Below are 45,715 nucleotides of genomic sequence, written 5' to 3'. Positions count from 1 at the left end.
ATCGCCTGCGGGCCGGGTTATCCGGCCGGCGTCGTCGACCTCGACAAGTCGGCCTCCGAGAACGTCAAGGCCATGGCCAAGGCAAAGGGCGTCGAGCCCGGCGAGATCACCGTCTGCGTGCTCGACCGGCCGCGCCACGCCGAGATCATCTCATCGCTGCGCAGCGCCGGCGCCCGCGTGCACCTGATCACCGACGGCGACGTGGCCGGCGTCATGAACACCGCCGACCCGGAGACCGGCATCGATCTCTACGTCGGCCAGGGCGGCGCGCCGGAGGGCGTGCTGGCCTGCGCGGCGCTGAAGTGCGTCGGCGGCCAGTTCCAGGGCCGGCTGGTGTTCCGCAACGCCGACGAGCGCGCCCGCGCCGCCCGTGTCGGCATCACTGACCTCGACCGCAAGTACGACCTGCACGAGATGGTCCGCGCCGACGCCATCTTCGCCGCCACCGGCGTCACCGACGGCGCCCTGCTGGACGGCGTGAAGGTCGAAGGCGGCTTCGTCCACACCCACACCCTGGTGCTGAACTCGGCCACGCGCACCTCGCGCGAAGTGCGGATGAAGCGGCCGGTGTAGGGCGACGAAAAAGGGAGCGCCGCGTTTCCGCGACGCTCCCTTCGCAAGACTTTCCCGTTGACTATTCCGCGCCGGGCTTGGCCTTGGCGGCTGCGGCCTCCTGCTCCTGACGGCGGGCGCCGGCGAGGATGGCGGGGAGGGCGTAGTTGCCCTCGTGGCAGGCGTATTCGTAGACGATGCCGTGCAGCGGGGTGAAGTCGTACTCGCCGCCCCAGGGCTTGTCCCAGGTGTCCGGGTCCTCGACCTGGAACTGGTAGTTGATCCGGGTTGGCGAGACGCGGGTGAAGCGCTCGGTGACCTTCAGGTTCTTCCACGAGCCTATGAAGGCCTGGCCCTGCGGGATGTTGGTGGTCTCCACCACCAGGGTGGGGCCTTCGAAGTGGCCGATCGAGTCGCCCATCCACTGGCGCACCCCGTCGGTGCGATGGCCGCCCTTCAGGCGGACGATCCGCGCGTCGTGGATCAGCTCAACCTGGATCACCACCGCGTCCGGCGACTGCTGGATATAGTAGTTGTTGTTGTAATAGCCGTTGGCGAGCATCGGCGGGCCGGCGTTGGCGCCGAAGCCCATGATGCAGCGCTCGCCCAGCGAGCGGTTCTCGTAGCTGTCGTAGACGTCGCGGTAGCCGCGGCCACCCGCCGGGGCGCCCGTCTTGCGGGCCGGCGGCATGCCGTTGGGGGTGGTGATGATCGAGGAGCGGTACTCGCCGTTCACCTCCATCATGTGGTTGCCCGGATCGATCCAGAAGGTGTTGTAGCCGCCCACGTCGCCGCCGGCGGCCGCGAAGTCAGGCCGGATCTTGACGAGCTGCGCCTCGGGCGAGTTCGGGTCGGTGACGGCGCCAGGGCCCTTCTTCTGGTCGGTGGGCGCGTCGGCGGCGGCCAGGGCCGCGGCGAAGACCTTCTCCAGCGACGCGGCCTGCTCCTTTGGGACCACCAGCTTGTCCGTCAGCTTCGGATTGCGGGTCAGCGGCGTCATGGTCGCGTTCGACCAGTAACCGGAGAGGTCCGGCTGGCCCATGGCGTTCTTCGGCGCGACCCAGCCCTTCGGCGAAATCGTGGGATCGACCTCGGCGACCTTGGCGGGCGCACTCATCGCCGGTGCGGCGACGGCGGCCAGGCCAGCCGTGAAAAGCGCTGTTCCCAGCGCAAGGATGAGAGCGCGTCGCATGGCGTCAGTTTCCCTATGGTCGGAGTTCAACGAGACTCCCTGTCTCATAACATCGCTCGCGCCCGCCGCTCCGGCAAGCGCGATGACAGCTTCAATTGTAGACCGAACCGCATCGTCCGTCCGATTCTGACGCAGGAGGTGACTATCCAGTCCTGGCGACTCGTTGGTCCCGGGTCGATAGTGGAGCCTTCGCGGGCAGGAGCGGCAGTTGGCGGACGGCGGCGCCTCATTCGGCTATCTCGGCGTCACCCGCTCGCTCGGCGGGCGGCTGTGGCGTGAGCGGCCTGCGGATGCGGAGCTCGTACGCCGCCACCAGCTGAGCCACGGCCTTTCGGAGCCCTTGGCGCGGGCGCTCGCGGCGCGCGGCGTCGGCGCCGAACAGGCCGAGACCTATCTCAATCCGACCCTGAAGGCCCTGTTTCCGAATCCGTCGACCTTCACCGACATGGATAAGGCTGCCGAGATTTTGGTGGATGCGCTGGAGCGGAAGCGCCCCGCCGTGGTGTTCGCCGACTATGACGTGGACGGCGCGTCGTCGGCCGCCCAGCTGGTGCGCTGGTTCCGCGCCCTGGGCCATGACCTGCCGATCTACGTCCCGGACCGGATCCTCGAAGGCTATGGCCCGTCGCCCGCCGCCTTCCGCCGCCTGAAGGCCGAGGGCGCCGAACTGGTGATCACCGTCGACTGCGGGGCCGCGGCGCACGATGCCCTGGCCTGCGCCGCCGAGATCGGCCTGGAGGTGGTGGTGATCGACCACCACCTGATGCGCGGCGAGGAGATCCCGCAGATCGCGGCCCTGGTGAACCCCAACCGGCCGGACGACGTCTCCGGCCAGGGTCATCTGGCGGCGGCGGGCGTAACCTTCGTTCTGCTGGCGGCGCTGAACCGCGAGGCGCGCAAGCGCGGCCTGTTCGGCGCGCCTACTCAAGCCGGGCGGCCCGAGCCGGACCTGCGCCAATGGCTGGATCTGGCCGCCATGGGCGCGATCTGCGACGTCACCGAACTGCGCGGCTTCAACCGGGCGCTGGCCGCGCAGGGGCTGAAGGTGATGTCCGCCTGGCGAAATCCGGGCCTGAAGGCGCTGATGGACGTGGCCAAGGGGCAGGGGCCGGCCTCGGTGTTCCATGTGGGCTTCATCCTGGGACCGCGGATCAACGCCGGCGGGCGGATCGGCCGCGCGGATCTGGGCGCGCGTCTGCTGTCGACCGACGACCCGGCGGAGGCCGCCGCCCTGGCGCTTGAGCTCGACGGCCTCAACGCCTCGCGCAAGGAGGTGGAGCGCGAGGTGCAGGAGGCGGCGATCGCCCACATCGAGACCGAGAGCAACGCGCCGGAGGCGCCCATGCTGCTGGTCGCCGCCGACGGTTGGCACCCCGGCGTCATCGGCATCGTGGCCGGCCGCCTGCGCGAGAAATACCGCAAGCCCGTGGTGGTGGTGGGCGTCGACCGCGCCGCCAATGTCGGCAAGGGCTCCGGCCGCTCGCAGCCGGGCGTGAACCTCGGGCGCGCCGTGCAGGCCGCTTATGACGAGGGCCTGCTGCTGGCCGGCGGCGGTCACGCCATGGCCGCGGGCCTGTCCGTGCGGCCCGACACCATTCCGGAGCTGCGCGCCTTCCTCTGCGAGCGGCTGGCGGCGGAAACCGAGATCGCCGCCGCCGAGGATGCCTTGGAGATCGACGCCCTGGTCACCACGCGCGGCGCCGACCGCGCGCTGTGGCAGGACTTCCAGCGCATGGCGCCCTTTGGCCCCGGCAACGTCGAACCCAGCTTCGCCCTGGCCGACGCGCGGGTGGAGCGGCCTATGGCCCTGCGCGGCGGCCATGTTCGCTGCACCCTGACCGACAACTCCGGCGGCAGGCTGAAGGCGGTGGCCTGGCGTGTCGAGGGCTCCGAGGCCGGCCGCCGGCTGATGGCCGAAGGCGGCGCTGTGCATGTCGCGGGTCGTCTGAAGCCGGACGATTGGCAAGGCCGGCAAGGCGTCGAATTCGAGATCGAGGACGTCGCCGATCCGCGCAGGGCCTGACGGCAAAGCCACGGCCTTGCACCCCTAAGGGAAGGCGGATATAGAGCCGCCCTTCGCGTTACGCGGTCCCTTCGTCTATCGGTTAGGACGCCAGGTTTTCAACCTGGAGAGAGGGGTTCGACTCCCCTAGGGACTGCCACGCGGACTGCCCGAAACGGGCCTGAGTCGCGCCATGTCACGCGGATTCCCCCCACGCGTGCATTTTGGGCGTTGACTGGCGCTGTTTTACAAGAACACTGTTATAGTTGGCTCAGTCCGATTGTGGGATCGGAGAGTAATGGGCCGAGGGGCAGATGGCTGGTTACGAATTCGAGCATGTAGACGCCGCAGGCGAAGCCCTGCGCATCAGCGGTCGCGTCAAGTGGTTCGACGCCGGCAAGGGCTATGGCTTCATCGTCCCCGACGACCCGACCCAGACGGATTTGAAAGACGTCCTCCTGCACGTGACCAGCCTGCGCAGCTCCGGCCGTGAGCACGCGCTGGAAGGCTCCCTCATCACCTGCGACGTGGTGCGCCGCCCGAAGGGCTGGCAGGTGGCCGAGGTCGTGGAAATCGACGAGAGCGCGGCGCCGCCGCCGGCGGAGCGCAAGCCGCGCGACGGTGGCTTCCGCGGGGACCGGGAGTCCTTCCTGCGCGGCGACTTCGCCAACCGTGCGCCGCCGCGGCGCCCGCCGGAGGCCTGCGGGCCGCTGGAGCGCGCCAAGGTGAAATGGTTCAACCGCACCAAGGGCTACGGCTTCGTCGTGCGCGACAACGAGCCGGGCGATATCTTCGTGCACATCGAGACCCTGCGCCGTTCGGGCATGGAAGACCTGCAGCCGGGCGACGACGTGATGGTGCGCTTCGCCGAGGGCCCCAAGGGGCTGGTGGTCGCCGAGATCGAGACCTCGCACCTCGACTGATACCGTGAGAACGCCGGCCTTGCCTGCGGTGGATGGCTGCCCGTAAGGATGGCTGCGTCCCAGCCTTGCGGAGTTGCGCGTGCCTGATCTGTTCCGCCGCCTGCTCCGAGTGCTCCTCAGCCTAGGCGCGGCGATCGTCCTGGCGGGTCCCGCCGCCGCGGCCGTGCCTGTCGACGGTTTCAAGATCGTCCACGTCTATCCGCACGATGTGGGCGCCTTCACCGAGGGCCTCTTCTACCTGCGCGGCGACCTCTACGAGAGCACCGGCATCCCCGGCCAGTCGACCATCCGGCGGGTGCGGTTGAGCGATGGCCAGGTCCTGCAGTCGCAGGCGATCGCGCCCAACATGTTCGGCGAGGGCATCGTCAACTGGGGCTCGGAGATCGTCAGCCTGACCTGGCAGGACCAGACCGGCTTTCGCTGGGACCTGAAGACCTTAGCGAAGAAGTCCACATTCCACTATCCGGGCGAAGGCTGGGCGCTGACCCAGGATGGCGTCCACCTGATCATGAGCGACGGAACGCCCGCCTTGCGGATCCTGGATCCCGCCACCTTCAAGGAGCTACGCCGCTTGTCGGTGACGGCCGATGGGCGGCCGGTGGCCAATCTGAACGAGCTGGAGTGGGTCAAGGGCGAGGTGCTGGCCAACATCTGGCAGACCAACCGCATCGCCCGCATCGATCCGGCCAGCGGCAAGGTGAAGGCCTGGATCGACCTGACCGGCCTGCCGGAGACGGCAGGCGCCGGCAATCCGGACGCGGTGCTGAACGGCATCGCCTATGACCGCGAGCACGACCGGCTGTTCGTCACCGGCAAGTACTGGCCGCACCTCTACGAGATTCGGCTGGTCCCGCCGAAGGCGTCGGCCCATTGAGCCGGCCCGAAGACGAGGAGCCCGCGCCGGCGCCGCCGGAGGGCTATGCGCCGTCGGAGGGGCGCGGCGGCTTTTCGACCCTGAACGGCCCCTATTTCCATCGCCCCGGCGACGGTCCGCTGGTCGAGCAGTGCTTCTACGCCGTCAAACGGCACGCCAACGGCGTGGGCCTGGTCCACGGCGGCATGCTCTCGGCCTTCATGGACGGGGTGCTGGCCAGCGCGGTCTGGCGTGGGACGGGCGCGCGGGCGGTGACCATCCATCTGTCGATCGATTTCCTGCACATGGCGCGGGTCGGCGAGTGGGTGATGGGCGAGGCGCGGCTGACGCGGGCCACCCGCGATGTCGCCTTCGCCGAGGGCCGCGCCTATGTGAGCGGCCACGACGTGGTGCGCTGCTCGGGCATCTTCAAGCTGATGAACCTCGACCGTTGAGGCGGCGCTTCTGGTCCGCCCGGCGCCTAAGTCGGCCGCATCCGTTGCCGAAAGGGCAAAACGCTTATATCGCAACACCGCCGGCGTCCTCGGGGCGTAGCGCAGCCTGGTAGCGCATCTGCTTTGGGAGCAGAGGGTCGGGAGTTCGAATCTCTCCGCCCCGACCATCGCCGGCAAAGGAAACTCGAGGTCGTCCATGCTCGCCCGTATCTTCCGCCCGTCCAAGACCGCGATGCAGTCGGGCAAGGCCAAGGCCGCCGAATGGGTGCTGGAGTTCGAACCGACGGACGCCAGACGGCAGGATCCGTTGATGGGCTGGACCCAGACCGGCGATACCGAGGCTCAGGTGCGACTGGCCTTCGAGACGAAGGACGAAGCGGTGCGCTACGCCGACCAGCACGGCATCGCCTTCCAGCTGATCGATCCGAAGCCTGCGAAACGGATCATCAAGGCCTATGCCGACAACTTCGCCTTCGGCCGCAAGGTCCCGTGGACGCACTGACGCTGGCTTCAGCGCCCTTAGCTCAACCGGATAGAGCACTCGCCTTCTAAGCGAGCGGTTGCAGGTTCGAGTCCTGCAGGGCGCGCCAGCGGCTATTTCTGCGCAGGCCTATCCTCGGCGCAGGCCTTCGAGACCGCCGAGTTCACCCCAAAAGCGGTCGGCGTCGGCGGATTATTGCCGCCGAGACTCTCGACCAGCTGGTCGTTGACCCACTGCGTGCGGACGGCCTGCATTTTCCACTGGGCGCAGAAGGCCTTGAGCTGCTGGGGGTAGTGCTCCTTCAGCTCCGCCACGACGACGGCGATGCATTCCTTGTCACGCGACGAACAGGTCTTCTTTGGTAGGCCCTCCACAACGATACCGCTCACGGTGGGCGCAGCCGGCGCGGGCTTGGCCGCCGCCGCTGCCGCCGTGGCCACGGCGGTTGTCGGCGCAGGATCGGGCGTCGGCTGGGCTAGGGTGGGGCTCGCCAGCAGAACCGCAGAGATCAGCAGTCCGAAGGTTGGTTTCGACATGTTGCCTCCAGAGCCTGGCCTATAGCGCGAAAATCAGACGTAGGGATTTCGCTCTGTGTCCATCGTTACGACCCAGTCGGCGCGGCCCGGCATCTCGGCCAGGATCCAGCGGGTCAGCCGCTCGTAGTGGGATACGAACCGGGTGACCTCTTCGGGGGTCATTCCTCCGCCGCCCTTGGCCCTCAACTTGGCTTCCTGCTCCTCGCGCCAGCCGGCCACCACCTCGAAGCTGGGCGCCTGTAGCAGGATCAGGTCGTGCAGGCGGCCGAACAGGGTCTGATAGGGGCCGTCGAGCTGGTCGTTGACGTAGGTGCGCCAGACCGCCTCGGGGTCTTCGTCGCGCTCCAGGTCGTTGACCGGCGTCGCCAGCGCGGCGCGGCCCTGGCTCAAGGCGCCGACGCACCAGCCTTCCAGGATGATCACGTCCACGGGCGAGGCGACGGTGGCCCAGGTCGACCGTGGCGCGCGGTTGTCCGTGGCCTTGTCGAAGCGCGGCAAGACCGCCTTGCCCTTGCTGCGCAGCTGGTCGATCGCCGCGCCCGCCATGCCCACGTCGTGGGTGCCGGGCGGTCCGCGGGTGGCCAGCAGGGGATGCACCTCGCGCGCCAGGCGCTGGCGCGCCTCATACGTCAGGTAGAAGTCGTCGAGGGAAAGGGCGACGGCGCGCTGGCCGCGGTCTTCGAGCAGGGCGACCGTGTATTTGGCGATGGTGCTCTTGCCGGACCCCTGGGCGCCGCAAAGCCCGATCACCGCGCAGCGCTTGCGGTCGATCCGGCGGCGGTGCGCGCGGGCGGCCAGCGGCTCGCAGACCAGCTCGGCCGTGCGGTGGAACGAGTCCGGAAGGCCTTCTTCGATGATGAATCGGTCGAGGGTGGCGTTGCTCATTGGCTTGCCGCGGCATAGGCGGCAAATCCGCGCTCGAGGTCGGCGATCAGATCGCCGGGGTCCTCCAGGCCGATGTGCAGGCGGATCAGCGGCCCGCCATAGTCCGGGTGGAAGCTGCGGACCCTCAGTTGCGGGTCGCAGGAGATCGCCAGGCTCTCAAATCCGCCCCAGGAGAAGCCGAGGCCAAACAGAGTGAGCGCATCAAGGAAGGCGTTCACCGCCGGCGCCGGAGCGGGGTGGAGCGAAAAGGCGAAGAGACCTGAAGTCCCGGCGAAGTCGCGGGCCCAGAGCGCGTGGTCCGGCGCGCCAGACAGGGCCGGGTGGAAGACTTGCACGACCTGAGGCCGCTGCTTGAGCCAGGCGGCGACAGCCACGCCGCTCTCCCCATGCCGCGCCAGTCGCGTCGGCAGGGTCCGCAAGCCCCGCAGCATCTGGTAGGCGTCCTCGCCGGTGACCGCCCAGCCGAGGTTGATGATCCCGTCGTCCATGGCGCGGACCAGCTTGGGGTCGTTGACCGCGACCGAGCCCATGAAGACGTCGGAATGGCCGCCGACGTACTTGGTCAGGGCCTGCACCGAGATATCCACGCCCAGGTCCAGCGGCCGCATCAGATAGCCGGCGCCCCAGGTATTGTCGGCGACCGTCAGGATGTTACGGGCGCGGGCCAGTTCGGCGACGCGGCCGAGGTCCTGCATCTCGAAGCTGAGCGAGCCGGGCGATTCCATCAGGATCAGCCGCGTCGCCTCCGACGCGTCGCCGACGAGCTCTTCGGGCGGCCGGCGCGGATCGAAATAGCGCACCTTGATCCCGAACCGCTTCAACACCTGGTCGCAGAACCGCCGCGTGGGCTTGTAGATCACGTCAGTGACCAGCACCTCGTCGCCGGCCTTGAGTACGGCCAGCAGCGCGCCCGTCAGAGCCGAGAGGCCGGACGGATAGAGCGTGACCGCCCGGGCGTTCTCCAGCTCGGCCAGGGCCGCCTGCAGGGCGAACTGGGCGGACAGGCCCTGTCGACCATAGGTGAGTTGGCTCGCGTCGTCATAAAGGCTGGCGGCGTCGGGCAGCAGGATGGTCGAGCCCTTCTGCACCGGCGGCCCTACGGTCTTGGCCGCCAGGCCCGCGCCATGGCCGATGTGGATCAGGCGGGTTTCGGGCTTGAGATCGGAGGACGGCCGGCCGGACTTCGAGGGCATACGGGTTGCGGGGCCTAGGCTAGCGGGCGACAGTGCCCGGCGCACTTAGAGCCGCAGGGGTGGCTCGATCAAGGAGCACGGATGATCCGGCGGCTGGCCGCGGCGGGGCTTGCGATCCTGACCTTGAGCGCCTGCGACGGCGGCTCGAAGCCGGCGGCGACGCCGACCCCGGTCCTGAAGGGGGCCGATGTGGTGGGCGTCCAGTACAAGGCCACGCCCAGCAAGGTGCTGAACGCGGTGCGCAAGCGCGGTTATGTGGCCTGTGGCGTCAACCCGGGCCTGCCGGGCTTCGCCTTCCCCGATTTCCGGGGCGAGTGGCGGGGCTTCGACGTCGATATCTGCCGGGCGGTGGCGGCCGCGGTGCTGGGCGACGCCGACAAGGTCCATTTCACCGCGATCAGCGCCCAGGACCGCTTCAGCGCCCTGCAGAAGGGCCAGATCGACCTTTTGTCCCGGAACACCTCCTGGTCGTTCTCGCGCGATGCCGGCTTGGGCCTCGACTTCGCGGCGACGACTTATTTCGACGGCCAAGGGTTCCTGGCCCCCAAGGCGTTGGGGCTCACGAGCGCGCAGGAGCTCTCGGGCGCGCGGATCTGCGTCCAGGCCGGCACCGCCAGCCAGGACAATCTCAACGACTTCTTCCGGGCCCGCGGCCTCAGCTACAAGGCCGTGGTGGTGGCGTCGGAGGCCGAGGCCCGGCGGCTCTACGAGAACGACGGCTGCGACGTCTTCACCGCCGACATCTCCGCGCTCGCCGGCTCGCGCTCGGTGCTGAGCAACCCCAATGCCCATGTCATCCTGCCCGACGTGATCTCCAAGGAGCCGCTGGGCCCGGTCGTGCGCCAGAACGATCCTGTGTGGGCCGACATTGTGCGCTGGACGGTCTACGCCACCATCCTGGGCGAAGAGCTGGGTCTGACCTCAAAGACCGTGGTCCAGGCCCGCGAGACCGCCTCAGACCCCCAGACGCGCCGCCTGCTGGGTCTGGATGGCGACTACGGGGCCTTGCTGGGCCTCAACAAGGACTGGGCCTTCCAGGTGATCCGCCAGGTGGGCGCCTATCACGAGATCTTCCGGCGCGACATCGGCTCGGATTCGTCGCTAAAGCTGGACCGGGGTCTGAATGCGCTCTGGAACGCGCCGAAACCCGGCCTGCTCTACGCGCCACCGTTCCGATAGAAGGGCGTTCCGTCAGGCGCCGGTGGCAATGGGCGTGTCTGCGCGGCCGCCCCATTCGGTCCAGGAGCCGTCGTAGACCGCCACGTCATCACGCCCCAGGCGGGCGAGCGCCAGGGCCAGCAGGGCGGCGCTGACGCCGGAGCCGCAGGTGGTGACGATCGGTGCGTCGAGATCGACGCCGGCAGCCTGAAAGGCCGCGCGAAGCGCCTCCCCATCCTTCATCGTGCCATCCGGGTTGATCAGGCCGCCCCAGGGGACGTTCAGCGCGCCGGGCATGTGGCCGCTGCGCAGGCCCGCACGGGGTTCGGGGACTTCGCCCGTGAAACGTCCGGTGGCGCGGGCGTCGACCAGCTGCGCGGCATGGCTTTGGACAAGGCCCTTCACCGTCTCGACGTCGACCACCAGGCTGGGGTCGAAAGCGGGCTCGATGGTGGTCGCGGCCGGCTGGGGCAGGGCGCTTTCGGTCGGCCGGCCTTCCGCGATCCACGTCTTCAGGCCGCCGTCGAGGACGAAGACCTCAGGGAAACCCATGGTCCTGAGCGTCCACCAAACGCGCGGCGCGGAGAAGATGCCCTGGCCGTCATAGACCACGGTGATCAGGTCGCGGCGCAGGCCGAGCGCGCCCGCGGCCGCTGCGAAGGCGACATCGCTCGGCAGCATGTGGGGCAGGTTGACGGAATGGTCGGATATCTCGTCGATATCGAAGAACACCGCGTCGGGGATGTGACCGGCGGCGTAGGCCTCGCGGCCCGTCTTGCCCTCGCCGGGCATGAACCATGTGGCGTCGACGATCGCGATGTCGGCGGAGCCCAGGCGCTCGGCCAGCCAGGCGGTGGAGACCAGGGGATCGCTGCTCATAACATCCACGGCGGCGTCGGCAGGCCGTGCTCCTTGAGGAACTCGGGGTTGAAGACCTTGGACTGATACCGCTGCCCGCCGTCGCAGAGCACGGTGACGATGGTCCTGCCGGGGCCGAGGTCCTTCGCCAGGCGGATGGCGCCGGCGACATTGATCCCCGTCGAGCCACCCATCAGTAGGCCCTCGTGCTCCAAGAGGTCGTAGAGCACCGGCAACAGCTCGCTGTCGGGAATGCGGTAGGCGTTGTCGATGGCCAGACCTTCCAGGTTGGCGGTGATCCGGCCCTGGCCGATGCCTTCGGTGATCGACGTCCCTTCAGCCTTCAACTCGCCGGTGGTGTAGTAGTTGTAGAGGGCCGATCCGTCGGGATCGGCAAGCCCGATGGCGACGTCCGGCTTTTGAGCACGCAGGGCCTGGGCGACGCCGGCCAGAGTGCCGCCGGAGCCAATCGCACAGATGAAGCCGTCGATCTTGCCGCCGGTCTGGGCCCAGATCTCGGGGCCGGTGCCCCGGGCGTGGGCTTCGCGGTTGGCGACATTGTCGAACTGGTTGGCCCAGAGCGCGCCGGCCGGCTCTTCCGCGTTAAGTTGCTCCGCTAACCTGTGGGACACTTTCACATAATTCATCTCGTTGGCGTAGGGGACCGGGTCGACTTCCACCAGTTCGGCGCCGAGGAGGCGGACAGCGTCCTTCTTCTCCTGGCTCTGGTTGCGGGGGATGACGATGGTGCATCTGTAGCCGAGCGCCTTGGCGACCATGGCCAGGCCGATGCCGGTATTGCCCGCAGTGCCCTCCACGATGCGTCCGCCCGGCCGGATCAAGCCCTTGGCCTCGGCGTCGCGCACCATGAAGAGCGCCGCACGGTCCTTGACCGATTGCCCCGGGTTCATGAACTCGGCCTTGCCGAGGATTTCACAGCCGGTCAGGTCGCTCGCGCGATTGAGCCGGATCAACGGGGTGTTCCCGATGGTGTCGAGGACGCTTCGCGCAGGAGTCATCGCCGCTACTTAAGGGCAGCTTGGCGATAGCAGAAGGGGGCGCCTTACGCTTTGGCGAGTGCGAGCTGGACGACGCTGGTCCGCTCGGTGCGGAAACCCGCCTCGCAATAGCTCAGGTAGAACTTCCAGAGCTTGCGGAAGCGCTCGTCGAAGCCCAGCGGGCGGATGTCGTTCCAGGCCGCGTCGAAGCGCCGGTGCCACTCGGCCAGTGTGTCGGCGTAGTCACGGCCGAAGCGGTCGACGGCGGTCCAGACGAGGCCGGCCTTGTCGGTGACCTTCCGCAGACGTTCCTCCGACGGCAACATGCCGCCCGGGAAGACGTACTTCTGGATGAAGTCCGCGCGGCTGCGGTACTGGTCGAAGTACTGGTCCTTGATGGTGATGATCTGCAGGCCGGCGCGGCCGCCGGGGGCCAGGCTGTCGCGGATCTTGCCGAAATAGGCCGGCCAGTAGCGTTCGCCCACCGCCTCTAACATCTCGATGGAGGCCACGCGGTCGAAACGGCCGTCGACGTCGCGGTAGTCGACCAGCTTGATGTCGGCCTTCTCGTTCAGGCCAGCGTCGAAGATCCGCTGCTTGGCGAAGGCGTACTGTTCCTCGGAGATGGTGATGGCGGTGACCTGGGCGCCGACCTCACGGGCGGCGAACTCGGCGAAACCGCCCCAGCCGCAGCCGATCTCCAGAACGCTCTGGCCAGACTGGAGGCCCATGGTCTGCGACAGGGCCCGGTACTTGGCGATCTGGGCGTCGGACAGCGCCTGGCCCGGACGTTGATAGCGGGCCGACGAATAGGTCATCGTCGGGTCTAGCCAGCGTTGGTAGAAGGCGTTCCCCAGGTCGTAGTGGGCGTGGATGTTCTTCTTCGATCCGCGCCGCGTATTGCCGCGCAGGGCGTGTCGGATGCGGTTCATCGTCCACACCACGGGATTGCCCATGGTCACATGGTGCACGCGGTCCCAGTTGGCCGCGAAGACGTAGAGCAGGTCCGGCAGGTCCGGCGTGTCGAATTCGCCGGCCATGTAGGCCTCGGCGAAACCGATGTCGCCGGCGGCCACAGCTCGGCGGATGAACCGGAAATCGCGGATGACGATCTTGGCGTCCGGACCGGGCTCGCAGCCCGGAATGTACAGCTCTTCGCCCGATGGCATGACGAAGGTCACCGAGCCGATCACGAAGTTGCGGGCGATCAGCCGGACCGCGGCCTTGAAGACGGCGGGGGCACCGCGAAGTTGCGGCAGGCGGCGGAAGGCCCGCCGATCGCGGGCGAGCGCCGCCAGAGAAGAACTCTGGGCCAGGCTCATGTTCGCATCCCTCAAACGCTTACGCCGAAAAACATACCACCGCTCTCTACTGACGCCAGAGCCCCCGGGACGCCTTAAGGATACGCCGCAACGCGCCGGTGAGACGCGGGTAGTTGTCGATTCGAGGCTTGTGAAGGCCCGCGGCGCGCGCCACTTAGCGCCCGACCCACCGGACCTCTAAGGGAAAGCCATGGCCGTCTTGACGCTGGAACGCTGGAACCTCGCCATCGGCGACGGCCAGGCCCTGGTGGTGCTCGCGGGGCTGAACGTCCTGGAGGACGAGGGTCTGGCGCTGGAAACCGCGCGGCACCTGAAGGGCGTCTGCGCGGACCTGGGCCTACCCTATGTTTTCAAGGCGAGCTTCGACAAGGCCAACCGCTCCTCGATCCACTCCTACCGCGGCCCCGGCCTGGAGAAGGGCCTGCGCATGCTGGAAAAGGTGAAGGGCGAATTCGGCGTGCCGATCGTCACCGACGTGCATGAGATCGATCAGGCCGAGCCCGTGGCCGCCGTGGCTGACATCGTCCAGATCCCGGCCTTCCTCTGCCGCCAGACCGACCTGGTGATCGCCACCGCCAAGGCCACGCTGGCGGCCGGCGGCCTGTTGCACGTGAAGAAGGGCCAGTTCCTGGCGCCCTGGGACTGCAAGAACATCCTCGACAAGATCCGCGAGGCGACCGGCGCCGACTTCACCATCCTGTGCGAGCGCGGCGTCTCGTTCGGCTACAACAACCTGGTGGTCGACATGCTGGGCATCCACGAGATGAAGGAGCTGGGCGCACCGGTGACCATCGACGCCACCCACGCCGTCCAGCTGCCGGGCGCCGATCCGCGCAGCAATTCCGCCTCGACCGGTGGGCGGCGCTTCGGCGTGCCGGTGCTGGCCAAGGCGGCGGTGGCCGCTGGGGCGGACGGCGTCTTCCTGGAATTCCATCCGGAGCCGGACAAGGCGCTCTGCGACGGGCCGAGCTGCCTGCCGCTGGCGGGCGCCGCCGAACTGCTGGCGACGCTGAAGGTCCTCCACGCCGCAGTGCAGCCGGCTTGACCCCGCAGCCAACGCGCCGCACACCCTGACGCCCATGGATCTCTCAGCGCTCCAGCACCTTCTGGGCCTGGCGCCCGGCCGGCGCGTCGCCTGCGTGGGCGACCTGATGGTCGACCGCTTCGTCTATGGCGATGTGAGCCGGGTTTCGCCCGAAGCGCCGGTGCCGGTGCTGGCCCGCACCCGCGAGCTGATGATGCTGGGCGCCTCCGGCAACGTCGCGCGCAACGTGGCGGCGCTCGGCGGCGAGGTCTCGCTGGTCGGCCTGATCGGCAACGACGGTGACGGCAAGGAGGCGCTGCGCCTGGTCGAGGGCGAACCCGGCGTCGAGGGCTATCTGGTGACCGACGCGGAGCGGCCGACCACGCTGAAGACCCGCTTCGTGTCCGGCGGCCAGCAGCTGTTGCGCGTCGACCTCGAGACCAGCCGCGCGGTGACCGGCGAGGTCGAGCAGCGCCTGGTGCGCACCATCCGCGACGCGGCGAAGGACGCCGGCGCGATCCTCTTGTCCGACTACGGCAAGGGTGTGGTCACCGAGGCGGTGATCGCCGCCTGCCGCGAGGCGGCGCTGGAGAGCGGCGGCAAGCTGGTGGTGGACTCCAAGGCCCGTTCCTTCGCCCGCTACGGCGCGGTGGACATGATCAAGCCCAACGCCGCTGAGCTGGGCCACGCCACCGACATGCCGACGGAGACTGACGATCAGGTCGCCGCGGCCCTGCTGCGCGCCCTGGAGCTTTGGGAAGCCAAGGCGATCCTGGTCACCCGCGCATCCAAGGGCATCTCCCTGGCCGTCCGCGGCGAGCCGGTGCGCCATTTCCCGACCGCCGCGCGCGAGGTGTTCGACGCCTCTGGCGCCGGTGACACGACACTGGCCGCCCTGGGCCTGGCGCTGGCCGCTGACGTGGCCATTGAAGACGCCATCGCCTTCGCCCAGCTGGCGTCCGGCGTCGCCGTGGGCAAGGTGGGCACGGCGACGGTGTCGCCAGAAGAATTGGTGGAGGCGGCGCTGTCGGCCCACATGGCCCCCGCCGAGGCCAAGGTCGCCACGGCCCAGCGCATGGCCGACGAGGTGGCGCGCTGGAAGGCCAGGGGACTGAAGGTGGGTTTCACCAACGGCTGTTTTGACATCCTGCATAAGGGCCACGTCGCCTATCTGGCCCAGGCGCGGGCCTGGTGCGACCGGTTGATCGTGGGCCTGAACGCCGATGACAGCGTGCGCCGGTTGAAGGGCGACGGCCGGCCGGTCAACGACCTGGAGAGCCGCGCCCTGGTCCTGGCGGGCCTGGGCTCCGTCGATCTGGTGGTTCCGTTCGAGGAAGATACGCCGATCAAGCTGATCGAAGCCGCCCGGCCGGATGTTCTGGTGAAGGGCGCCGACTACGCCGAGAGCGAGGTCGTGGGCCACGAGCTGGTCAAAGGCTGGGGCGGCGAGGTGAGGCTGGCGCAGATCGTCGAGGGCTATTCCACCACCGCGGCCATCGCGCGGATGTCCAAGCAGGGGACGGCATGACCCAGCGGCGCATCGCCTTCGTCACCGGCGGAGCCGGCTTCATCGGCTCGAACATCGCCGCCAAGCTGGCGGAGGACCGCGATCTGGACGTGGTGGTCTGCGACCGCTTGCGCGAGGCCGAACTCGGCAAGTGGAAGAACATCGCCAAGCACCCGATCGGCGACTTCGTCGCGCCGGAGGACATGTTCGACTGGCTGGAGAAGCGCTGGCGCGACGTCGAAGTGGTGGTCCACATGGCGGCGGTCTCGACGACCATGGAGCCGGACGCCGACAAGATCGTCCACTCCAACTTCACGCTGAGCCGCGACCTCTTCCGCTGGTGCGCCGACCGCCAGCGCCGACTGATCTACGCCTCCTCGGCGGCGACCTACGGCGACGGCGGCCAGGGCTTCGACGACGACAACAGCTATGAGGCCCTTACCGCGCTTCGGCCCCTGAACACCTATGGCTGGTCGAAGGCGCTGTTCGATATCTTCGCGGCGCGCCAGGCGGCGCGCGACTACGCCCCGCCGCAGTGGGTCGGCCTGAAGTTCTTCAACGTTTACGGGCCGAACGAAGAGCATAAGCGGTCGATGAAGTCGGTGGCCTCGCAGATCTGGCCGCATGTGCGCGACGGGCACGGCGTGCAGCTCTTCAAGAGCTATCGGCCGGACGTGCCGGACGGCGGCCAGCAGCGCGATTTCGTCTATGTCCGCGACGCCGCCGACGTCACCGAGTGGCTGACCCGCAATCCGCAGGTGAACGGCATCTTCAACCTGGGCTCCGGCGTGGCGCGCAGCTTCGAAGACATGGCGCGCGCGGTGTTCACCGCGGCGGGCAAGCCGGCGCAGATCGACTACACGCCCATGCCGCCGATGATCCGCGACAAGTACCAGTACTTCACCCAGGCCAAGATGGATCGGCTGAAGGCCGCGGGCTACGACAGGCCGCTGACGCCGCTGGAGGAGGGAATCGGCGATTACGTCCGCACCTACCTCAGCCAGCCGGACCCGTACCGCTAGCCATGAGCGGGGACCGGCCGCGCCAGAGGCGATGGCTGGTGGGCAGCCTGGCGGTCATCGTCGCCCTGCTCGCGCTCGCCGTGCTGGCGTTCCGCGGCGACCTGATCCGCTACGCGCTGGACCCCAAGACGCCGTTCCAGACCTATCGCCCACCGGCGGCGCCGGACTACGCCGAGCGCAAGGCCTGGTACCTGCTCTCGACCGGCGCCGGGACGCCCGCCGCCGAGGAGCCCCCGGCGGACGTGTTCTTCGTCGCGCCGACCACCTTCGAGGGCGGGCGGCAATGGAACGAGCCGATCGGCGACGCGAAGGCCGAACGCATCTTCCGCCGGGTGATGGCGCCCAACTACGCCGGACCGTTCGCGCGGATCGGCCGGATCTTCGCGCCACGCTACCGGCAGGCCGGCCTCTACAGCCTCCTGACCCTGCGCGATGACGCCAAGGATGCGCGGCGCTTCGCCTACGGCGACGTGGCGACGGCCTTCCGTTATTGGCGCGACCATGATGGCGGGCAGCGGCCGTTCATCGTCGTTGGTGTCGAGCAGGGCGGAACGCTCGCCGCCCGACTCGTGGCCGAAGAGATCGCGCCCAACGCGGCGCTGCGCGCGCGCCTGGCCGGCGCCTATCTGATCGAGACGGTAGTTCCCGCCACCCATCCGGCGTTGGCGCCCTGCGCGCGGCGCGAGGAGGCCGGGTGCCTTGCCGCCTGGGCGAGCGTGCCATCCAGCGAGATCGACCGCGGCAAGATCCTGCTGGCCCGCGCCCTGGTCTGGGACGCCGGCGGCGATCTGGTGAACCTCCAGGGCCCGGCGCTCTGTTTCAACCCGATCCTGGGCGCCACCACCGACGAACCGGCGCCGGCCCGGATGCACGCCGGGGCCGCTAACGCCACGGGACTGGAGTGGGGCGCGCGGCCGGCCTTCCTGGCGCGACAGGTCTCGGCGCAGTGCGACGGCGGCGTGCTGCGGGTTTCCTCCCCGAAATCGGCCTCGCTGAAGACCGCCGGTTCGTGGACCGAGGAGCGCATGGTCCCTGGGTTCAACCTCTTCTACGCCGACCTGGAGAACGACGCGCGCGCCCGGCTGGCGGCCTTGACCCGCCGCTGAGCCTGCCGCGGCAAGCGGATGGTGAAGGTGCGCGGTTAGCCGAAGTCGAGCTCGGGGCGCACCTCGATCGTACCGTGCCGGGCCATCGGGATGCCCGCGGCGATCCGCTTAGCCTCCTCGATGTCCGCCGCCTCAATGAAGATGAAGCCGCAGAGGACTTCCTTAGTCTCGGCGAACGGGCCGTCGCCGATCAGCACGCCGCCGCCTCGGACGCGGATCGTGCTGGCTGTGTTCACGCCCTGCAGGGCCGAGGCGGCGAGGAACTGGCCATGGGCCTGGAGCTCTTGGTCGTAGGCGAGGGAGTCGCGGTCCAGCGCCCTCCTCTCCTCGGGGCTTAGGCCGGAAAGCGCGCCGGGCTCGGCGTAGACGAGGCAGATAAATTTCATGAGCTGGGCTCCTTTGGCTTGGGCTCGGCCCTAGGTCGAACGGACGCGCGTCGATCCGACACTTCAGGCTAGCCGGCGTCGCGCAGGCCGAGTCCCGCCTTCCAGTCGAACAGCTCCTGCAGCACGCGCAGAGCTTTGCCGCGATCGCTTGTCAGCTCCGGATCGCGTCCTACGATCAGCCGCGCGTCGTCGCCGGCAGCGGCGATCAGGTCACGGTGAGGGCCCAGCACGTCGGCGAAGACGTAGTCAGGGAAGCCGGACTGCTTGAGGCCCAGCGCATCGCCGCCGCCGCGCAGTTCCAGGTCGGTCTCCGCGATCTGGAAGCCGTCATCGGTGCGCCGCAGGATATCGAGCCGTTTCTGGGCGGTCTCCGACAGCGGCGGGTCGTAGAGAAGGACGCAGGAACTCTCGCGCCGTCCGCGCCCGACCCGGCCGCGCAGCTGATGCAGCTGCGCCAGGCCGAAGCGCTCGGCCTGCTCGATGATCATGATGGTGGCGTTGGGGACGTTGACACCCACCTCGACCACTGTGGTGGCGACCAGCACCGACAGCTTGCCGTCGGCGAACTCGGCCATCACCGCGTCCTTGGCGGCGGGCGTGAGTTTGCCATGGATCAGGCCGACGCTGGGACCGATGGTCTCCTTCAGCTCGGCGGCGCGGGTCTCGGCAGCCTTCAGGTCGATGAGCTCGGACTCCGAGACCAGCGGGCAGATCCAGAACGCCTGGGCGCCGCCCTTCACCGCCTCGCGTAGTCGGGCCTCGACCTCGCCGATGCGGGTCATGGGCGCGGCGCGGGTGGCGACGGGCGTGCGGCCGGGCGGTTTCTCATCGATGCGGCTGACGTCGAGGTCGCCGTACATGGTGAGTTCGAGGGTCCGGGGGATCGGCGTGGCGGACATGGCCAGCAAGTGGACGGCCTGGCCCTTGGTCTGCAACCGCTGGCGCTCGCTGACCCCGAAGCGGTGCTGCTCGTCGATCACGGCGAACTCCAGCCGCTCGAAAGCCACGTCGTCCTGGAAGAGGGCGTGGGTGCCGACGGCGACCTTGGCGGCGCCCGAGTGCAAGGCGCGCAGCTTCTCCGCGCGGCCCGCGCCCTTGTCGCGGCCGGTCAGCAGGATCACGCCGATCCCATGGGCGGTGAGGGGACCCGAGATCGTCTCGTAGTGCTGACGGGCCAGGATCTCGGTGGGCGCCATCAGCGCGCTCTGGCCGCCGGCCGCAGCGACGTCGGCCATGGCGCACATGGCCACCACCGTCTTGCCGGAGCCCACGTCGCCCTGGATCAGGCGGCTCATCCGTTCGCCGGCGGCGAGGTCGGCGCGGATTTCGGCCAACGCCCGGTTCTGCGCGCCGGTGAAGGCGAAGGGCAGGTCGGCGCGGATCTTGTCGGCGGCGGCGCTGGCGGGGATGCGCGCGGCCGGCTCCTTGCGCCGCTCGGCCTTGCGTTGGGCCATGGCCAGCTGTTGGGCCAGCAGCTCGTCATAGGCCAGGCGGCGCAGGTGAGGCGCCGTGGGCGAAAGGTCGGCCTCACTTTCCGGGCTGTGCAGACGTGTCAGCGCCGCGCGCCAGGCGGGGAAGCGCTCCCGAGCGAACCAGGCAGGGTCCTGCCATTCCGGCAGCTCCGGCGTGCGCTCCAGGGCCTCCAGGGCGAAGGTCCGCACCCGGCGCGCCGGTAGGCCCTCGGTGGCCGGATAGATCGCCTCCAACTCGGGGATCTCGTCGCGTTTGTCAGGAGCCACGATGTAGTCGGGGTGGACCATCTGGCGGCCGAACCTGTCGTCCTCGACCTTGCCGGAGATGATCCGTCTGGCGCCCGGCGGATGGCGCTTCTCGAGCTGGTCGGCGAAGCGGCCGAAGAAGACGAGCGTCATGAAACCGGTGGGGTCGCTGACCCGCACCCGCCAGGGCTGGGCCTGGCTGCGCGGGCGCTGGTATTCGTCGATGGTGACCTCGAAGGTCATCACTTGGCCGTCGAGCGCGGCTGAGAGATCAGCCGGTGTGCGGCGCACCAGCGAGTGCGGCCGCAGGAAGGCGACATCGCGCACGATAGGCCCGGCCAGCTTCTCCAGCAGCGGAGCCACGCGCGGGCCCACGCCTTTCAGCGTGCTGATGGGAGCGAAAAGCGGGAATAGAATCTCCGGCCGCATGATTGCAGCATAGCCGACTGGCGCTTGCCGACCGCGCGCTCTATATCCGGCGCCTCTTCATGACGACTGACAGTGACGCCCGGCTGAAGAAGCTGAGGTTCCGGGCCTGGCGCCGGGGCTTCCGGGAAGCGGACCTCATTCTGGGGCCGTTCGCGGACAAGCACGTCCCAGATATGAGCGCATCCGAACTCGACACGTTCGAGGTGCTGCTTGAGGTCCCAGATCAGGATCTCTACGCCTGGATCGTCGGTACGGCGGAGACGCCCGCCGAGTTCGATCACGAAATCATGAACCAGATCAAAGCCTTTCGCTTTGAAGTTGGCTTAGGTGAAGCGCGTGGCGGCTGACGGTTCACGGCCCATCAGCGCCGCGGAGATGCGCCGCGTCGCCGACGATCCCGGCCGCCTCGACCTGATCGGCGCGCCGGAGGGCTTCGACGCCCTGGTGATGGCCGACATCGTGCGCGCCCGCAAAGGCCTCACGGTGTTCGTGGCGCGCGACGGGACCCGGCTTTCGGCCTTCGCCGACGCCTTCCGCTTCTTCGCGCCGGAGGTCGAGATCCTGACCTTCCCGGCGTGGGACTGCCTGCCCTACGACCGGATCGGGCCCTCGGCCGGCGTGGCGGCGCAGCGGATGACCACGCTGTCGCGGCTGAGCGCCGGCCTGGACGAGAAGACGCCGCGTCTCCTGGTCACCACAGTCCCGGCGCTGGTCCAGCGGGTGCCGCCGCAGTCCGCGGTGGAGCGGGCCGGCTATTCGGCCCGCACCGGCAACATGGTCGAGATCGCCGATCTCGAGGCCTATTTCGCGATCAATGGCTACCAGCGCGCTTCCACCGTCTCGGAAAAGGGCGAGTTCGCCATCCGCGGCGGGGTGATTGACGTCTTCCCGCCATCGGCCGAGGAGCCGGTGCGCCTGGACCTGTTCGGCGACACTCTGGAATCCATCCGCGCCTTCGATCCGGAGACCCAACGCTCCACCAGGCAGCTGAAGGACGTGAGCCTGCTGCCGGTCAGCGAAGCGTTGCTCGACAAGGAGGCGATCTCCCGCTTCCGCGCCGGCTATCTCGAGACCTTCGGGGCCGCCGGCGATGATCCGCTCTATGCCACGGTCTCTGAGGGCGGGCGCCGAGCCGGCATGGAGCACTGGTTGCCGCTTTTCTATCCGCAGCTGGCGACTCTGTTCGACTATCTACCGGCGAGTTCGGCGATCGTGCTGGATCACCTGTCGCGGGAGGCGCGCGATGAGCGCCTGGCCGTGGTCCTCGACGCCTATGAGGCGCGCTCCAACACCGAGCGGCGGATCCACTATCATCCGCTGGAGCCGCACAAACTCTACCTGACCAAGGACGAGTGGCAGGCCGAGCTCGCCAAGCGCGCCACCCGGCGGTTCTCCGCCTTCCAGGAGGCCGAGGGCGACACGGTCATCGACATGGGCGCGCGCGCCGGGCGCAGCTTCGCGCCGGAGCGTCAGCGCGACAGCGTCAATCTATTCCAGGCCACGGCCGACCATGCCCGCACCCTGGCCGCGGCCGGAAAGCGGGTGCTGTTCGCGTCCTGGTCGGATGGTTCGTCCGATCGCCTGGGCTCGATGCTCGCCGACCACGGGCTGAACGACGTCCCATACGCCGCCTACTGGGACGCCGCCAAGGCCGCCAGTCCGAAGACGCCGCAGCGGGTGGTGCTGCCGCTGGAAGCCGGCTTCGAGACCGATACGTTGGCGGTCATCTCCGAAACCGACATCCTGGGCGACCGGCTGTCGCGGCCGCGGCGGAAGCGCCGCGCGTCGAACTTCCTGGCGGAGGCTTCGTCGCTCTCGCCCGGCGACATCGTCGTCCATATCGACCACGGCATCGGCCGCTACGCCGGCCTGAAGACCCTGGACGTGCAGGGCGCGCCGCACGACACGCTGGAACTGCACTACGGCGGCGACGCCAAGCTCTACCTGCCGGTTGAGAACATCGACCTGCTCACCCGCTACGGCGCGGAGTCCGAGGGGGTGATCCTCGACCGGCTGGGCGGCGCGGCCTGGCAGGCGCGCAAGGCCCGCGCCAAGGAACGGCTGCGCGAGATGGCCGAGGGCCTGATCCGCATCGCCGCCGAGCGCGCCACCAAGACCACCGACCCGATGGCGCCGCCGCATGGCGTGTTCGACGAGTTCTGCGCTCGCTTCCCGTATGAGGAGACCGACGACCAGCTGACCGCCATCGGCGACGTGCTGGAGGATCTGAGCGCCGGCAAGCCGATGGACCGGCTGATCTGCGGCGACGTGGGGTTCGGCAAGACCGAGGTGGCGCTGCGCGCGGCCTTCGTCGTGGCGATGAGCGGCCATCAGGTGGCGGTCGTGGCGCCCACGACCCTGCTGGCGCGTCAACACTACAAGACCTTCACCGAGCGGTTCGAGGGCTGGCCGGTGAAGGTACGCCGGCTGTCACGCCTGGTCCCGGCCAGGGAAGCCGCCGAGACCCGGGAAGCGCTGAAGAACGGGGAAGTCGAGATCATCGTCGGCACCCACGCGGTGCTGTCCAAACAGGTGGGCTTCCGCAACCTCGGCCTAGTGATCGTCGACGAGGAGCAGCACTTCGGGGTCAAGCACAAGGAGAAGCTCAAGGAGCTTCGGGCCGACGTGCACATGCTGACGCTCACCGCCACGCCGATCCCGCGGACCCTGCAGATGTCGTTGTCCGGCATCCGCGAGATGTCGATCATCGCCACGCCGCCGGTCGATCGTCTGGCGGTGCGGACCTATATCACGCCCTGGGACCCCGTGGTCATCCGCGAGTCCTTGTTGCGCGAGAAGTACCGCGGCGGTCAGGCCTACTATGTCGCCCCGCGCATCTCCGACCTACCGGAGCTGCAGCGGTTCCTGCGCGAGCAGGTGCCGGAAGTGAAGTTCGTGGTCGGCCATGGCCAGATGGCGCCGACCCTGCTCGAGGAGGTGATGAGCGCCTTCTACGACGGCCAGTACGACGTGCTGCTGTCGACCACGATCGTGGAGAGCGGGCTGGACATCCCGACCGCAAACACCCTGATCATCCACCGCGCCGACATGTTCGGCCTGGCCCAGCTCTATCAGCTGCGTGGCCGGGTCGGGCGGGCCAAGTCCCGCGCCTATGCCTACATGACCACGCCGGCGGAGAAGCAGATCACGCTCTCGGCTGAGAAGCGGCTGAAGGTGTTGCAGTCGCTGGACAGCCTGGGCGCCGGCTTCCAGCTGGCCAGCCACGACCTGGATATCCGTGGCGGCGGCAACCTGCTGGGCGAAGAGCAGTCGGGCCACATCAAAGAGATCGGCGTCGAGCTCTACCAGCAGATGCTGGAGGACGCGGTCAACGAGCTGAAGACCCGCGCCGGCGCCGAGGCCACCGACAATGACCGTGGCTGGTCGCCGCAGATCAACACCGGCGCGGCGGTGCTGATCCCCGAGGAATACGTCCCCGATCTCAACGTGCGCCTGTCGCTGTATCGCCGCCTGTCGGACGCGGAAAAGGCGCAGGACCGCGAAGCCCTGGCCGCCGAGCTGATCGATCGCTTCGGACCCCTGCCGCCGGAGGCCGGGCAGCTCCTGAAGGTCGTGGCCATAAAGGGCCTCTGCCGCGAGGCCAATGTCGCCAAGATCGACGTTGGGCCGAAGGGCGCGGTCGTCACCTTCCGCAACGACGATTTCAAGAATCCCATGGCCCTGATTCAGTTCGTGGCCAAGAATCAGGTCGCCTGGCGCGTACGCCCCGACAACAAGGTCGTCGTGAAGGGCGAATGGGAGACGCCCGAGCAGCGGCTGAACGCCGCCGAGCGTGTGCTGACCGAACTGGCGCGCCTGGCCGCCTGAGCCGCGGGGTTAGGGAAGGCTCGCCTGAGCGCGGGCCTCGTTGAGCAGCCGCGTGGCCCGGATGAAGATCTCGATCCGGCCCGCGCAGACCAGACCGACCGACATGACCAGGAGCGCGTCGGGCAGCGCTATGGCCCAGACGCCCAGCGTCGTCCCGTTCTGCTGCGCCAGGTAGCGGATGCCGAAACGGACCGCAAAGACCGCCAGGATGACCAACATGCCGAGCGGAGAGGCGCGGCTGGTCAGCTCGTGGGTCAGCGGATCCACCGTGATTTGGGTGAAGCGCGCGCGCCACCAACCGAGTCCCGCTCCGACCACCAACCCCGCGGCATCCAGCGCCAGGCCAAGGGGCGCCGGCATGCCTTCGGCGCTCAAGGCCAGGGCGATCAGGGCGACGATGATCACGGGCGCGACCCACATGGCCTCGATGCGCAGCCGCCGCGCGCGGGCGTTGCGCAGGATGACCAGCGCGACAGCGAAAAGGGGAAGCAGGTTGGTCCAGGCGGGCGCGTTCGGGGGAGGACCGTGCATCAACTCGCTTTCAGGCCGTGGGCATGGGCGGCCGCCTCTTCGAGCGCGCGCCCGGCGCTTTCGGCGGACGTCACTGGCGCGACGCCTAAGTCGAACTCCACCACGAAAGGCGGGGCGCCGTCACCGGCCTCGAAGGCCGTGCAGCCGATCACCGCGGCGATGCGCTCGCCGGCCAGCCGGCCGTTGGGGCCGGGCGTATTAGGAAGCGCCAGGGCGAACACCTCCGGACCCAGGCGCGCGGCGGTGTCTTCCACCCGCACCAGGCGGCTGACCATAGAGCCGATCTGCGGGATGGCGCGGTCGAGCCAGCCGCTGGCGCGGGCGGCCTTCAGCTCGGGCTTCTCGGCGACTTTGAGCACACAGACGCTGAGGGCGCGGTTGCGGACCTTAGCGGCGGCCGCCAGCCGGCCCAGATGGGCGGCGAACAGATCGCGGGTGAAGAGCCCGGTGGAGGCGTCCATCAGGCCGGAGGTGCGCGCCTGTTCCAGGGCTTGGCGCACGCCCATCTGGCGGCGATAGCTGCGGGCCAGCTCGACGATCCGGCGCGCCGTCTCGCTTTCGGGGGTCTCCGGCGAGGCCACGTCCGACAGGCCGCGATGGAAGGCCTCCGAGGTCGTAACGTAGGTCTCCTTGCGCATGTAGAGCAGGGCGGGCGTGTGATAGAGGCGGGTGTTGCGGCGCAGGCCCGCGGCGATCGACAGCGCCTCCTGCGGATTGTCGCCAGCCCACAGTACAACCGCATCGAATATCCGCTCGTGCAGGTAGTCGAAGGCCGTGTAGGCGGTGAACGCGCCCACCACGTCGGCGCCGTTGCGCAAAAGGGCGTTGGACAGCGCCAGGAACTGCGGGGCAGGCTCGCCGATCGCCAGGACACGATAGGGGCTGACGTCGGTCTCCGGTGGCTCGAACTTGCGGCCGAACTCGGCGAAGGTCTCGGTGCGAAGGTCGAATTCTTCCTCGGCGACGGCGGTGCGGACGAGGGTCTCCAGCCGCATGGCGGCCTGGGCCGGATGCAGCGGGGCGGCCAGAGTCACATCGAAGCCGTAGGTCTCTAGGATCGGGTCCGGATCGCCGATGGCGATGACCGGGAGTCTGCGCGGCGCACAGGCGGCCTTCAGCCGGCGGGCCAGACCCAGGGCCTCTTCGCCGACTCCGCGCAGATCGATGATCGCAGCTTCGATCTGGAGGTCGGAAATGGCGGTGACGGCCGCGAACTTTCCGCGCGCTGTGATGGTGCGCCAACCCAGGCGGTCCAGCCCCTCGGCGAGCGGTCCCGCCAGGGTGTCATCCCGCGCCACGATCAGGATGCGGGCCTGGACGCTCGACGACATCTATTTCCTTTCTTAGGACCCCAAGTTGGCCCGAAGACATGACTCGACCGGCACGATAGACGCAGAGCTTAGGCTGCGACAGGTCAAGAAGGGTTAAGGGTGTTGAAGATGGATGCAATTTTGCAAGGAAAGGTTGCAGTCATCACTGGGGCCTCCGGCGGCCTCGGCGAGCACTTCGCAAGGGTCCTGGCGCGCGAGGGCGCCGCTGTGGCTGTGACGGCGCGGCGAGTGGAGAAGGTCGAGGCGATCGCCGGCGAGTTGGCCGGGCAGGGGCATCGGGCCATGGCCCTGCGGCTGGATGTCGCGGACGCCGAATCCATAGCGCCGGCCTTCGGCGAGATCGAGGCGGCGCTGGGGCCGATTTCGATCCTGATCAACAACGCCGGCGTCAGCGGCGACGGCATGGCGTTGGACATGACCGTCGAGCACTTCGACGACACCTTCGCGGTGAATGTCCGCGGGACCTATTTCGCGGCCCAGGCCGCCGCGAGGCTGATGATTGCCTCCGGCGTGGCGGAGCGCGGTGAAGGGCGGATCGTCAACATCGCTTCGGTGGCGGCGCAGACCAACCTGCCGGGATTGTCGGCCTACTGCGGGTCCAAGGCGGCGGTGGCGATGATGACTCGGGTGATGGCGCGGGAGTGGGCGCGGCGTGGCATTTCCGTCAACGCGCTCGGCCCCGGTTACATCCTCAGCGGCATCAATGACGCGTGGTTCGAGACCGAGGGCGGCGCCGCGCAGATCAAGCGGTTCCCGCGCCGCCGCCTGATGCAAGAGAGCGACCTGGACGCGGCCCTGCTGATGCTGGCCGGGCCCGCCGGCGCGGCGATCGCCGGCAGCTTGATCATCATCGACGACGGCCAGAGCCTGCCGGGCGGCGGCTAGCGCTTGGCTGACCGAGGGGCAGGGCGCTTTACTTGTGCGTCAAGACCAAGGGAGTGAGACGATGCGTCAGGGACCGCTGACCGGACTGAAGGTGGTGGAGTTCGCTGGGATCGGGCCGGGCCCGTTTTGCGGCATGCTGCTCTCCGACCTGGGCGCGGACGTGGTGCGGATCGACCGCAAGGGCGGGCGCGGCGGCGCGCCCAGCGACATTACGGCCCGCGGCCGCCGCTCGGTGGCGCTGGACCTGAAGAGCCCAGCCGCCATCGAGGCCTGCCTGAAGCTGATGGAAAGGGCCGACGCGATCATCGAGGGCTTCCGCCCCGGCGTGATGGAGCGGCTCGGCCTGGGGCCGGATGTGGCCCTGAAACGCAATCCCAAGCTGGTGTTCGGCCGCATGACCGGCTGGGGTCAGACCGGCCCCTACGCCAACGCCGCCGGCCACGACATGAACTACATCGCCATCACCGGCGCCTTGCACGCCATCGGCACGGCGGAGAAGCCCGTGCCGCCGCTGAACCTGGTAGGCGATTTCGGCGGTGGCGCGCTCTATCTAGCCTTCGGCCTGCTGGCGGGCGTGATCCAGGCGCGCGAGACCGGCCAGGGTCAGGTGATCGACTGCGCCATGAGCGACGGGGCGGCCTCGCTGATGGCCATGTTCTACGGCTTCAAGGCCTCGGGCATGTGGAAGGAGGAGCGGAGGCAGAACCTGCTGGATGGCGGCGCCCACTTCTACGACACCTACCAGTGCGCCGACGGCAAGTGGATCTCCATCGGCTCCATCGAGCCGCAGTTCTATGCGCTGTTGCTGGAGAAGACCGGCATCATCGATCCGCAGTTCGCCCGCCAGATGGACCGCTCAGTCTGGCCGGAACTGCGCGAGAAGCTGGCCGCCGCCATCGCCGGCAAGACCCAGGCGCAGTGGTGCGAAATCATGGACGGCACCGACGTCTGTTTCGCCCCCGTCCTCGACCTCGACGAGGCGCCCAAGCATCCGCACAACGCCCAGCGCCAGACCTTCGTGGAGGTGGCCGGGGTCATCCAGCCCGCGCCCGCGCCGCGATTCTCCGTCACGCCGGGCGCGATCCAGGGTCCGCCGCCGGCCGTCGGGGCCCACGACCGCGAAGCTCTAGCCGACTGGGGCTTCACGCCCGGCGAGATCGACGCCCTGAGCGCCGGCGACACACTGGTGAAAGATACGGTTTCCTGACGCGGCCGTTCAGCTTGGGTTCAGCCGGCAGGTCCCACAGTGACCCCCAGGTTGTTCGCCGCGCTCTCCCGTCCCTCGAAGCGACGGATAACCTGATGGAACGACACGCCCATCGGCGGCGCGCCACCCTAACAGGTGGCGCGCCGTTTCTCTTTCGGCGATCTGGGCGTCGCGCTAAGAGGCGGCGCGCCGGTTCTATTTGGAGGTCAGGCCGGCGCCTTCGGGGCGTTCATCGCCTGGCGCTCGCGCCATTCCTGCTCTTCGGCGATCAGTTCGGGCGTGGCGACCTCGCTGAAGTCCTCCGGCTCGAAGAACGGGCGGATCTCCAGGTCGAACGGCCTGTCGCCGTCGGTCGGCGCCTTGCGGGCCCAGTCGATGGCGTCCTGCAGGGACGTCACCTGCCAGATCCAGTAGCCGCCGATCAGTTCCTTGGTCTCAGCGAAGGGACCGTCGGTGACCATGGCCTGGCCGCGCAACAGACGCACCCGCGCGCCCTTGGCGCTGGGCCGCAGCCCGCCGCCGTCGAGCATGACGCCCGCGGCGATCAGCGCGTTGTTGAACGCGCCCATGGCCTCGATGTACTCCGGCGTCGGCAGGGTGCCAGCCTCCGACTCCGGATTGGCCTTCACGATCACCATCACCCGCATCGCTCTAACTCCCTTCAGCCTTCGCCCGGCGGCGCGCCCGGCGTCTGCCCGTAACGACGAACCAACCCTGCCCGGGCCGACAGGTCGAGCGGATTTGTTCAGCGCCCGCCTTGCGGAGGGCGCCGTTCCTCCGCACTTTCGCCCGTCATGACGGCTCTCCCGTTCATCTCACGGCTGCGCGCCGTCCAGTGGAATCCGTTCTTCTGGGCGCAGATGACGGTCCTGACCGTGGGTCGCGCGCTGACCCGGCTCTGGGGCCGCGACGTGATGCTCTACACGGGCGGCGTCTCGTTCTTCGTCCTGCTGGCGATCTTCCCGGCGCTGGCCATCATGGTCACCCTCTACAGCCTCCTCTCCAGCCCCCTGCAGGCGGAGCACGAGGGCGAGGTGCTGGCGCTGATCGTGCCGGAGGGCGCCCGGACCATCGTGCAGCAGGAGCTGATCCGCCTGGCGCACGCCCCGCATGTGGCGATGTCGGCGCAGGGCGTCTTCGCCCTTTTGGTCGGCCTCTATGCCGCGCATCGCGGATTCAAGGCGATGCTGGCGGGCCTGTCCTTCATTCATGACGAGGATGAGCCGATGGGGTTCGTCGGCTTCAACCTGCTGGCGCTCGCGGTGCTGGTGGCGACCTTCGCCGTGCTCGGCGTGATGTCGGCCATCTTCCTGGGCCTGCGAGTGGCGGGCTCGGCTTTCGACCTGAAGCCCTTCGAGGGCGTGCCGTGGCTCTACAGTGAGTGGACCTGGGCCAGCGTCGGCCTGACGCTCGGCATGGCGCTGATCTACCGCTGGGCGATGTCGCGGCGGCCTGTGCGGTGGCGTGCCTCGCTGCTGGGCGGGTTCAGCGCCGCCGTCCTCTGCCTCTTCGCCTCCTGGGCCATCGGCTTCTATGTGGAGGGGATTTCCCAGCTCGGCGCCACCTACGGCTCGATCGCCACGGTGGTGATCTTCCTGATCTGGCTGTCGTGGAACGTGAACGCGATCTTCTACGGCGGCGCGCTGGCGACCGAGGTGGAACTGGCGATCGACGCGCACGGCCCGCCTAAGGCTTCGCCACCAAAAAGCTGAAGCCGCCTTCGCACTCGTCGCGGCTGAGGATTGCGGCACCCACCTCGGCGGCGAAGTGAGGGACATCCACGCGCGCCATCGGATCGTCGGCCAGCAGGCGCACATGAGCGCCGGCCGGCGCGGCCTCCAACGCCTTCCGCAGACGGAGCGTCGGCACGGGACAGCGATGTCCGCGGGCGTCGACAAGGATTTCGGCGTCAGCCATGGCGCCGCATACAACGGCGGGGCCCGCGAGCCTAGCGGGGCGCCGCACCGGCGGCGACGGAGCCGGCGGCTACGGCGGTCGGTCCTGGGGCGCCGGAGGTTCCGCTCGGGCCCAGGGCGCCGCCCACCGGCGTCACGGTGCGGCCCGAAGCCACCGTTCCGGGCGTGGCGGCGCGCGCGGGCGCAGTCGCGCTGGCGGCGACGGCCAGGGCCGAGGCGTTGATCGCGGCCTGGGCTCCAGCGCCGCCCGCCGGGCCGACGCCGGGGCTGGCCGGCAAGGACCCGTTGGAGTTCGCCGGCGGTGAGACCGCGGCGGTCTGCGCCAGATCGGCGCTCGCCGCGCCGTTGCTTCCGCCGCCGAAGGCCGCGCCGCCGCCCGCGGCCGTGGTCGCTGGGCCGGATGCGGCGGTGGACAGCCGGCCGGCGCTGCTGCTGTCAGTCCCGGCCGGCAGCGACGTATCCATGACGCTGACGGTCGTGGTGTCATCCTTCTTGCCGCAGCCGGTGAGCAACAGAGCGCCCGCGGCCGAGGCCAGGAGGATGAGGCGTATCGATCTTGCGTGCATGGGCTGCGCTCCTCAGCCCGCTCGGCGGATCGGGGTCCGCAGGCGTTCGGACTTCAGCAGGTTCCAACCCTCCCGGGTGAGCACGAAGGCGTATGGGGAACCGCGCCAGCCGTTGGCGATGGCGGCCCCGCCGGCCCGCTGCATCAGGCGCCGGCCGCAGAGGTGCAGGCACAGGCCCATCACCATCGGGTCGCGGTCGAACAGGGGTTCGCGCAGCGCCGCCAGCAGGACGTCACGTTCGAGGTCGGAGAGTTCGAGAGGCTCGCTCATGTTGGCGTAACGCCGATGTGGGGTCCGCGTTGCGCAAGCGGCGCCACAAGCCGCTTATGCGCTTCACAATCGCGTGCGGCTGGGGAATGGTCGCGCCCGCAAATCAGCCCCCAGAGAATCTCACGAGGACGCCCATGAAGACCCGCGCCGCCGTCGCATTCGAGGCCAAGCGGCCGCTGGAAATCGTCGAGCTGGACCTGGAAGGGCCCAAGGCCGGCGAGGTGCTGGTGGAGATCAGGGCGACGGGCGTCTGCCACACCGACGCCTACACCCTGGACGGCCTGGATTCGGAAGGTCTGTTCCCCTCAGTCCTGGGCCACGAGGGCGCGGGCGTGGTGGTCGAGGTGGGCCCTGGCGTCACCAGCGTGAAGCCGGGCGACCACGTGATCCCGCTCTACACGCCGGAATGCCGGCAGTGCAAAAGCTGCCTTTCCCGCAAGACCAACCTCTGCACCGCGATCCGCGCCACCCAGGGCAAGGGGCTGATGCCCGACGGGACCAGCCGGTTCTCCTATAAGGGCCAGACCGTCTTCCACTACATGGGCTGCTCGACCTTCTCGAACTACACGGTCCTGCCGGAGATCGCGGTGGCGAAGATCCGCACCGACGCCCCCTTCGATAAGGCCTGCTACATCGGCTGCGGCGTGACCACCGGGGTCGGCGCGGTCGTCAACACCGCCGACGTCGAGCCGGGGGCTAATGTAGTGGTCTTCGGCCTGGGCGGCATCGGCCTCAACGTCATCCAGGGCGCCAAGATGGTCGGAGCCTCGATGATCGTCGGCGTCGACATCAATCCGGCGCGCGAAGACTGGGGCCGCCGGTTCGGTATGACCCACTTCGTGAATCCCAAGACGGTCGAGGGCGATCTGGTGGCCCATCTGGTCCAGCTGACCGACGGCGGCGCCGACTACACCTTCGACTGCACCGGCAACACCACTGTCATGCGTCAGGCCCTGGAGGCCTGCCACCGCGGCTGGGGCGAGAGCATCATCATCGGCGTGGCCGAGGCCGGCAAGGAGATCGCCACGCGGCCGTTCCAACTTGTCACCGGAAGAGTTTGGAAAGGCACGGCTTTCGGTGGCGCACGCGGGCGCACCGACGTCCCGGAGATCGTCGACTGGTACATGGACGGCAAGATCCAGATCGACCCGATGATCACCCATACGATGCCCCTGGAGCGGATCAACGAGGCCTTCGACCTGATGCGCTCCGGCGAAAGCATCCGCAGCGTGGTGGTCTACTAGGACGCCAAGCTGGATGGCCCGAGGCTCCGCGGAAGCGGAGGCTCAATCTTTTGAACCACGGAAAACACGGAAAGAGCACGGAAGGGGGCTGAGGGCCGTTTGCGGCTGAGGCAGGATTTTGTTGCGCGCTGGCGCGCGCTCTTCCGTGCTCTTTCCGTGTTTTCCGTGGTTTTCTTGTCTTGTGTTCCCTTGGCCCGTGTCGGCCAGTGGGGGCTGGGACGGCTCGCCGCCGTCGGGCGGCGTCTCGCAGAGGCTCAAGGTCAGCTCTCCGGTGAGGCCCATGTCGGCGATCATGCGGCGGGCGAGGACCTCGATGGGAAGTTCCTCGAAGTCGGGGCTGCGGGCGGCTTCGTCGAGGCGGGCGGTGAGGTCGTCGAACAGCACCTCGTAGTCTTCCTCGTCGCCCTCGGATTCGGTCCACAGCAGGCGGTTCAGCAGGTTGCGGACGCGGCTCTTGCGGTGTTCGATCCGACTGGACGCAGGGCGCGCCGGCGGGACGGGCGGCGGTGCGACCGCCTCGGCCTCGCGAGCTGCTTCTTTCGCGTCGCGGGCGGCGTCCCGTTCCAGCTTGAAGTCCAGCGCCAGGGTCAGGCGCACCACCCGCGAGGTCTTCTGGAAGGCGTCGGCCAGGGCCACCGTCTGCTCCACGTCTTCGCACTCGCGCAGCCGCACGGCGAGTTCCTTGGCCACCATCAGGCTGAGCTCGGCGAGCTCGCCCAGCATGGCCTCGGCGCGGGCCTGTTTTTCCGGCTGACGCGTCACGAACAAACAGAGAACGTCAAGATCCGCCAAAGTCAAATTTTAAGCGACATTGGTGTGGCCGATCGGAGGTTCCGCAGCTTCGCCTGTTCAGGATGCTCTGAACCTCGGCGCGGCCCAAGGCTCGCGCGCTCGACATACGAAGCGTGGGCGTGGCAGGCTGACGACGCAGGGGCGCGCGAAGGGGGCAGAGTGATCGACGTCCGCGCCGGCGTGCGCCTCGGGCTCCTCGTGCTGGCGGTGGCTGCGGGCCCGGCGGCCAGGGGCGCCGCTGCGCCGGGGGCCGCACCCACGGCCGCGGCGGTCCAGCCTGCATCGCCGCCCGCGGACCGCGCGCCGACAGCGGAGGAAGCCGCGGAGCTGGACACCCTGACTAAGGCCTACCTGGCGGCGCGGGACGCGCGCCGCTGGGACGAGGCCGAGCGGGTGATGCGCCGGGCGCTGGCGATCGAGGAGGCGACGTATGGGCCGCGGCATCCTCAGGTCGCGGTCGCGCTGGGCGCCATCGCCGACACGCTGGAGGAGACCGACCGCTACGCGCAGGCCGAGCCGCTGCTGCGCCGGGCGCTGGAGATCCGCCGCGCGGCGCTGGGGGACCGCGATCCCGACACGGCGATGGCCTATAACAACCTGGCCTATTGCGTGGACGCCCAGGGCCGCTACGCCGAGGCTGAGCCGTTGTTCGCCAGGGCGTTGGAGATCGCCCGGGCCGCGCTGGGCGAACGCAGCGCCGTCACCGCGGGCAACTACAACAACCTGGCCGCCAACCTCAGCGCCCAGGGCCGGTACGCCGAGGCCGAGCCGCTCTATCGCACGGCGCTGGAGATCCGGCTGGCCACGCAAGGCGCGCGCGATCCGGTGACCGCTCTCAGCTATGCGAACCTGGGCGGCGTGCTGTCCGCAGAAGGGCGGGCGGGCGACGCCGAGCCGATGTTCCGCAAGGCCTACGAGATCCGCCACGCAGCGCTGGGGCCCCGCGATCCGGCTCTGGCGGGCAGCCTGAACGACCTGGCCTACAATCTGGGCGACCAGGGCAAGTACGCCGAGGCCGAGCCGCTGCTGCGCGAGGCGCTGGCGATCCGGACGACGGCGCTGGGCGAGGGCTCCAGCGAGACCGCCGCCAGCCGCAACAACCTGGGGACCAATCTGGGCGCCCAGGGCCGCTACGCCGAGGCCGAGCCTCTGTTGAGCGGCGCGCTCGCCACGTTTCGCACGGCCCTGGGCGAGCGGCACCCCTCGACCGCGGCGGCCGAGACCAACCTCGCGGCCAACCTGAACGCCCAGGGGCGGTACGGCGAGGCCGAGCCGCTCTATCGCGCCGGGCTGGAGACCCGCCGCGCGATGCTGGGCGAGCGCCATCCGGCCACCGCGATCGGGCTGAACAACCTGGCCGTCAACCTGGAGGACCAGGGCCGCTACGCCGAGGCCGAGGCGCTGTTCGCCAGGGCGCTGGAGATCCGCCAGGCGGCGCTGGGCGAGGACCATCCGGAGACGGCGCAGAGCTATGGCAACCTCGCGGCCGCGTTGAAAGCCCAAGGGCGCTACGGCGAGGCCGAGCCGCTGTTCCGCAAGGCGCTGGAGATCCGCCGCGCCGCGCTGGGCGAGCGCCATCCGCTGACGGCCGCCAGCGCCGACAGCCTCGCCGCCAATCTGGACGACCAGGGCCACTTCGCCGAGGCCGAGCCGCTCTACCGCCAGGCGCTGGAGACCCGGCGGGCCACCCTGGGCGAGCGCCATCCGCTGACGGCGGCCAGCGAGAACAACCTCGCCTACAACCTCGACAGCCAGGGCCGGCTCGCCGAAGCCGAGCCGCTGTACCGCCACGCGCTGGAGGTGCGCCGCGCGGTGCTGGGCCAAGGCCATCCGGTGACCGCGACGAGCGTGAACAACCTGGCGGCGGTGCTGGACGGCCAGGGGCGGCGGGCCGAGGCGGAGGGGCTCTATCGCCAGGCGCTGGAGATCCGGCGGGCGACGCTCGGCGAGCTGCATCCGGACACGGCGACGAGCTACGCCAACCTCGCCTTCAGCCTCGGCGGGCAGGACCGGTTCGCCGAGGCGGAGGGCTATGCCCTGACGGCGGCGGACGCGATGCGCCAGCTGCGCCGGCGCGAGCGGGGCGTCGCGGAGGACCGGGACGACGGCGCGGCGGCCCCGGCCGACGACGGCGCGGCGTTCCGCATCTACCTGGCGGCCGCGGCGGGCGTGGCGGAGCAGGGGCCGGCCGAGCGCCGGCGCGTGCGCGCCCCGGCCTTTCTGGCGGCGCAGGACCTAGACCGGTCCGCGGCCGGGGCGGCGCTGGCGCAGGCCGCGGCGCGGGTCGCGGCCGGGCAGGCGGGACTGGCCGACACGGTGCGCCGCGAGCAGGACTTGGCCGTCATGGCGCGAGGCTACGAGGCGCGCCTGTTGCAGGCCCTGGGCGCCGGCGATGCGGCGACGGCGGCGACGATGCGCGGGGAGCTGCAGCGGTCGGGGGACGAGCTGGCGCGGCTGCACGCGCAGGTCCGGGCGCGGTTCCCGCGTTACGCCGAGCTGGTCTCGCCGGAGGCGCTGGACCTGGCGGCCGTCCAGGCGCGGCTCGGACCCGGTGAGGGCCTGCTGTTGATCGTGCCGTCGGACGTGGACGTGCACGTCTTCGCGCTCAGCCGGACGCACGTCGAATGGCGTCGGGCAAAGGGGGCCGCCAGGGCGGTGGCGCAGAAGGTCACGCGCCTGCGCTGCCAGACCGACCCCGGCACGTGCCAACTGGGTAGCGACCCCGGCGGCGGGGCGCCGGATGATCTGCCGCCGTTCGACCGACGGGCCGCCTTCGAGCTCTATCGCGACCTCGTCCAGCCTGTGGAATCGGCGCTCAAGGGCGTGAAGACCCTCTATGTGACCTCCACGGGGCCGCTCAGCGGCCTGCCACTCGCGGTGCTACAGACCCAGGCGCCGGGCGCGCGCCCCGGCCGCGACGCCAACAGCCTGAAGGCGGCGCCGTGGTTCGCTGACCGGTACGCGCTGGTCACCCTGCCGACGGTCTCCAGCTTGCGGGCGCTGGGCGCGTTGAAGGCGCCGGCCCACCGGGAGGCGCTGGCCGGATACGGCGATCCCGTCCTCGCCGGCTACCAAGCGGCCCAACCGCCCGCTGCGCGGCCTCGTGGTGGGTTGCGGGTATTCCGGGGCGTTGGCGCCGACGGCCTGGGCCTGGCCGACCCGGCGACGCTACGCCAGGGCTTTGCGGCCCTGCCCGGCACGCGGGCGGAGCTGACCGCCATGGCCGCGGCGCTGGGCGCGCCGGCGTCGGCGCTGCACATGGGCCCGCAGGCGACCGAGGCGGCGGTGAAGGCCTCGCTTCAGCTACCGCAGGCCCGGGTGGTGATCTTCGCCACCCACGGCCTGCTCCCGCATGCGCTGAAGGGGCTCGATGAGCCGGGGTTGGTGCTGACGCCGCCCACCGTCCCAACGCCGGACGACGACGGGGTGCTCACGGCGTCGGAAGCCGCGCGGCTTTCACTGTCCGCGGACTGGGTGATCCTCTCGGCGTGCAACACCGCCGCTGCGGACGGCGCGCCGGGGGCCGAAACGCTGTCGGGGCTGGCGAAGGCCTTCCTCTACGCCGGGGCGCGCGCGCTCCTGGTGTCGCATTGGGAGGTGGGCGACGAGGTGACCGCCGCTCTGACCGTGCAGACCATCGCGCTGAAACGGGCCCATCCGGAGCTTTCCAAAGCCGCCGCGCTGCAGGCCGCCATGCGGGCGGTGCGGACCGGCGTCCTGCCGGGCGGCAAGCCGGTGGCCGGATGGCAGCCGATCTGGGCGCACCCGGGTTCCTGGGCGCCGTTCGTGCTGGTCAGCGCCGGCGGCTGACCCAGCCAGACTTGGGCGCGCGCCCTAGACCGTCATCAGGCCGCCCTCGGGCGCGGGGCGGGCGCGCTGGTTGTAGAGCAGCTTGCGGCGGCGGGCCTGTTCTTCCGGGCTGACGCTGGCCGGGTCTTCCGGCGGGCCGGCGGTGACGGCCATGCCCTTTTCGACCGCGGGCCGGGCGGACAGCTCCTCGAACCAGCGCTTGAAATATTTAAACTCGTCCAGGTCGATGCCCTGCAGCTTCCAGCTGGCGGTCCAGGGGTAGCAGATCATATCGGCGACCGAGTAGTCGGCTCCGGTGAGATAGTGGCGATCGAACAGGCGGTTGTTCAGCACACCGTACATGCGGTGGACCTCGTCGGCGAAGCGGCGCTGGGCGTAGGACTGGTCGCCCATTTCCGGCGGCACGCGGGAGAAATGGCCGCGCTCGCCGGTCTTCGGGCCCTGGTTGGCCATCTGCCACATGACCCACTGGAGGACCTCGTACTTGCCGCGCGTGTCCTGCGGCCAGAAGCGGCCTTCCTTCTCGGCGAGGTAGAGCATGATCGCGCCGGACTCGAAGACACCGATCGGCTCGCCGCCGCCGGCGGGCGCGGTGTCGACCAGGGCCGGCATGCGGTTGTTCGGGCTGATCTTCAGGGACTCCGCCGTGAACTGGTCGCCGCGGCCGATATTCATCGGCACGATCTCGTAGGGGACCCCCAGCTCCTCCAGGAGAATGGTCACCTTCTTGCCATTGGGCGTGGGCCAGTAGTGAAGCTGGTACATGGGGCTGCGCTTTCCGTCGGGTGAGGCGCGAACCCTAGCCCGACCTCGTCCGGCCGCAAGCCGACAAGTCCTGAAGGCAGCTTGAGCCCGGCTATTCCGCCGCCAGCAGGGCCGGCGCGGTCTGCGGGCCCCTGACCAGACGCCCCGGCAGCTCGCCAGTCGCCTCGCCGTCCTCGAAGGTCACGACGCCGGAGACCACGGTGGCGCGGTAGCCTTCGGCGCGCTGCACCAGGCGGCGGCCCTCGGCGGGCAGGTCGAAGATCATCTCCGGCGCCAGGATGTTCAGCCGCTCGAAGTCGATGACGTTGATGTCGGCCTTCAGGCCCGGCGCCAGCACGCCGCGGTCGTGCATGCCGTAGAGCCGGGCGGTGTCGCGGGTCTGCATGGCCACCACCTTTTCCAGCGGCAGGCGCTCACCCCGCTCGCGGTCGCGGACCCAGTAGCTGAGCATGTAGGTCGGGAAGCTGGCGTCGCAGATCACCCCGCAATGGGCGCCGCCGTCCGACAGGCTGAGGATGGTGGCCGGGTGGTTCATCATCTCGGCGATGTGGTCGAAGTTGAACTTCGCGTAGTTCAGGAGCGGCAGGTAGATGTACCCGCGCCCATCGTTCTCCATCAGCATGTCGTAGAGGATCGCCTGGGGCTGGCGCCCCGAGCGGGCGGCCTCGGCGGCGATACTGTCCTCGGGCCGCGGCTCGTAGTCGAGGCGACCGTCGCGTTCCAGCCGGAACATGTTGCCGAAGGCGTGGGTCAGGAGCGCGCCGAGGCCGGGCGGCGGCGGCACCTCCTCATTGAGGATCGCCTCGCGGACCGCGGGGTCCTTCAGGTGCGTCAGCCGCTCGGCGAAGGGCAGGGCGGCGATGGCGCGGTAGGCGGCCTTCTGCACGAAGGGATGCACGCTCGACTGCCATCCCAGCACCATGCCGGTCGGGCGGCAGGCGATCTGAGCGGTGATCTGCGCGCCCTCGGCCCGCGCGTCCTCGGTGAGCTTGAGGAGGTCGCGCCACTTCTCCGGCTGCATCGGCGACTGCAGCATGCCGAAGGTGACGGGCAGGCCGGACGCGGCGGCGAACTGCTTCATCCAGGCGAACTCGTCCTCCGGGATCATCATGTCCGAGGCGATCTCGAACACGCCGTGACCGGCGGCGCCGACCGCCTGGCCGATGCCGACCATTTCGTCGGCGCCCGCGAAAGTGCCGGGGACCGGCTCGCCGTCCTTGGCGCGGTGGAGCTGGGTGCGGGAGGTGGAGAAGCCCAGCGCGCCGGCTTCGAGCGCTTCGCGGGTGATGCGGGCCATCTCGGCGATATCGGCGGGGGAGGCCGCCTCGTTGCGCGCACCGCGCTCGCCCATGACGTAGGCGCGGATCGACCCGTGCGGGGCCTGGGTGGCGACGTCGAGGACGAAGCTCTTGCGGTCCAGGCTGTCGAGATATTCGGGGAAGGTCTCCCAGTCCCATTTGATGCCTTCGGCCAGCGCCGAGCCGGGGATGTCCTCCACCGACTCCATCAGGCCGATCAGCCAGTCGTGGCGATCGGGGCGGGCCGGCGCGAACCCCACGCCGCAATTGCCCATCACCACCGTCGTCACCCCGTGCCAGCAGGAGGGCGACAGATAGGGGTCCCAGGTGGCCTGGCCGTCATAGTGGGTGTGGATATCGACCCAGCCCGGCGTCACCAGCAGGCCCGTGGCGTCGATCTCGCGGCGTCCGGCCGCGGTGACCTCGCCCACCTTGCTGATCAGGCCGCCGTCCACCGCCACGTCGGCGAGGCGGGGCGGACCGCCCGCGCCGTCGACCACCGTACCGCCGCGGATCACCAGGTCGTGCATCGTCGCCTCCCAGGGCTTTTGGCGGCCATCCTAGGCGCCGGCCACTGCGAAAGGGAACCGTGCCCTGGCGGAAGGCTCCGGGCCCCGGCTTGTCAGGGCGCCGCTTTTCGCGTTCAAACCCACGCGCAGCCCGCGCGGTGCGGGCCCCGGCTGACGTGTGGAGAACAGGCCTTGGCGATCGGTCCTTCGGGCGCTGAGGGAACGTCGCCCGCCGAGGCCGTCGCCGGGATGCTGCAGGTGGCCCTGAACGTCCACAAGGGCGGCGACCCCCGCAACGCGACGATCATCTACCAGGAGGTCCTGCGGCGCGATCCCGGCAATCCGGACGCCCAGCACTACCTCGGCCTGGCGTGGCATCAGCAGGGGCAGGCGGCGCGGGCTGTTGAACTGATCACTGAGGCCCTGGCGTCGCGGCCGGATGACCCGGTCATGCACGTCAACCGCGGCATGGCGCTGAACGCGCTGGGTGAAGCGCCGGCGGCGCTCGCCGACTTCGACCGGGCCCTGGCGCTCAATTCGAACATCGCCCACGCCCATCACGGTCGCGCCGTGGCCCTGCAGGCGCTCGGTCGGTTGCAGGACGCGGTCTTCGCCTTCGATCGGACTATTGCGCTCTGGCCCCGGCATGCGGGGGCGCACATGGATCGAGGCGACGCGCTGCGGGGTCTCGGCCACTGGCCGGCGGCGCTGGAGAGCTTCGACCGGGCCGTCGCCCTGGAGCCGGACAATGCGGCCGCCTGGTACAACCGCGGCGGGGCGCTGAAGGCCCTGGGCCGCGTCGAAGAGGCGGTGGCGGCCTATGATCGGGCCATCGCCATCCAATCCGACTTCGCCATCGCCCATCACAACCGCGCGGTCTGCCGGCTTCACCTGGGCGACTATGCGGGCGGCTTCGAGGAATATGAGTGGCGCAAGGCCTGTCCGACCTTCTCCGACCCGCGCTACCGACTGGAGCGTCCCTGGCGAGGCGAGCCCTTGGCGGGCAAGTCGCTGTTCGTCTATCCGGAGCTGTTCCAGGGCGACGTGATCCAGTTCAGCCGCTTCGTGGCGGCCGCCGAGCGGGCCGGCGCGAAGGTCAGCTTCGCCGCGCCGCGGGCCATGCACGCCCTGCTGCGGAGCCTCGGGCCCTCCATCGTCCTGCTGGACGAGGATGAGGTCGTCGAGGGCTACGACTATCAATCGGCCCTGATGAGCCTGCCGCACGGCCTGGGCGCCACGCTCGAAACCCTGCCGCGTGAGCCGTACCTCGCCGCCGATCCGGCCCGCGTGGACCGCTGGCGCCAGGCGATCGGACCGCAAGACTTCAAGGTCGGCGTGGTCTGGCAGGGCAGCACCGCGCCCTACGCCCTGCCGCTGCAACGCTCGTTCCCGCTCGCACAGCTTCAGAACCTGGCGGCGATCCCCGGCGTGCGGCTGATCAGCCTGCAGAAGGTCAACGGCCTGGACCAGCTCGACAGCCTGCCGCCGGGGATGACGGTGGAGAGCCTGGGCGAGGGCTTCGATCCCGGGCCGGATCTCTTCGTGGACACGGCCGCGGCGATGAGCTGCTGCGATCTCTTCATCACCCCGGACACCAGCGTTGCGCACCTGGCCGGCGCGCTGGGCGTCAAGACCTGGCTGGCCCTGCCGCAGGTCGCCGACTGGCGGTGGATGGACCGCAGGACCGACAGCGCGTGGTATCCGAGCCTGCGGCTCTACCGACAGGCCGAACCGGGCGACTGGCGCGGCGTGTTCGCGGCCATGACGGCGGACCTGGAGGCGCTGGCCCATGCCTGATGCGCCGGTGTCCTGGGGTGAGCTGATCGACAAGATCTCCATCCTGGAGATCAAGGGCCGCCGCCTCACCGAGGCCGCGGCGCTGGCCAATGTGCGCCGCGAGCTGGCCGCGCTGGAGGCCGCGGCGGCGGAGGTGGGCGGCGATCCGCGGCTGGCCGGCTGGCGCGCGGCGTTGGGCGAGGTCAATGAGGCGCTCTGGGAGATCGAGGACGCCATCCGCGAGCAGGAGCGGGCCGGCGACTTCGGGCCGCGGTTCATCGAGCTCGCCCGCTCCGTCTACCGCCGCAACGACGTGCGCACGGCCCTCAAGCGCGAGATCAACCTGGCGCTGGGCTCCGAGCTCATCGAGGAGAAAAGCTACTCGGATTATAACCAAGAACCTTTGCCCTGATTTCACAGACCATTAGCCTAGCTGTGGCAATGTGACGCCTTCAGTGCGACCTGACCGAACGGTCTGAAGGAGCTGCACAATGCTGGGCCTCGGCCAACGCCTGCTGGCGGACCGCTCCGGCGCAACCGCCATCGAATACGCCCTGATCGCCAGCCTGATCGCTATCGTGATCTTAGGCGCGGTCGGCGCCTTGGGAACCCAATTGATCGCGACCTACAACAGCGTGACGGCCGCCATCCCCGGCTAGACACGGCGGGTGGAGCGGCCCGCTTCGGCCTGCTAGAACCCGCCCTCCGGACGGGTGGCCGAGTGGTTTAAGGCAGCGGTCTTGAAAACCGCCGTAGGTGCGAGCCTACCGTGGGTTCGAATCCCACCCCGTCCGCCAACCTGACGAGATAGGCATAGGATTCTTCTCCGTTTTTTTGGTGCGGCGTGGTGGTCACCCCAACATCGACCCCAACTTTGGTTTTAGGCAGCCTTGTCCGGCTCGCCTCCAATGAACGTCAAGGCCTCCTCCAAGAGCGAAGCCAACTGCGGGGGCTGGAGGTGAGTGCCCTCGCGCTCCATTTGCAGCGCAAGCTGTAGTTTTGCAGTCAGCGCCTCTCGAGAAGAGGGGGCTGACAGAATCAGTCGCTCTATCTCGTAGAGTTGGTCGAAAGCCTTTTGCCATTCAGGGTCGCGGCCCGGATCGCGCTCGGGGTGGGAATTGACCCACAGGAGAGCCCGGCTGCGAAGGGCAAGCATGCTCGCTGGGATATGAGCAGCCGTGATATTGTTGTCGGTAGCCTGGGACATGACGAGCTCCATTCGTCGTTTCGGGTCAGGCCGGAGGGGAAGTTCCACCTTCCCTTCTGGCCGAATTACTGTTATCAGAAAACATGCGAGAGACAATCCCTGAAGGTAGGAAAAAGCGCGGACGGCCGACGGTCGGATCGGAACTGATCGGTGTACGACTGCCTCCCGATCAACTCGCGCTCTTGGACCGCTGGGCGCTGAACCAGCGGCCGCCGATCAGCCGTCCTGAGGCGCTTCGCCGCCTAGCGGCGATGGGCATGCAGCAAGAAGGAATGGTCGTGGGGTTCGACGAGTACATCGCGGGCGCTACGGGCGCCGCTGACCTCTACTTTAGGCTGGATGAACTAAGGCGGGGAGGGTTTCGCCCCGATCTGATCGGAATGTCTTTGGACGTTTGGACCAGGCTCGAACAGGAAAGCGCTTTCGCGATTACGCCTACGCCCAACGACCGTCTCTTTGATCATGTCTCGGTTCTTCTCATCCCGAAGGCTGAGAAGATCAGCATCGCCTACACCAAAACCCGGCGAGCCACCTCGCGCATCAGTGCTGATCGGGGTTGAAGAACGAGATGGCGCTGGCCACCGTCTATTCGAATGAGAGGCGAAACCCACTGTTTGGGACATAACCCGGGAAGACGGGGGGTTTTCATGGGCAGGATCAAAGCGGTCTCCCTTTGGATCGGGAAGGGCGCGGCTACCGGCGTCTTTTCCGGCACTGTCGGCTATCTGACGAAATTGGCTCTCGCCAAGTCGAAGATTCTCGACCCCCTTGGGAGTTGGCTGGGGGACCAGCTGAGCGTGAGGGTGCCCGATCTAGCCTTGTGGGCTGGCGTGGCTCTGGGCCTCACCATTTGGATCACAATCATGGTGACGCTCAGTCGAAGGTCGCGCGCTGCTCCGCTTGACGGGCTAGCCGCGATCGATCCCCGGAGCGCCTTGGGCCAAGTCATGGCGATGTCGGAGGAGGAGTTCGCGAAGCTTGGGTCCCCACCCGCGCAGTCACCCCTGGCGCTTGACGTTGGCGAAGACGGAGAGCTCTTCGAGACCAAGGGAAGCCTCTACAGCACGAAACGCACCTTCAAGGTGAGGATTTCCAACCGGGATGCGCGGAAGACCGTGAGGGGCATTACGGTTCGGATTCTCAGTACGTCGCCCGCGACGGACTACATCGGCCCCTGGATGCTAGCGGAAGGGCTTACGGTCCCTGCTGGTGACTATCACCTCGTCCCCTTGGTGTCGTATGGCGAAGCCATGGACCCCGAGAAGTTCGACTCGTCGGACTCGTTTATTCAAGTGGAGGTCGCGCGTAACGCGCTGACGATCAATACGGATGTCGCCACTATCCTTCACCTGCGGGCGACGGGTGACGACGTGGCGCCTGCGGACCTTAGGTGCCGGGTCTGGAAGGAAAACGGACGCCTCAGGATCGATGGTGTGCCGGCCGGCGACCGGTCCTCGGTGTCGGCGGCCATCCGGCGAGACGTGGGAATTGGCGAGGCCGCCTGCCGCATCGTCTTTGGAGGTTGGGGCCCTTCGATCATGCACCACGGAGGTGGCTTCCTCGGCGATATCGTTCAGGCAGTAAGCGACATGCGCCAAAGGGCTCTAGACGGCCACATCACCATTTGGGGCCGCACCCACCGCTTGGGCGTGTTCGACAAGATACCGAGTGAGTTTTGGCGCGAAAATCGTCCTGACGAACTGTCACTCTACAACCCCGACCCCGACGCCCAATCCTATACGGCCTGCGAGAACAATCGCCCCACAGTTCGCTATCTCGACCTCATGGTGAGCAAGGCGCAGATTGAAGCAGAATGGCCGCGCTAAGCCTCGCCGGCCTATACCGGGGAACGCACCCAGAAAGTGGCCGGCGGGCGCCTGCCCGCCTCATTGCTGGCGGTGAGATGACCTGCGAAGCTGAGCCGGTTGGGTTGGACTTGGCTTAACAATGGGAATGCACGATGGATGACGACCCCCATCATCGCCTCGGCCGTCAGGATGGCGCGCTCAGGCCGAAGAGAGAACGCCGGGCTTGAGTTGGCTTCAGTTCATAGCCGAACTCGTAAAGGCCTTGGCTTGGCCTTTTGTCATCGTCGTCTTGGCTGTTCTATTCAATTCGCAGATTCGCGCGCTTCTTCAGAAACTTACATCCTTCAAAGGATGGGGTTTGGAGGCGTCGTTCGAAAAGCAGGTGGCAGCCCTCGCCGTCGAAGCCGCCGCGCTTCCTGAGCCGCCCCAAACTCCCGATCAGCCCAAGGGCACATCGTCGAACGTTGCGACGCCGCCGGTTCTGGCCTTCGACGAAGCGCCCGCAAAGACGGAGGCCCGTCCCCTGATCGTCGAACGGGAGCTCTCCGGCAGCCGGGACCATCGTGACGTGCCCCGAATCCTAGCGCAGGGATGGAATGCGGCCACAGCGGCCATTCAGCGGGCATATGATGTGGCTCTGCCGGGATCGATGCCGGCGGGCTCCGACCTGCAAGCTGCCCGGCTAGCGGAGGCCGGCGTTATTCATCCCGAGACTTACTCACTGTTCGAAACCGTCAACCGGACCATCATCAGCTCGATTGCCGTATCAAATGTCAGCCGCCAGCAGGCGCTGGCCTTTGAGCGCGCGGCCGACAAGTTGGCCAGGACGATCGACTACGACCTGAAGGTCTGGAAGGCGAAGCATCCTGGGTGAGAAGGAGGGCTTTGGTCTGGCCGTATCTCACTCCTTTGCGTAGCCCTCGCGCCGAAGTTCAGCCGTAAGCGTCCGGTCATAACCCGCTCGACGTTTCGGGCCATCCGCTGCCCACGGCGCGATCTTCGGGCTCAGCTGTCCAAGTGCAGCGGGAGCAGCCGGCTGGGGTTGGCTTTGTAGATCGCGACCAGCTCGGCGAGGTTCTCGATGCCGGCGTCAGTAAAGGCGACGGTGTACTCATCGTTGAGACCGATGATGCCCAGGCAGCCATCTTCCGGGGTCATTTCGCAGGAGATCTCCCACAGCCAGCCTTCGTCTTCGCCGAGTTTCTTGGCGACGAGCGGCAGGGTGTAGACGGTTTCGATCGCGGCCACGGCTAGGCCGCCTGATCGGCTGGCGCCTGTAAGGCCTGCCAGCTCCACGGCAGGAGCTCGTCGATCCGCTTGGCGGGATGGTCGGCGATGCGACCGATGACGTCGGCCAGGTAGGCCTCGGGAT

At 68.8% G+C, this 45,715-nt stretch carries 45 protein-coding genes and 4 tRNA genes; 28 read left to right on the top strand and 21 right to left on the bottom strand.

Features of this window, described 5'->3' with window-relative positions; genetic code table 11:
- The coding region (locus VHS75_RS15900; protein ID WP_329639587.1) for a fructose-bisphosphatase class II at positions 1–573 on the top strand (573 nt) is incomplete at its 5' end.
- A 61-nt stretch (positions 574–634) separates the two neighbouring features.
- Here the strand turns inward: VHS75_RS15900 and VHS75_RS15895 are convergent.
- Positions 635–1,744, bottom strand: coding sequence for a hypothetical protein (locus VHS75_RS15895; RefSeq protein ID WP_329639586.1), 1,110 nt, complete (start codon positions 1,742–1,744; stop codon positions 635–637).
- A gap of 208 nt (positions 1,745–1,952) precedes the next feature.
- On the opposite strand from VHS75_RS15895, the gene recJ reads away from it, so the two are divergent.
- The 8 genes from recJ to VHS75_RS15855 all read left to right on the top strand — a co-directional run bounded on the left by recJ (position 1,953) and on the right by VHS75_RS15855 (position 6,567).
- The gene (recJ, locus tag VHS75_RS15890; protein ID WP_329639585.1) at positions 1,953–3,767 is read left to right on the top strand and encodes a single-stranded-DNA-specific exonuclease RecJ; all 1,815 of its coding nucleotides are present in this window, start codon (positions 1,953–1,955) and stop codon (positions 3,765–3,767) included.
- A 64-nt stretch (positions 3,768–3,831) separates the two neighbouring features.
- Positions 3,832–3,906: transfer RNA gene (locus tag VHS75_RS15885), tRNA-Glu, on the top strand.
- Positions 3,907–4,060: 154 nt separating this feature from the next.
- Positions 4,061–4,669, top strand: a complete 609-nt coding sequence (locus VHS75_RS15880) for a cold-shock protein (RefSeq protein ID WP_329639584.1) — start codon at positions 4,061–4,063, stop codon at positions 4,667–4,669.
- Between the two features lie 79 nt (positions 4,670–4,748).
- Complete coding sequence (locus VHS75_RS15875) at positions 4,749–5,543, top strand: glutaminyl-peptide cyclotransferase (protein WP_329639583.1); 795 nt, start codon at positions 4,749–4,751, stop codon at positions 5,541–5,543.
- Entirely contained in the window at positions 5,540–5,977 is a 438-nt protein-coding gene (locus tag VHS75_RS15870) for a PaaI family thioesterase (protein WP_329639582.1), read from the top strand. The genes VHS75_RS15875 and VHS75_RS15870 overlap by 4 nt, the downstream gene beginning before the upstream one ends.
- Positions 5,978–6,067: 90 nt before the next feature.
- Positions 6,068–6,144: transfer RNA gene (locus VHS75_RS15865), tRNA-Pro, on the top strand.
- 29 nt (positions 6,145–6,173) lie between these two features.
- On the top strand, positions 6,174–6,479 hold the full coding sequence (locus VHS75_RS15860) for an ETC complex I subunit (protein WP_329639581.1): 306 nt from the start codon (positions 6,174–6,176) through the stop codon (positions 6,477–6,479).
- Positions 6,480–6,490: 11 nt separating this feature from the next.
- Positions 6,491–6,567: transfer RNA gene (locus VHS75_RS15855), tRNA-Arg, on the top strand.
- 4 nt (positions 6,568–6,571) lie between these two features.
- On the opposite strand, the gene VHS75_RS15850 is transcribed toward VHS75_RS15855, so the two are convergent.
- Genes VHS75_RS15850 through metC form a run of 3 tightly spaced genes read right to left on the bottom strand, consistent with a single transcriptional unit; the run spans position 6,572 to position 9,072 of the window.
- Positions 6,572–6,994 carry a hypothetical protein gene (locus VHS75_RS15850; protein WP_329639580.1) on the bottom strand — a complete coding sequence of 141 codons (423 nt, stop codon included), beginning with the start codon at positions 6,992–6,994 and terminating at the stop codon, positions 6,572–6,574.
- Between the two features lie 33 nt (positions 6,995–7,027).
- Entirely contained in the window at positions 7,028–7,879 is an 852-nt protein-coding gene (locus VHS75_RS15845) for a kinase (RefSeq protein ID WP_329639579.1), read from the bottom strand.
- Entirely contained in the window at positions 7,876–9,072 is a 1,197-nt protein-coding gene (gene metC / locus VHS75_RS15840; RefSeq protein ID WP_329639578.1) for a cystathionine beta-lyase, read from the bottom strand. Before metC ends, VHS75_RS15845 begins: the two co-directional genes overlap by 4 nt.
- A gap of 81 nt (positions 9,073–9,153) precedes the next feature.
- Between metC and VHS75_RS15835 the strand changes: the two genes are divergently transcribed.
- Entirely contained in the window at positions 9,154–10,251 is a 1,098-nt protein-coding gene (locus tag VHS75_RS15835) for an amino acid ABC transporter substrate-binding protein (protein WP_329639577.1), read from the top strand.
- Positions 10,252–10,263: 12 nt separating this feature from the next.
- On the opposite strand, the gene sseA is transcribed toward VHS75_RS15835, so the two are convergent.
- From sseA to VHS75_RS15820, 3 genes are read right to left on the bottom strand one after another with little or no spacing between them, the layout of a single operon-like run.
- Positions 10,264–11,109, bottom strand: coding sequence for a 3-mercaptopyruvate sulfurtransferase (gene sseA, locus VHS75_RS15830; RefSeq protein ID WP_329639576.1), 846 nt, complete (start codon positions 11,107–11,109; stop codon positions 10,264–10,266).
- Positions 11,106–12,107 (bottom strand): cysteine synthase A, encoded by a 1,002-nt coding sequence (locus VHS75_RS15825; RefSeq protein WP_329639575.1) that lies wholly within the window; start codon positions 12,105–12,107, stop codon positions 11,106–11,108. The genes sseA and VHS75_RS15825 overlap by 4 nt, the downstream gene beginning before the upstream one ends.
- A gap of 44 nt (positions 12,108–12,151) precedes the next feature.
- Positions 12,152–13,408 (bottom strand): cyclopropane-fatty-acyl-phospholipid synthase family protein, encoded by a 1,257-nt coding sequence (locus tag VHS75_RS15820; protein WP_329639574.1) that lies wholly within the window; start codon positions 13,406–13,408, stop codon positions 12,152–12,154.
- 190 nt (positions 13,409–13,598) lie between these two features.
- On the opposite strand from VHS75_RS15820, the gene kdsA reads away from it, so the two are divergent.
- Genes kdsA through VHS75_RS15800 form a run of 4 tightly spaced genes read left to right on the top strand, consistent with a single transcriptional unit; the run spans position 13,599 to position 18,067 of the window.
- The gene (kdsA, locus tag VHS75_RS15815) at positions 13,599–14,453 is read left to right on the top strand and encodes a 3-deoxy-8-phosphooctulonate synthase (protein WP_329639573.1); all 855 of its coding nucleotides are present in this window, start codon (positions 13,599–13,601) and stop codon (positions 14,451–14,453) included.
- A gap of 34 nt (positions 14,454–14,487) precedes the next feature.
- On the top strand, positions 14,488–15,960 hold the full coding sequence (gene rfaE2, locus VHS75_RS15810; RefSeq protein WP_329639572.1) for a D-glycero-beta-D-manno-heptose 1-phosphate adenylyltransferase: 1,473 nt from the start codon (positions 14,488–14,490) through the stop codon (positions 15,958–15,960).
- Positions 15,957–16,961 (top strand): ADP-glyceromanno-heptose 6-epimerase, encoded by a 1,005-nt coding sequence (rfaD, locus tag VHS75_RS15805; RefSeq protein ID WP_329639571.1) that lies wholly within the window; start codon positions 15,957–15,959, stop codon positions 16,959–16,961. Before rfaE2 ends, rfaD begins: the two co-directional genes overlap by 4 nt.
- A gap of 38 nt (positions 16,962–16,999) precedes the next feature.
- Positions 17,000–18,067 carry a DUF3089 domain-containing protein gene (locus VHS75_RS15800; protein WP_329639570.1) on the top strand — a complete coding sequence of 356 codons (1,068 nt, stop codon included), beginning with the start codon at positions 17,000–17,002 and terminating at the stop codon, positions 18,065–18,067.
- 35 nt (positions 18,068–18,102) lie between these two features.
- On the opposite strand, the gene VHS75_RS15795 is transcribed toward VHS75_RS15800, so the two are convergent.
- Both VHS75_RS15795 and recG read right to left on the bottom strand, forming a co-directional pair.
- The gene (locus VHS75_RS15795) at positions 18,103–18,453 is read right to left on the bottom strand and encodes a YciI family protein (RefSeq protein ID WP_329639569.1); all 351 of its coding nucleotides are present in this window, start codon (positions 18,451–18,453) and stop codon (positions 18,103–18,105) included.
- Positions 18,454–18,521: 68 nt separating this feature from the next.
- Entirely contained in the window at positions 18,522–20,600 is a 2,079-nt protein-coding gene (gene recG / locus VHS75_RS15790) for an ATP-dependent DNA helicase RecG (RefSeq protein ID WP_329639568.1), read from the bottom strand.
- Between the two features lie 2 nt (positions 20,601–20,602).
- Between recG and VHS75_RS15785 the strand changes: the two genes are divergently transcribed.
- The gene (locus tag VHS75_RS15785) at positions 20,603–20,947 is read left to right on the top strand and encodes a succinate dehydrogenase assembly factor 2 (protein WP_414694337.1); all 345 of its coding nucleotides are present in this window, start codon (positions 20,603–20,605) and stop codon (positions 20,945–20,947) included.
- A 28-nt stretch (positions 20,948–20,975) separates the two neighbouring features.
- Positions 20,976–24,428, top strand: coding sequence for a transcription-repair coupling factor (gene mfd, locus VHS75_RS15780; RefSeq protein ID WP_329639589.1), 3,453 nt, complete (start codon positions 20,976–20,978; stop codon positions 24,426–24,428).
- A 9-nt stretch (positions 24,429–24,437) separates the two neighbouring features.
- Here mfd and VHS75_RS15775 read toward each other — a convergent pair whose 3' ends face one another.
- A complete protein-coding gene (locus VHS75_RS15775; RefSeq protein ID WP_329639567.1) occupies positions 24,438–24,959 on the bottom strand; it encodes a hypothetical protein in 522 nt (173 codons plus the stop codon).
- Positions 24,959–26,290, bottom strand: coding sequence for a diguanylate cyclase domain-containing protein (locus tag VHS75_RS15770; RefSeq protein ID WP_329639566.1), 1,332 nt, complete (start codon positions 26,288–26,290; stop codon positions 24,959–24,961). Before VHS75_RS15770 ends, VHS75_RS15775 begins: the two co-directional genes overlap by 1 nt.
- A gap of 120 nt (positions 26,291–26,410) precedes the next feature.
- On the opposite strand from VHS75_RS15770, the gene VHS75_RS15765 reads away from it, so the two are divergent.
- Together VHS75_RS15765 and VHS75_RS15760 are read left to right on the top strand one after the other, a co-directional pair.
- Positions 26,411–27,175 carry an SDR family NAD(P)-dependent oxidoreductase gene (locus VHS75_RS15765; RefSeq protein WP_329639565.1) on the top strand — a complete coding sequence of 255 codons (765 nt, stop codon included), beginning with the start codon at positions 26,411–26,413 and terminating at the stop codon, positions 27,173–27,175.
- Positions 27,176–27,236: 61 nt separating this feature from the next.
- The gene (locus tag VHS75_RS15760; RefSeq protein WP_329639564.1) at positions 27,237–28,382 is read left to right on the top strand and encodes a CaiB/BaiF CoA-transferase family protein; all 1,146 of its coding nucleotides are present in this window, start codon (positions 27,237–27,239) and stop codon (positions 28,380–28,382) included.
- 206 nt (positions 28,383–28,588) lie between these two features.
- Here VHS75_RS15760 and VHS75_RS15755 read toward each other — a convergent pair whose 3' ends face one another.
- Positions 28,589–29,029, bottom strand: coding sequence for a YciI family protein (locus VHS75_RS15755; protein WP_329639563.1), 441 nt, complete (start codon positions 29,027–29,029; stop codon positions 28,589–28,591).
- Between the two features lie 147 nt (positions 29,030–29,176).
- On the opposite strand from VHS75_RS15755, the gene VHS75_RS15750 reads away from it, so the two are divergent.
- Positions 29,177–30,094, top strand: coding sequence for a YihY/virulence factor BrkB family protein (locus tag VHS75_RS15750; RefSeq protein ID WP_329639562.1), 918 nt, complete (start codon positions 29,177–29,179; stop codon positions 30,092–30,094).
- On the opposite strand, the gene VHS75_RS15745 is transcribed toward VHS75_RS15750, so the two are convergent.
- The 3 genes from VHS75_RS15745 to VHS75_RS15735 are packed head-to-tail and all read right to left on the bottom strand — an operon-like array spanning position 30,069 to position 31,134.
- A complete protein-coding gene (locus VHS75_RS15745) occupies positions 30,069–30,299 on the bottom strand; it encodes a sulfurtransferase TusA family protein (RefSeq protein WP_329639561.1) in 231 nt (76 codons plus the stop codon). The two genes, VHS75_RS15750 and VHS75_RS15745, sit on opposite strands and share 26 nt — an antisense overlap.
- Positions 30,300–30,330: 31 nt before the next feature.
- On the bottom strand, positions 30,331–30,864 hold the full coding sequence (locus tag VHS75_RS15740) for a hypothetical protein (protein WP_329639560.1): 534 nt from the start codon (positions 30,862–30,864) through the stop codon (positions 30,331–30,333).
- Between the two features lie 12 nt (positions 30,865–30,876).
- On the bottom strand, positions 30,877–31,134 hold the full coding sequence (locus VHS75_RS15735) for a hypothetical protein (RefSeq protein ID WP_329639559.1): 258 nt from the start codon (positions 31,132–31,134) through the stop codon (positions 30,877–30,879).
- Positions 31,135–31,268: 134 nt separating this feature from the next.
- On the opposite strand from VHS75_RS15735, the gene VHS75_RS15730 reads away from it, so the two are divergent.
- Entirely contained in the window at positions 31,269–32,378 is a 1,110-nt protein-coding gene (locus tag VHS75_RS15730; protein WP_329639558.1) for an S-(hydroxymethyl)glutathione dehydrogenase/class III alcohol dehydrogenase, read from the top strand.
- A gap of 42 nt (positions 32,379–32,420) precedes the next feature.
- Here VHS75_RS15730 and VHS75_RS15725 read toward each other — a convergent pair whose 3' ends face one another.
- Positions 32,421–33,170 (bottom strand): hypothetical protein, encoded by a 750-nt coding sequence (locus VHS75_RS15725; protein ID WP_329639557.1) that lies wholly within the window; start codon positions 33,168–33,170, stop codon positions 32,421–32,423.
- A 159-nt stretch (positions 33,171–33,329) separates the two neighbouring features.
- Here VHS75_RS15725 and VHS75_RS15720 point away from each other — a divergent pair, with 159 nt between their 5' ends.
- Entirely contained in the window at positions 33,330–36,980 is a 3,651-nt protein-coding gene (locus VHS75_RS15720) for a CHAT domain-containing tetratricopeptide repeat protein (RefSeq protein ID WP_329639556.1), read from the top strand.
- A 24-nt stretch (positions 36,981–37,004) separates the two neighbouring features.
- Here VHS75_RS15720 and VHS75_RS15715 read toward each other — a convergent pair whose 3' ends face one another.
- Positions 37,005–37,745 (bottom strand): glutathione S-transferase N-terminal domain-containing protein, encoded by a 741-nt coding sequence (locus tag VHS75_RS15715; RefSeq protein WP_329639555.1) that lies wholly within the window; start codon positions 37,743–37,745, stop codon positions 37,005–37,007.
- 91 nt (positions 37,746–37,836) lie between these two features.
- Entirely contained in the window at positions 37,837–39,573 is a 1,737-nt protein-coding gene (locus tag VHS75_RS15710) for an N-acyl-D-amino-acid deacylase family protein (protein WP_329639554.1), read from the bottom strand.
- A 171-nt stretch (positions 39,574–39,744) separates the two neighbouring features.
- Between VHS75_RS15710 and VHS75_RS15705 the strand changes: the two genes are divergently transcribed.
- The 4 genes from VHS75_RS15705 (at position 39,745) to VHS75_RS15690 (ending at position 42,125) form a co-directional block, all read left to right on the top strand.
- On the top strand, positions 39,745–41,349 hold the full coding sequence (locus VHS75_RS15705) for a tetratricopeptide repeat-containing glycosyltransferase family protein (protein WP_329639553.1): 1,605 nt from the start codon (positions 39,745–39,747) through the stop codon (positions 41,347–41,349).
- The gene (locus VHS75_RS15700; RefSeq protein ID WP_329639552.1) at positions 41,342–41,740 is read left to right on the top strand and encodes a DUF6165 family protein; all 399 of its coding nucleotides are present in this window, start codon (positions 41,342–41,344) and stop codon (positions 41,738–41,740) included. The genes VHS75_RS15705 and VHS75_RS15700 overlap by 8 nt, the downstream gene beginning before the upstream one ends.
- A gap of 79 nt (positions 41,741–41,819) precedes the next feature.
- Positions 41,820–41,987 carry a Flp family type IVb pilin gene (locus VHS75_RS15695; RefSeq protein WP_329639551.1) on the top strand — a complete coding sequence of 56 codons (168 nt, stop codon included), beginning with the start codon at positions 41,820–41,822 and terminating at the stop codon, positions 41,985–41,987.
- A 48-nt stretch (positions 41,988–42,035) separates the two neighbouring features.
- A tRNA-Ser gene (locus VHS75_RS15690) sits at positions 42,036–42,125 on the top strand.
- 83 nt (positions 42,126–42,208) lie between these two features.
- Here the strand turns inward: VHS75_RS15690 and VHS75_RS15685 are convergent.
- Positions 42,209–42,535, bottom strand: coding sequence for a hypothetical protein (locus VHS75_RS15685; RefSeq protein WP_329639550.1), 327 nt, complete (start codon positions 42,533–42,535; stop codon positions 42,209–42,211).
- Between the two features lie 83 nt (positions 42,536–42,618).
- Between VHS75_RS15685 and VHS75_RS15680 the strand changes: the two genes are divergently transcribed.
- The 3 genes from VHS75_RS15680 (at position 42,619) to VHS75_RS15670 (ending at position 45,217) form a co-directional block, all read left to right on the top strand.
- Complete coding sequence (locus VHS75_RS15680) at positions 42,619–43,095, top strand: hypothetical protein (protein WP_329639549.1); 477 nt, start codon at positions 42,619–42,621, stop codon at positions 43,093–43,095.
- Between the two features lie 87 nt (positions 43,096–43,182).
- On the top strand, positions 43,183–44,361 hold the full coding sequence (locus tag VHS75_RS15675; RefSeq protein ID WP_329639548.1) for a hypothetical protein: 1,179 nt from the start codon (positions 43,183–43,185) through the stop codon (positions 44,359–44,361).
- A gap of 205 nt (positions 44,362–44,566) precedes the next feature.
- On the top strand, positions 44,567–45,217 hold the full coding sequence (locus VHS75_RS15670) for a hypothetical protein (protein ID WP_329639547.1): 651 nt from the start codon (positions 44,567–44,569) through the stop codon (positions 45,215–45,217).
- Between the two features lie 131 nt (positions 45,218–45,348).
- On the opposite strand, the gene VHS75_RS15665 is transcribed toward VHS75_RS15670, so the two are convergent.
- On the bottom strand, positions 45,349–45,591 hold the full coding sequence (locus VHS75_RS15665) for a hypothetical protein (protein WP_329639546.1): 243 nt from the start codon (positions 45,589–45,591) through the stop codon (positions 45,349–45,351).
- Between the two features lie 2 nt (positions 45,592–45,593).
- The coding region (locus tag VHS75_RS15660; RefSeq protein ID WP_329639588.1) for a transposase domain-containing protein at positions 45,594–45,715 on the bottom strand (122 nt) is incomplete at its 5' end.

Source organism: Phenylobacterium sp. (assembly GCF_036264965.1).
In the GTDB taxonomy this organism is placed as follows: domain Bacteria; phylum Pseudomonadota; class Alphaproteobacteria; order Caulobacterales; family Caulobacteraceae; genus Phenylobacterium.
Note: the sequence above shows the minus strand (reverse complement) of the source record. Positions and strands in the feature narration are given on the sequence as shown.

What these genes read in the sequence shown, in the direction of transcription:
- VHS75_RS15730 (WP_329639558.1), top strand. Translation starts at nt 31,269, where the DNA reads ATGAAGACCCGCGCCGCCGTCGCATTCGAGGCCAAGCGGCCGCTGGAA.
- VHS75_RS15760 (WP_329639564.1), top strand. Translation starts at nt 27,237, where the DNA reads ATGCGTCAGGGACCGCTGACCGGACTGAAGGTGGTGGAGTTCGCTGGG.
- VHS75_RS15850 (WP_329639580.1), bottom strand. Translation starts at nt 6,994, where the DNA reads ATGTCGAAACCAACCTTCGGACTGCTGATCTCTGCGGTTCTGCTGGCG.
- VHS75_RS15695 (WP_329639551.1), top strand. Translation starts at nt 41,820, where the DNA reads ATGCTGGGCCTCGGCCAACGCCTGCTGGCGGACCGCTCCGGCGCAACC.
- VHS75_RS15755 (WP_329639563.1), bottom strand. Translation starts at nt 29,029, where the DNA reads ATGCGGGTGATGGTGATCGTGAAGGCCAATCCGGAGTCGGAGGCTGGC.
- VHS75_RS15845 (WP_329639579.1), bottom strand. Translation starts at nt 7,879, where the DNA reads ATGAGCAACGCCACCCTCGACCGATTCATCATCGAAGAAGGCCTTCCG.
- VHS75_RS15735 (WP_329639559.1), bottom strand. Translation starts at nt 31,134, where the DNA reads ATGAGCGAGCCTCTCGAACTCTCCGACCTCGAACGTGACGTCCTGCTG.
- rfaD (WP_329639571.1), top strand. Translation starts at nt 15,957, where the DNA reads ATGACCCAGCGGCGCATCGCCTTCGTCACCGGCGGAGCCGGCTTCATC.
- rfaE2 (WP_329639572.1), top strand. Translation starts at nt 14,488, where the DNA reads ATGGATCTCTCAGCGCTCCAGCACCTTCTGGGCCTGGCGCCCGGCCGG.
- VHS75_RS15860 (WP_329639581.1), top strand. Translation starts at nt 6,174, where the DNA reads ATGCTCGCCCGTATCTTCCGCCCGTCCAAGACCGCGATGCAGTCGGGC.
- VHS75_RS15835 (WP_329639577.1), top strand. Translation starts at nt 9,154, where the DNA reads ATGATCCGGCGGCTGGCCGCGGCGGGGCTTGCGATCCTGACCTTGAGC.
- mfd (WP_329639589.1), top strand. Translation starts at nt 20,976, where the DNA reads ATGCGCCGCGTCGCCGACGATCCCGGCCGCCTCGACCTGATCGGCGCG.
- VHS75_RS15795 (WP_329639569.1), bottom strand. Translation starts at nt 18,453, where the DNA reads ATGAAATTTATCTGCCTCGTCTACGCCGAGCCCGGCGCGCTTTCCGGC.
- VHS75_RS15740 (WP_329639560.1), bottom strand. Translation starts at nt 30,864, where the DNA reads ATGCACGCAAGATCGATACGCCTCATCCTCCTGGCCTCGGCCGCGGGC.
- VHS75_RS15745 (WP_329639561.1), bottom strand. Translation starts at nt 30,299, where the DNA reads ATGGCTGACGCCGAAATCCTTGTCGACGCCCGCGGACATCGCTGTCCC.
- VHS75_RS15775 (WP_329639567.1), bottom strand. Translation starts at nt 24,959, where the DNA reads ATGCACGGTCCTCCCCCGAACGCGCCCGCCTGGACCAACCTGCTTCCC.
- VHS75_RS15715 (WP_329639555.1), bottom strand. Translation starts at nt 37,745, where the DNA reads ATGTACCAGCTTCACTACTGGCCCACGCCCAATGGCAAGAAGGTGACC.
- VHS75_RS15685 (WP_329639550.1), bottom strand. Translation starts at nt 42,535, where the DNA reads ATGTCCCAGGCTACCGACAACAATATCACGGCTGCTCATATCCCAGCG.
- recG (WP_329639568.1), bottom strand. Translation starts at nt 20,600, where the DNA reads ATGCGGCCGGAGATTCTATTCCCGCTTTTCGCTCCCATCAGCACGCTG.
- VHS75_RS15820 (WP_329639574.1), bottom strand. Translation starts at nt 13,408, where the DNA reads ATGAGCCTGGCCCAGAGTTCTTCTCTGGCGGCGCTCGCCCGCGATCGG.
- VHS75_RS15895 (WP_329639586.1), bottom strand. Translation starts at nt 1,744, where the DNA reads ATGCGACGCGCTCTCATCCTTGCGCTGGGAACAGCGCTTTTCACGGCT.
- VHS75_RS15880 (WP_329639584.1), top strand. Translation starts at nt 4,061, where the DNA reads ATGGCTGGTTACGAATTCGAGCATGTAGACGCCGCAGGCGAAGCCCTG.
- VHS75_RS15700 (WP_329639552.1), top strand. Translation starts at nt 41,342, where the DNA reads ATGCCTGATGCGCCGGTGTCCTGGGGTGAGCTGATCGACAAGATCTCC.
- VHS75_RS15770 (WP_329639566.1), bottom strand. Translation starts at nt 26,290, where the DNA reads ATGTCGTCGAGCGTCCAGGCCCGCATCCTGATCGTGGCGCGGGATGAC.
- VHS75_RS15680 (WP_329639549.1), top strand. Translation starts at nt 42,619, where the DNA reads ATGCGAGAGACAATCCCTGAAGGTAGGAAAAAGCGCGGACGGCCGACG.
- sseA (WP_329639576.1), bottom strand. Translation starts at nt 11,109, where the DNA reads ATGAGCAGCGATCCCCTGGTCTCCACCGCCTGGCTGGCCGAGCGCCTG.
- VHS75_RS15675 (WP_329639548.1), top strand. Translation starts at nt 43,183, where the DNA reads ATGGGCAGGATCAAAGCGGTCTCCCTTTGGATCGGGAAGGGCGCGGCT.
- kdsA (WP_329639573.1), top strand. Translation starts at nt 13,599, where the DNA reads ATGGCCGTCTTGACGCTGGAACGCTGGAACCTCGCCATCGGCGACGGC.
- VHS75_RS15825 (WP_329639575.1), bottom strand. Translation starts at nt 12,107, where the DNA reads ATGACTCCTGCGCGAAGCGTCCTCGACACCATCGGGAACACCCCGTTG.
- metC (WP_329639578.1), bottom strand. Translation starts at nt 9,072, where the DNA reads ATGCCCTCGAAGTCCGGCCGGCCGTCCTCCGATCTCAAGCCCGAAACC.
- VHS75_RS15750 (WP_329639562.1), top strand. Translation starts at nt 29,177, where the DNA reads ATGACGGCTCTCCCGTTCATCTCACGGCTGCGCGCCGTCCAGTGGAAT.
- VHS75_RS15710 (WP_329639554.1), bottom strand. Translation starts at nt 39,573, where the DNA reads ATGCACGACCTGGTGATCCGCGGCGGTACGGTGGTCGACGGCGCGGGC.